Genomic DNA, 57,671 nt, shown 5'->3' on the forward strand with positions numbered 1-57,671 from the left:
TGGCGCGGGCGACTCTCCGGCATCGCATCGCAAATCCAGGCGCACGTATCGCCAATAATGCGTTTTTCAATTGCGCCGCCAATGCCCACGCCGTCGAAGTCCAGCGAAGCAATCTGCTCGGCGGCGTGACGGCGCAAATCCTCATAATTCGCGCCCTGCACCACGCCGTACAGTGCCTGATATGGCTTGCCCAAACGTTCGGCAGTCAGCCTCTCATGCTCGGCTACGCAGCGTTTGGCCCAGCGGAAAGTGCGCTCCACTGAATCCTCTTGGTAGGAGCGAGTATTCATCAGCGTGGTGAGCTCGTCGAATGCGAACATGATATCTGCACCCAGCTTGTGCTGAATGCCCATGGAAATCTCAGCGGAAAAACGATGTGAAGAACCATTCAACGGTGACTTGAAGGTCACGCCATCCTCATCCACCCAGGCCATGCGTTCCTTGCCTTTGGCGATGATGTCGTCCGACTTCATGCCGGTTACGTCCATTGCGAGCGTCTTCTTGAAGCCGACGCCCAAAGACATTACCTGGAATCCGCCTGAATCAGTGAAGGTCGGGCCATCCCAGTTCATGAAGCGTGCGAGACCGCCCGCCGCATCCAGCACATCCTCGCCGGGGCGTTCGAACAGGTGGAATGCGTTGGCAAGCAGACACTGTGCGCCGAGGTCTTTCATCTGCTCGGGAAGCACGGCTTTCATAGCTGCCTGCGTGCCCACCGGTACAAAAGCGGGTGTGCGAATGTCGCCGTGCGGGGTGTGAATAATGCCGGTGCGGCCATATCGAGCGCCGTCTCGGCCGAGGCCGTTCGCTGTGGACGAAAGTCGGGTAATGGTTTCGAAGCTGAATGCGCTGCGATCGCCGGGCTGGCCTGGCTGTGCGCCGCGCGGATGTTCAAGAAGGCTTGTCATGGTTTTACTTTAGGCAAAAGGGCGGGAAAACTGAAGAAATGTCGGTGCGGTTCAAACTGGCTCCTACTAACGCAGGCATTCGAGATATCCATGGGACTCCTCGCAGATTACGCATAGACTTTCAACGAACATTCAGAAAACCTCCAGATTAAATGCCTTTACTACAGAGGTAGAGCACGAGAGCACGAGCTTACCGATGCGAACGGTGAGCAGTGCTGAAGAGACGTAATGAATATCATCGAAGGAGCAGTAATGGCTGACGAATTCAACCCGCAGGGCGTCGACCAGACCCCGCAGGATTCGCAGAGTAATCCGCAAAACACTCAATCTTCTGACGCGCAGGCGCAGCAGCCTGCATCCGCAAACGCACCTACGACCGCAAACGCTGGTCTGGATGCCACCCAGCCGATTGCCAGCCCGGACGCTACTGAAACCGCGCCTCAGGCTGCAGTAACCGAACCAGTGCCTGATTATGCCTCCGCCAAGGGCGAGAGCACGGTGGTTTCTTCCGCGCCTTCCGCCTCGGCCACCCCGAATGCTGCCGGTGCTCAGGCTTCTGATCCGAACGCCACGACTCCGCTGTACCGTCCGGCCCCTGAGTTCGGTGCGTACGGCCCAGTCCCGACCGCTAACCAGACCAGCCAGTCCGGTCAGCAGGGCGCTCAAGGCGCACCTACCCAGCCGCTGCCGTTCGGCCAGACCGCTCCGCAGCCTGGCCAGGCAGGCAATCGCAACCCGTATTTCACCAACAACCCGCAGCCGGGCACGCCTTCTCACGCATCCAACGGCAACCCGTTTGCCCCGCAAGGTGCGCCGAACGGCCAGAACGGCCAGAATAGCAATAAGGGCGGTTTCTTCGGCTTTGGTGCTCATAATGGCACTAACGCCGCAGGCAACGCCAATAACGCAGCCGGTACGCCGGGCACTCCGAACGGTCCGACTGCCGGTCAGCCGGGATTCCCGCCGGCTGGTCAGCCCGGTCAGCCGGGCGCTGCTGCTCCGGCCGCCAAGGGCCTGAGCAAGACCGCTTCCAGCATTATCGCCGCAGTAGTTGCCGCCGTTGTGGCTGCCGCGCTGTGCCTCGGCCTCGGCTATGCTGCGATCACGTACGGCTGGGTGACTGTTCCTACCTCCAGCTCGCTCGCCAACGTGACCTCGAACAAGTCCGGTTCCGGCTCCGCAACTGCGAAGACTGGCGAGGCTCCTGATTGGCAGACTGTTGCCAGCGACGTTTCCGGTTCCGTGGTCTCCATTCAGACTCAGCTAAGCAACGGTACTGCTAAGGGCTCTGGCGCCATCATCAGCACTGAGGGCTACATCGTGACTAATAACCACGTGATTTCCGGCGCGCAGCAGATTCAGGTGACGCTCGCCAACGGCACCATGTACACCGCTCAGCTTGTCGGCACCGACACCACTACCGATATCGCAGTGATCAAGCTCGACAACCCGCCGAGCGACCTGAAGGCCGTGGAATTTGCTGATTCCGATCAGCTTGCCGTGGGTGAGAACGTGATGGCCATCGGCAACCCGCTCGGTTACGACGACACCGCCACCACTGGTATCGTCTCCGCTCTGAACCGCCCGGTGACCGTGACCGATGACAGCAACAACGAAATCGTCACCAACGCTGTGCAGATTGACGCCGCTATCAACCCTGGTAACTCTGGTGGCCCGACCTTCAACGCTGCCGGCCAGGTGATTGGCATCAACTCGTCGATTGCATCCACTGCAACCTCTTCTGATTCCGCAGGCTCCATCGGTATCGGCTTCGCAATCCCGTCCAACCTGGTCAAGCGTGTGGCTAACGAAATCATCAAGGATGGCTCGGTGACCCATGTGGCCCTCGGCGTGACCATTAAGTCTGACACCGTTGAGGCTGACGGCGTAACCCGTGGCGGCGCCACCATCACCAAGTCGACCTCCACCGGTTCTGCAGTGGTCTCCGGCAGCCCGGCCGACAAGGCGGGCCTGAAGGAAGGCGACACCATCGTGGCCTTCAACGGCAACGCAGTGAACAACAACTACTCGCTGCTCGGCTTCGTGCGTGCCGCCGCCTTGGGTGACAAGGCAACCCTGACCATCGTGCGCGATGGCAAGACCATGGACGTTGACGTGACGCTCGACCAGGAGGAATCGTCCGTAAACGGTTCGTCCAGCTCCAACTCGAACAACAACGGCAACAGCCAGAACAATAACAACAACCAGAACGGCAATGGTTCCAATGGCAGCGGTAACGGCAACAGCGATGGCGGCACTGGTGACGATGGTGGCTTCACCGATCCGTTCGGCCTGTGGTAAAGCCGACTGAACGTCACATGACGTTGGGCGGCCACCGCTGAACGCCATGTCGGACAATCAAAGGACCGTGGAGGGCATGACCCCCCACGGTCCTTTTGCGTTGCTACGCGTGAGGTAGACGCGCGCAATGCATCGGCAGATTCCGGCACGCGCAGTGCCAAAGTCCGCCGTATGCGGCACCATAGCAAGTGCAATAACTGAATATTTCTTTACGCCGTGTATCGGAAAGTTGCGCGGAGCAGTTGAGAACATGGGCATGTCAGTCCCATATCACCGACTGCCCGGCATAGACGCCGGTGGGTTAACAAGGCGTGACCATGTGCCGATTTCGGCTGGCCACGCGCCCGCATACCCACTTCCGCTCGCGCTCGCTGCTGAATCGGCCCCGTATACGAGCTTAAGGAGTATGAGATGCACAATCTCTCTCAATTCTTTCCCCGGCTACTTGCCGCAGTCATCCGCGTTTGCAAATTAGTGCCGATGCTGCCGGTAGTCATTCTTTCTGCAATCCCACTGGCTTTGCTGGATGATTGGCGCCCATGGGGAAGCGTGATCAATCTGCCGATTCTGAACAATCCAGGCCTTGGCCAGTGGCTGGTCATCGCGCTGGTGCTGATCATCGTGATCGACACCGTCCGCGGCATGATTGACGATATTCGCCACGGCCAACTTGGCGTGGACCTGCTCGCCGTGGTGGCGATTCTCTCCACGGTGGCTGTTCATGAATACTGGGCCAGCTGGGCGGTAACGCTGATGATCACGTCCGGCGAAGCCATTGAAGAGTACGCGCAAAGCAAGGCCGAGCGCAGTCTGACCGCACTGATGAATGCCGCCCCGCAAACCGCGCACGTCGTCAACCTGCCGGGCGTGGGCCGCGGGTTTGCTGCTGATAAGGGCGATTTGTCCGACGGCTTCCGGCGTGTGGGCTCGGCTTTGATGGCAGCAAGCGCGGCGCAGCATTTCGCCACGGTCCCGGTCGCCCAGGTCCAGCCGGGCGATGTACTGATGGTGCTGCCGGGCGAGACTGTGCCGGTCGATGGCGAGCTGCTCTCCGGCGAGGCCACACTTGACCTGAGCGCGATTAATGGCGAGCCGGTGCCGCGCACCGTGTTCGCCGGCGCGCGCGTGATGTCTGGTGCAGTGAACGGTTCGGCTGCGCTGACCATGCGCGCCACTCAGGCAGCTGCTGATTCGCAGTATCAGCGGATTTTACAGTTGGTTGAGTCTGCTCAGGATTCCCGCCCGGCGGTAGTCAAAACTGCGGATCGATTGGCGGTACCGTTTACGATTCTTTCGCTGGCAATTGCTGGTATTGCTTGGGTTGTGTCTGGTGTGCCGACTCGATTCGCTCAGGTACTGGTCCTGGCCACGCCCTGCCCGCTGCTGATTGCTGCCCCTGTGGCGTACATCGCTGGTACGTCTCGTTTGGCTGCTGCCGGCGTGCTGATTAAGACGCAGGATGTGCTGGAAAATCTGGGTCGCGTAACGCAGGTGTTCTTTGACAAAACCGGCACGCTCACGGTGAAACAGCCTCAGGTGGTACGCGTTGAGATGCTGCCGGGGGTGGAAACTCAGCTCAATGAGGACCATGTGCTGATGATGGCCGGTGTGGTGGAAGGCTACTCGGTGCATATTCTGTCTAAAGGTATTGCCAAGGCTGGTGCGGAGGCGATGGCTCGCTTGCGCGCCCGGTTTGCTGCCGGTCAGCGTGACTGCCCGGAGCCTGAGGCTAGTACGCCGGGTCATGGTCGTGATTATCCGGTGGTGAAGAACATTCGCGAGGACACCGGTAAAGGCGTGTCTGGTGAGGTGAACGGACATGCCGTTCGTGTCGGGCGACTGGCGTTTGCGGCGGCCGGGGACGATGGCTTCTTGGCGACGAGTCCAAGCGATGTGCGCATGCGATTTGGCATGCTGCAGCCGGATGAAATGGCCTCCTATGTGTCTGTTGGCGGCCAGTTGATTGCCCGCATAGTGCTGCGAGATGTGCCTCGCGCCAACACCAAAGCCGCGCTCGCGAGGCTGCATGAGTTGGGGGTTTCCAAGCTCACGATGCTCACTGGAGACAAGCGTGCCTCCGCCGAAATCATCGCCCGAGAGGTCGGCATTGACGAAGTGCACGCCGAACTGTTCCCGGAAGACAAGGTGGCGGCGGTGCAGGCGGCCGACCCGGTCACGATGATGGTGGGGGACGGTGTGAACGACGCGCCCGTGTTGGCGGCCGCCGACCTCGGCGTGGCCATTACGGACGGCACATCTACTGCCGCCTCGGAAAGCGCTCAAATCGTTATCATGAACGACGACATCGCCGCTGTACCGCGCGCCATCGCCATCGCCCGCCGCACCAAGCGCATCATGCTGCAGGCCGTGATTGCAGGCCTCGCGCTCGCGGTCGTCGGCATGCTCGCCGCCGCCTTCAACCTGATTCCGGTGGTGGTTGGCGCCTTCCTGCAGGAGGCCATCGACGTGGTCAGCATCCTCTGGGCCCTCACCGCCGTGCTAGACCGCGACTGAGCGCGGCGCTTCCTCGGCTAGTTCGAGGTTTTGCTCCTGCTGGTGGTTAGTCAGCGGGGCAAATCATCGGGCGATTAGTGGATTCGCTCCGCTGACGGCTGATTAGTGGGGTGATTCCTCGGGCAGATCGAGGATTTGCCTCACTGGCGGCTTCTGAGTGGGGCGAAGCCGCGATTAAACCTAGGATTTACCTCGTTGATGGCCAGTTAGTGGGGCAAATCCCCGGTTTAATCGAGGTTCTGTTCCCCTGACAGCTTGTGAGTGAGGCGAAACCGCGCTTAGACCGAGGTTTTTGCCTCGTTGGTGGCTTCTCAGCGGAGCAAAGTTGTGGCTAATCTGTGGTTTTGCCTCGCCGGTGGTTGGATTAGCGGGGAAGAACTTTGGTCTGCCTGAGGAATTGCCTTGCTGATGATATGCAGGTGAGGCGTTTAATCGGGTGAGCCGAGGTTTTGCCCCTGCCGGCGGCCAGTCAGGTGTGCAGCTGCAGGTGCTCCTGCGGTTGCACGCCGGTATTTCCCGCCCTCGCACCGCAAAAACACAGAATTCGCACCATTTGCCCCCTGTTGCAGCGGCAGGCTTTGCGATAACCTGTAACGCGTGACTGAATCTGTGAATAACGAATTGCGTATTGCTGTTATTGGCGCTGGCCCGGCCGGCGTCTACTCTTCCGATATCTTCCTGCGCCAGCTCAACAAGCTGGGCGAGGAACTCGGCCTCGGCACCAAGGCTCGTATCGATTTGTTCGAGAAGCTGCCGGTGCCGTTCGGTCTGGTGCGCTACGGCGTGGCCCCTGACCACCCGTCCATCAAGTTCATCGCCTCCGCGCTGGAGAAGACGCTCGACAACCCGGACATCCACCTCTACTGCGATGTGGAATTCGGCAAGGACGTAACCCTCGAAGACCTTCTAGCCCGCTATGACGCCGTGCTGTTCGCCACCGGCGCGGTCAAGGACAAGCCGCTGAACCTGCCTGGTGCCGACCTTGAAGGTGTGTACGGCGCTGCCAAGTTCGTGGAATGGTACGACGGTTACCCAACTGGCGCTCGCGAATGGCCGTTGACCGCCGAGAACGTCGCCGTGATCGGCGGCGGCAACGTGGCTATGGATGTGGCCCGCGAGCTGATGCGCAATGCCGACGATCTCAAGGCCAAGACCGACATTCCGGACAACGTCTACGAAGGCATCGGCCAGAACAAGGCCAAGGTGCTGCACCTGTTCATCCGCCGTGGCGTGGCCCAGGCCAAGTTCAGCGTGCAGGAGCTTCGCGAGATGGAGAAGCTGCCTGGCGTGCAGCTGATTATCAACGAAGACGACTTCGATCTGGATGACGGCACCATCGAGGTGGCCGGCAAGGACAAGCTCACCCGCCAGATGGTCGAGGAGCTGTTCGCTGTGCGCGAGATGGCCGAAGACATGGAAGACGACGGCGATGTGGACTTCGAAGGCAATCCGGCCGATCGCAAGTACTACATCCACTTCAACTCCGCTCCCACCGAGATTCTCGGCGAAGACGGCAAGGTGAAGGCTATTCGCGTGGAGCGCACCGAAACCGGCGCTGACGGCAAGATGCATCGCACCGGCGAATTTACCGACTATCCGGTTGAGGCTGTGTACCATGCCATCGGCTACAAGCCGGCTGAAGCTCCGGGTATTGCTTATGACGAGCACGGTGCTCATCTGGCCAACGCTAATGGCGACGGCCGTATCACCACCGAAGCTGAGGGCGGCGAAGTGCGCGATCGCCTGTATGCCACCGGTTGGGCCAAGCGCGGCCCGGTGGGTCTGATTGGCTCCACCAAGTCCGACGCACTGGCCATCGTGACCAACATGCTCGAGGATCTGGCCAAGGCTGCCGAAGGTGGCCGCGTGGCAGAAGACCGCGACCCCGAATCCATCGACCGACTGCTCGCCGAGCGCGGTGTCAAGCCGATCAACTTCGCCGGATGGAAGAAGGTCGACGCTTTCGAACGCGCTGAGGGCGCCAAGGAAGGCCGCGAGCACAAGAAGGTTATCGAACCTGATCAGATGCGCGAGCTTGCTCTGGCCTGAGTCGGGCTGATCGGTACTATCTGCACCACAAAAGGGCGGCTGGGATTTCTCTCAGTCGCCCTTCTTGCATATTTCCATTCCTCGACTGTCGGTTTTCCATCGTTGACTGTCGGTCTTTCGACATCTTCTGTAGGTTTTCCAACACTGACTGTAGGTTTTCCAACGTTTTTTGTCGGATCTCCTACAGTTAGTGTTCGATTCCCTACAGTCAGTGTTGGAAAACCTACAGTCAAAAGGAGAAAGAGATATCAGAAGGGCAAAAATACTCTTCGTAAGTGTGTAATCGCCAAAGTGGAGCGGTCTTCGGTTTTTCTCCCCGCGCATATCCAGCAATCATCCAGCTACCCTCTTTAGGCTGGGCCTCATGAATGCCAATGTACGGGTGCATGGCCACTTCAATGGCCTGAAGACGACGCTGCTGTTTGCCCTGATGTGGGCCGTCATCATGCTGATTTGGTGGGCTACAGGCGGTAGCCGCGGAACACTGGGCATATACATTCTGATTGGCCTAGCCACCACATTCGTCTCCTACTGGTTCTCGGACAAATTGGCCATCGCTTCGATGGGCGCCCGCGAAGTCAGTGAGCAGGAGGCTCCTGAGATTTACCATATTGTGCGCGAGCTCAGTGCCAAGGCCGGCAAGCCGATGCCGCGCATTTATATTGCCCCCACCATGAGCCCGAATGCATTTGCCACTGGGCGCAATGAGCGTCACGCGGCGGTTTGCTGCACGCAAGGTATTCTGCAGATTTTGAACGCACGCGAATTGCGCGGTGTTCTGGGTCATGAACTGATGCACGTCTATAACCATGACATTCTGACTTCTGCAATCGCCTCCGCTATGGCCACGGTGATTACATATCTTGGCTATTCACTGATGTATTTCGGCGGCGGGCGCGATAGTCGCGATAATAATTCCGGTGGTCTTGGATTGATTGGTGTGCTGGTAAGTGCGATTTTGGCTCCGATTGCTGCTTCGCTGATTCAGATGGCAATCTCCCGTACTCGTGAATACGATGCTGATGAAGATGGCAGTCTGTTGACTGGGGATCCTGAAGCGCTCGCTTCAGCGTTGAATAAGATTTCCTATGGTGCGCAAACCACACCGATGCGCAAAACCGCTGGCACGCAGTCGGTGAGTGCAATGATGATTGCGAACCCGTTCTCCTCTGTCGGTTTCTCTCGCCTGTTCTCTACTCATCCGCCAACTGATCAGCGTATTGCTCGCTTGATGCAGATGGCCCAGGAGATGAACGGCGGTCAGCCCCTAGCCGCGCCATATTCCGTGCATGCTCTGCGATGACTTCTGGCTTCCTTCTCTGAGGGAAGCCGCGTAGCGTGGGAGCAACGCATTAAGTTCTCCAATTCCGTGCTACCATAGCTAACCGTGCGTCATTGCAACTGGTGGTTTTCGGTTGCAAGTCGGGCACACGCGGACGTAGTTCATCGGTAGAATGAAAGCTTCCCAAGCTTTAGAGGCGGGTTCGACTCCCGTCGTCCGCTCCATCAAGAACCGTTGGAAATCCAACGGTTCTTTTGTCTTCCAAGATACGATTGCCCTTTACACAAGCATTTGTAAAACACGCTTTCAACGTGTCAGGGGCGATTCTGTGCTTTTCCCCGCGTATCGTAAAGCGCGATGAGTATTTCCAAGGTTGTTTCACGGCAGCGCAAGTCCACGTCAGCACAGCGCACTCCGACGTTCGAACGCACCCCGCACGACATTTTGGTCGGTGCAGCGCTGGTGCTCGCCGGCGGTACATTATGGGGTGTTAATGCCACAGTGTCCAAGCTGCTTATGGGTACCTATCATGCGGATCCTCTTTGGATTGCTTGCGTACGCGAACTGGCGGCTGGCGTTATTTTCATCGCCTGCTCTGGAGCTTTCACGCCAAAGTTGCTAATCGGTGCGCTCAAAGATCGGGGATCCTATCTCAAGCTGCTCGCCTGCTCGCTTATCTGCGTGCTACTGGTGCAAGTGGCATATCTCAAAGCCATTGACTGGACTAATTCAGGCACTGCCACCGTGTTGCAGAGCCTGAATCTGCTGTTCGTTTTGGCGATTGTTTGCGTCCGAGGGCAGCGATTGCCGCGACTGAAGGAGAGCATTGGCATCGCGCTGGCCTTTGCCGGTACAGTGCTCATCGCAACTGGAGGCGATCTCAGCCAGCTCAGCTTGCCTGCAGCTGGTCTGTTCTGGGGCTTACTTGATGCATTGTGCACGTCGATTATGTCCATTGCGCCGATTGCGATGATGGCTCGATGGGGCAACTTCACCATCAACGGCATTATGTTCGTGGTTTCTGGAGTGGTGCTTTTGCCATTCGTGCGCCCATGGGCAACCGCGCCTTCGTTGGATACGCTCGGTTTGGCGCTGGTTGCGTTCACGATTGTTGGCGGCACTTTCGGCGCCTACTGGCTGTTCTTGGCCGGTACGCAGCGCTGCGGAGCTATGCGCGCCACTATGCTCGGTACCAGTGAACCGGTCACCGCAACCATCACCGGTGTACTGTTCGCGGGCGCTATCTTCACGCCGACCGACTTGGCCGGATTCGCCATGATTCTCATCATGGTGTTCCTAGTGAGGTAATGGTTAGTGCGGTAGTGGCTGATGCGGCAGAAATTTTACCGAGATGTGACCAATCGCACAGCCACCTGTAACCAGCTCGGCACTTGCGCGGGCAGGGTGAGAGCCATAATAAAACCATGACAATTGCTACACCGGAACGTTATGCCGAAATGCTGGATGCCGCACGTCGTGGCGGATACGCTTACCCAGCTATCAATGTGACGAGCTCGCAGACGCTGAACGCTGCGCTGAAGGGCTTTGCTGATGCCGAATCTGATGGCATCATCCAGATTTCTGTGGGCGGTTCAGCATACGTTTCCGGTGCGGGCGTGAATGATCGCGTCACCGGATCGCTGGCTCTGGCTTCATTCGCTCACGTAGTGGCAGAGAAGTACCCGAATATCACCGTGGCGCTGCATACGGATCATTGCGCCAAGCAGTACTTGGACGAATGGGTACGCCCGCTGCTGGCATACGAGGCTGACGAAGTGGCACATGGTAAGGAGCCGACGTTCCAGTCCCACATGTGGGATGGTTCCACCGTGCCGCTCACGGAGAATCTGGATATCGCCGAGGAACTGCTGGAGAAATCTCAGGCGGCACACACGGTTCTGGAGATTGAAATCGGTGCAGTTGGCGGCGAAGAAGACGGCCACTCTGCCGAAATCAATGAAAAGCTGTATTCGACTCCGGAAGATGGTCTGGAAGTGGCTCGCAGGCTGGGGCTGGGGGAGCGTGGCCGATACATGGCTGCGTTCACGTTCGGCAATGTACATGGCGCATACAAGCCCGGTGTGGTGAAGCTACGTCCGGCTCTGCTGGGTGAGATTCAGGCGCGTGTGGCTCGTGCTGTAGCGGAAGGCGAATTGCCGAGCGCTGCCGGTCAAGTGGCCTTCCCGAATGGCAAGCCGTTCGAGCTGGTGTTCCACGGTGGATCTGGCTCGACTCCGGAGGAGATTGCCGAAGCCGTGAGCTATGGCGTTGTCAAGATGAACATTGACACGGATACGCAGTACGCGTTCACTCGTCCGATTGCCGATCACGTGTTCGAGAACTACGACAAGGTTCTGAAGATTGACGGCGAAGTCGGTGAGAAGAAGTTCTACGATCCGCGCTCGTGGGGTCGTAAGGCCGAGGCCGGCATGACTCAGCGTGTGATTGAGGCTTGCCAGCAGCTCGGTTCCGCTGGCAAAGCACTGAAGTAGTAGTACTGTTCGCGCTATATTTCTGCGCTACTGGGGAAGTAACTTTGCGACGCATTCCGGTGATTGCGTCGCAAAGAAAAGGCGGGAAGCAACCGGGAAGCAACTTAGTGCACTAGGCTGCCAACAAGCCAGCCTAAAGTTACGCAGATAATCGGCACCACAATCGTGGTAAGCAAATAGAACGTTGCCATGCCGAAATGACGATTACGAAACAGGGAAACCATTTCGTTAATCGCAGTGGAGAACGTGGAAAAGCCGCCAAGGAATCCAGTCACAAAGAGCAAATACGTTGATTCCGGCACAACTTGCTGTGCATATGCGGCAGCAGCCAACCCTGCACAGAAAGTGGCGATTACATTGATTACAAATGTGGAAAGCGGGAACAGTCGCTTCCACATCTGCTGAATCGACGTGTTCAACACAAAACGAGCAGTGGCTCCGAGGCCACCGCACATGCAGACGAACAGAAAAGTCATCAGTGAGCCTCCCCTGTGGTGAGGTCGCCAGTAAGAGGAATCTCATCGGTGATCGGCGCCGGTTCAAAGGAAGGTTCCGCCATCGAGGCAATCGGAGCAGAAGAAGCTGCAATAGTACTGGATGCTGCTGTGTTTGGTAACGCAGCAGCATGCGCAGTCTGTCCAGAAGAAGAAATTGGCCCAGATTCGCTAGTTGATGCGTCATCAATAGTGCTATTGCCATGAGCAGAAGTACCGTTGCCGGCATCGCGGCCGTCAGCTGTATCGGAACCGCCGACTAGCACTGTTTCACCAACTGTCACATGCCGAACTGCTCCACCTTGAGATTGCTGGCGTTGTAAAGCTTCCGCCGCAAATCGGCCTGTTTTATGCGCTGTCAACATAAGTCCAAGCTGCGCACCACAGGCTGCCATCAACAAGCCTCCAGCAAAGCTGAATAGCAGGTAGAAGATTGCGCCCATTGTATGGCTGACTTGCAGGGAAGTCAGCTCCTCGATTGCCAGAGCAGACAGTGTGGAGAATCCGCCGCACATGCCCATACCCAAGCCGCGGGAAGTGAGCTGGCGTACACGCTTGCGAATCCAGATGGCTTGCGAAAGGTAAGAGGTAAGACCTGCAAAAATGAAGCAGGCCAGCATATTGGCGATGAACGTAGGCAGATGGAATGAATGCCAGAAACCGGCTGGCTGAGCGGTGGCGGGTATAAGAAAACTCAGGCCATAACGCATGGCTGTACCGAGTGTACCGCCGAGAAACACCACGAGATACACCATGCCGTCGGCAAGCGGGTTGAATCGCGCCTGAACCTTTTTGATAGGTGCAAGTGGAATCTTTGGCGGACGTGCGGCCGCAGCAGCACCCTGAGGCTCCGGAGTGGATTGCGCACGCACTTGTGCTGCGGAGATTTCTATAGTGCTAGGCTGCGGCTCGTTGCCGGCGAAATCACCGGCAACGTCAACACTGGCATTATTCGCGGAATCGGACATAAGCCACGTTCTCAGTCAAATAGACGAGTAATCAGCCGAATCGACTCAGTCAATCAGCGAATGCACGGAAATGATGTGATCGCGCTGAGGACCAGTGCCAATGGCGGAGATACGGCAGTTGCTGAGCTCCTCAAGACGCTTCACATAGTCCTGGCAAGTAGCAGGCAGCTCGTCGAATGCGTGGCAGCCGGAGATGTCTTCATCCCAGCCTGGCATGGTCTCGTAGATCGGCTTGGCGGCGGCGAATGCGGCCTGATCGGTCGGCATATCGTCGTAACGCTCGCCGTCCACGTCGTACGCCACGCAGATCGGGATTTCCTTCAAGCCGGTGAGCACGTCGAGCTTGGTGAGCACGATGTCGGTCAGGCCATTGACCTGGGAAGCGTAACGGTTCACCACGGCATCGAACCAGCCGCAGCGACGCGGGCGGCCAGTGGTCACGCCGAATTCGTGACCCTGCTGACGCAGCCATTCGCCGGACTCGTCAAACAGCTCAGTGGGGAATGGGCCCTCGCCCACGCGGGTCACATACGCCTTGGAGACGCCGATCACGCGAGTGATCTTAGTGGGGCCAACGCCGGTACCGGTGCAAGCGCCGCCAGCAGTAGGGTTGGAGGAGGTGACGAACGGATAGGTGCCGTGGTCCACGTCCAGCATGGTGGCCTGAGCGCCCTCGAACAGCACGGTCTTGCCTTCATCGAGTGCCTTGTTCAGAATCAGACCAGTGTTGGCCACGTACGGCTTCAGACGCTCACCGAGCTTCAGCAGCTCTTCGGTGGTCTGGTCCACGTCAATCGGGCGACGGTTGTACAGCTTGACCAGCATCTGATTCTTCTGGTGCAGGCTGGCCTCCACCTTATCGTGCAGATGCTTCTCATTGAACAGATCGTGCACGCGAATGCCAACGCGGTTGATCTTATCCGCATAAGCCGGGCCAATACCACGGCCAGTGGTGCCGATCTTGTGCTTGCCGAGGAAGCGCTCGGTCACCTTATCAAGCGTGCGATGGTAGGGGGCAATAATGTGTGCGGCTTCGCTCACCTTCAGGTGAGAGCAGTCAATGCCGCGAGCCTCAAGGCCATCAATCTCCTCAAACAGCACTTCCGGATCGACCACCACGCCGTTGCCGATCACCGGAGTCAGGTTCGGGTTGATAATGCCGGAAGGCAGCAGGTGCAGTGCGTAGGATTCGTTGCCGACCACCACGCTATGGCCTGCATTATTACCGCCGTTGAAGCGAGCGACGTAATCGACTTTGGTGCCGATCAGATCGGTTGCCTTGCCTTTACCTTCATCGCCCCACTGGGCACCAATCAGAACAATTCCAGGCATGCTTTGCCTCCCCGCTCGCGCAATGCTGATACGTTGCTTATACGTTTTCGCCGGGTCAAGATTACCTTACGGCCTCTACTCGTGGAAAGGCCGGTCTCACGTTATTTCTGTGTAACGAATCGGGCAGACGGTAACGCAAGAGAAACCTCAGCGCAACGGCGCGCGCTGATTGCTCGCCTAGGTTGAAAACCAATCCAGAGAGGACAGTTATATGACAGCCGTAACTTCATCAGTGCGGCGTCATCGACTGGGATTATTGCTGTTACCCGCAATTTTCGCCCTATTGATGGCGCTCAGTATCACTATGCCAAGTCGCGCGTTTGCGGCTGAGGCCGTTTCCACATGTAATCCAACCGCGACGAACGGATGCGTCAACGGCATCCTGCAAGACGCGAACAAACAACCCATCGCCAACGTTGAGCTGAAGCTTTCCGGTAAGGAATCAGCCACCACCACTACCGATGCGCAAGGTAACTGGGCGTTCTCGGTGTCCGCAGACGGCAAATACACCGTCACGATGGACGAGTCGGTGGCCAAGCAATACGGCCTGAAAGCCGCCAGCGCACAAGTTGAAATCGAAAAGAACAGTTTCGATAAGGCTCGCCAAGTAGTCCGATTCGATAAGCCGGCGCCTGCGTCGTCTGATTCCAGTGCCAGCTCAGGTTCCAGTTCTGCAAATGGTTCCGCGGGCAGCTCAGGCTCGAGCTCCAGTTCCAGTTCCAGCGACTCCGCAACCGGCGCCAACGGTTCCGCAGCCGGCGCAAACATCGGCAAACGCGTCTGGCAGCAGTTGTTCTCCGGCATTATTTTCGGCCTGATGCTCGGCTTGATGAGCGTCGGCATGAACCTGGTGTACGGCACTACGGGCCTGAGCTCCTTCTCCCACGGCGAGCAGGTGTCGCTCGGCGGTCTGATGGCCTATGTGGGCACGCAGATTCTGCACTGGCCACTGATTCCGTCCGCCATCTTCGCCGTACTGATCGGCGCGCTCACCGGATGGATTCAAAACGAGCTCATCTGGGCGCCGCTACGCCGCAAATGCGTGGGAACCATGCAGCAGATGATTGTGACCATCGGCCTTTCGATGGCGTTGCAGTACACGTTCCAGTTCTTCTTCGGCGGCGAAATCATGGGCATCACCAAGTCCGTGCCCGCCAGCTTCAATCTGGGCCCGGTCACCACGGATATGCCGACGCTGACTTCCGCTGGCATCGCCATCGTGGTGATTATCGGAGTGAGCTTCTTCCTGTACCGCACACGCCTCGGCCGCGCCACGCGAGCTGTGTCCGACAATGCCGCGCTCGCTGCGGCGTCCGGCATCAATGTGGAGCAGGTGGTGCGCATCGTATGGATTCTCTCCTGCGGCATGGCGGCACTGTCCGGCGTGCTGCTGGGCATCTATTTGAACGGTATCTCATGGAATACCGGCGCAACCCTACTGCTGCTGATGTTCGCGGCAGTCACCCTCGGCGGTCTCGGCACTGCGAACGGCGCGCTCGTCGGCTCCCTGATCATCGGCATCGTGGCGGATATGAGCTCGCTCATCATCCCCAATGACATGCGCTACGCCAGCGCGCTGGCAATTCTTATCATCGTCCTGCTGATTCGTCCGCAGGGCATCTTCGGCAAGCAGCAAAGGGTGGGCTGAGCCATGGATTTTGTAACTATTATTTCCGATACGCTGGGCGAGCTGATTGCCCCGACTACTGCGGCCTATGTGCTGGCCGCAATCGGCCTCAATATTCATTTCGGCATGACAGGTCTGATGAACATGGGCCAGGCGGGATTCATGCTGCTGGGCGCGTATGGATTCGCGGTCACTCAGTCGATGGGCGCGAATCTGTTCGCCTCAGTGTGCGCGGCAATTGCACTCGCGGTGATTTACGCGCTGCTGCTGGGTATTCCAACGCTCAAACTTGGGCCGGATTATCTGGCCATGGTGACTTTGGCGGCTGCTGAAATCATCCGTATTATCGGGCGTTCAACAGCCATGACGAAGATCACAGGCGGCTCTGCAGGCATCTCCCCGCAGGACTTCACCACCCAGTTTGAGGGCACGTCGCCGCTGCCCAATGGAGCCACAACGTTCCTGCTATGGACGTACAACAACAACATTGCGAACTCCTGGTGGTTGCGCATTGTGGCTTGGGTGCTTGTGGCGATTGCCGCGCTTCTGTGCTGGCGCTGGTTCCATTCGCCGTGGGGGCGCGTGCTGAAGGGTATTCGTGAGGATGAGAACGCGATTCGCTCGCTGGGTAAGAACGTCACCACCTATAAAATGCAGGCGCTGATTCTGGGCGGTATTTTCGGTGCGCTCGGCGGCATTATTTTCGTGCTGCCGCGCTCGGTGCAGCCTGATTCGCTCGGCCGCGCAGTGACGTTCTACACATGGACGATTCTGCTGCTCGGCGGTGCGGCCACGATTTTCGGCCCGATTCTGGGCTCCTGCCTGCTGTGGGTGCTGCTCACGTTCGTCAAGGAAGTGATGCGCGGCGCTATCCCAGACACGTTGATTTCCTCGAACCAAGTGGAGTCGCTGGGCTGGGTGATTGTGGGCGTGGCCCTGATGTGCCTCGTGATATTCAGACCGCAAGGCCTCTTGGGAGACCGAAAGGAGTTGGCGTTCAATGCGTGACGTACATGAGACTAAGCCTGAAGGAAAGACTGAAACAACTCGGGAAGCGAAGCCATTCCAGGACCTTGCCAAATGGGCTACCAAAGCGCCCGAAGGTGAGACGCTCATCTCCACGGCGTATAAGGACAAGGTTTCTGAAGACTTGAAGTTCGTGGACAATACGCCCGGCGTGCATAAGCCCGATCCGATTCTGGTGGCGGACCATGTGACCCGCAAATTCGGCGGCATGACCGCAGTGGACGTGAATCATTTCGAAATCGAACGCCACGGCATCACTGCGCTCATTGGCCCGAACGGTGCCGGCAAAACCACGTTCTTCAACCTGATGACCGGCTTCGATACGCCGAACACTGGAGACTGGCGCTTCGACGGGCGGGACATGGCCCATATGCAGCCTGAAAAAGTGGCGCGCATGGGCATGGTCCGCACTTTCCAGCTCACCAAAGTCATGAGTCGACTGACTGTGCTCGACAACATGCTGCTCGGTGCTCCCGTGCAGCCTGGCGAAGGTATGTTCCGCTCGCTGATTCCAGGACTGTGGCGCAAGCAGGAGCAGGAAAACATCGAAAAGGCTGAGGCTCTGCTCGAACGATTCCTGCTCATCAAAAAGAAGGATGATTTCGCCGGATCGCTTTCCGGCGGTCAACGCAAACTGCTGGAAATGGCGCGCGCTCTGATGCGCGATCCCAAGCTCGTCATGCTCGACGAGCCAATGGCAGGCGTGAACCCGGCCCTGAAGCAATCATTGCTGGACCACATCATGTCGTTGCGCGAAGAAGGCACCACTGTGCTGTTCGTCGAACACGACATCAACATGGTTCGCCATATCGCCGACTGGGTCACCGTTATGGCCGAAGGCAAAATCGTGGCCGAAGGGCAGCCCAAGAGCGTGATGAACGATCCCGCGGTCATCGACGCCTACCTCGGAGCCCACGCCAACATCGACCTCGGTGACGACGCCGTGCTCGACCTCAAAGAAAGCGAGGAGCACTGATGACTGATATCGAAGTTGCTACGCCAGACACCCGCCCGCGCTCGGAAATTCACGTTGGAGAACCGGCCGGCGAACCACTGCTCGATGCCGTGGATTTAGTCGCCGGCTATCTGCCCGGCGTTAACATTCTGAACGGTGCATCACTCACCCTGCACGAAGGCGAAATCGTCGGTATCATCGGCCCCAACGGAGCCGGTAAATCCACATTGCTCAAATCACTGTTCGGCTTAGTGCACATCCACTCCGGCAAGTTGATTCTCAAAGGCAACGACATCACCAACCTGAGAGCTGACAAACTCGTCTCACTCGGTGTGGGATTCGTTCCTCAAACCGAGAACGTCTTCCCCTCCTTGACCATCGCCGAAAACCTGCACATGGGCGCCTACCAAGCCCCCAAAAAGTTCAGCGAACGATTCGACTACGTCTGCTCCATCTTCCCCAAACTGGCGCAACGCAAAGACCAGCTCGCCGGCTCACTCTCCGGCGGTGAACGGCAGATGGTCGCCATGGCCCGCGCCCTTATGATGAACCCGTCTGTGCTGCTACTCGACGAGCCCTCAGCTGGACTCTCCCCAATGCTCCAGGATGAGACCTTCATCCGCGTCCGCCAAGTCAACAAAGCCGGCGTCTCCGTCATCATCGTCGAGCAAAACGCTCGCCGCTGCCTGCAAATCTGCGACCGCGGCTACGTTCTCGACCAAGGCCGCAACGCCTACTCCGGCCGCGGCCGCGATTTGCTGGAAGACCCAAAGGTGATATCGCTGTATCTGGGCAACCTGGAAGAAGAAGTACAAGAAGAAAACAGATGACGGAGCGTATACGCCCTTTCCTCAGCACTCGACGTGCTTAAGCACGCCTTCGGCTTCGGATGGGCGTCTCCGCACGCGTCATCTGCCTTCTTACAGAAGGCCGTTTTCGGCTCCCTCTGACGAGGGAGCTGGCTCGCGTAAGCGAGACTGAGGGAGAGATCAACCTTGGCGCAAGCATGCCCAAAATCACCCTCAAAACCGCATGTTTCCAACAGTTTTCGGGCTTCATCAGCTGGTTACATGCGAACAATCTGCACGAAGCAACCAGCGCTTAGGCTCAGCCACAAGATTCGAGAGCAAGAGGTTACACGCTATCTGATTCTGCTCATCAATAACAACAACAAATCACTGTGCAGCAGCAGATCGCATCTCTCACCAATCTCAATCGAAAAAACCACTGCCCGAAAGGGAATAGAGAGGATAGGTGGCTTTTATGAACAAGAACATCAAGAAAACGTCGATGGCAATCATTGCAGCCACAGCGGCTGCAGTCATGGCGCTCGCCGGCTGCGGTTCGAGCGGCTCGACATCCGGCGATTCCAGCGCCTCCGCCAAGAAGACCGATACCTTCGTATTGGGCGGACTGTGGCCGGAAACCGGCTCTCTCGCTTATCTGGCACCGCCTGAGCTCGCCGCCGAAAAGCTCGCGGTCTCCGACATCAACGCCGCCGGCGGCGTGCTTGGCAAAGACGTCACCACCGTGGATGCCGATACTTCTGACGCCGATCATGCCGATCAGAACTCGTCCGCAACCCAGTCTGTGATGAGCAAGAACCCGTCGTTCGTGATTGGCCCGGCCTCCAGTTCCGTGGTGAAGAACGTGTATAAGACCATCACCTCAGCTAATGTGCCGATGCTATCCATGGGTGCCACCAGCTCCGACTTCTCCGGTCTGAGCCCGTACTTCTTCCGTACCGTGCCGCCGGATTCCGTGCAGGGCGCGGTCCTTGGCCAGGTCATCGCGCAGGATGGCGTCAAGAATCTTGCGGTTGCGGTCTTTAACGATGAATACGGCACTGGTTTGCGCGACACCATCGTCAAAACCGTTGAAGGCGCAGGCGTGAACGTGGTGTACGGCGCCAACGATGCGTTCGACCCGACCGAAACGAACTTCTCCTCGATCGTCACCGCAATCAAGGCCTCCAACCCGGACGCCATCGCCATCGTGGCCTTCGATCAGACCAAGGCATTGGTTAAGGAGCTCGCATCCCAAGGCGTTGACACTCACAAGCTGTACTTCGTTGATGGCAACACCGCCGACTATTCCAAGGATCTTGACGCCGGTCTGCTGGAAGGTGCCAAGGGCACCATCCCAGGTGTGATGGCTTCCGATGATTTCCAGAAGAAGCTTGTCAAGGCGTACGGCAAGGATATTTCCACCTTCACCTATGGCGCTGAAACCTACGACGGCATCATTCTCGCGGCGTTGGCCGCACAGAAGGGCGGTTCTGCGGACGGCGTGACCATCCAGAAGAACATGGCCGCGGTCTCCGGTGCGAACGGTGGTACCGAATGCACCACGTACAAGGATTGCCTCGCCGCGCTGAAGTCCGGTAAGGAAATCAAGTACAAGGGTCTGACCGGCATCGGTCCATTCAACAAGAACAACGATCCGAGCTCCGCGAACATCGGCGTCTACGTGTTCGATGGCAGCAACGTGCCGAAGTTCGACCATACGCAGGAAGGCAAGGTCCCGACCGCCTGATCGTTGCGCTGATTGTTGAACTGATTCCCGGTTTGAGTTAGCTGTTTTACCGGCAGCATGCTAGGCCTCCGCACGTTTGCGGAGGCCTTTTCATATGTTGCGGGGGCCTTTCCCGTATGTTGCGGGCTGCAGTGTTGCGAGGTGCCTCAGAGCTGCATTCCCCGAATTGCGTCGCTGATGGGGCTGTGTGGTGCCGCATTCCGGTGATTGCGTCGCAAAGTGGGTTCTTTGGCGCTGCATTCCCCGAATTGCGTCGCTCAGGAGGCTGGAATGGCCCGTTTCGCGTCGCATTTTCCGGAATGTGTTGCGGGACGGTTGATTTTACGTCGCATTTTCCGGAATGAGGCGGGAAGAGGTGATTAGAGGGGAGGGATAACGATGTCGAACCGGTTCGACACTCCGAGTGAATTGCCATCCGGTTTGTTGCGACGATAGTATCGAACCGGTTCGATACAAAAGGCGCGAGCACCGAACAAAGCCTGAGCCCAGGTGGGACACAATCTCGTAGGGCAACGGTTTCGCAGACTCAGCGGTACAGAGTCTCACCTGTTCGGCGCATAGCCCCCGACACAACACAGGAGTTGCAGTGAAGAACAAAGTCCAACTCATTACTTACGCAGATCGCCTTGGAGACGGCACTATCGCCAGCATGACCGACATTCTGCGCACGCGCTTCAGCGGTATCTACGATGGTGTGCACATCCTGCCTTTCTTCACCCCGTTCGATGGAGCGGACGCTGGCTTCGATCCCATCGACCACACCAAAGTTGATTCACGTCTCGGCTCTTGGGATGACGTTGCCGAGCTTTCCAAAACCCACAACATCATGGTTGACGCCATCGTGAACCACATGAGCTGGGAATCTGCCCAATTCCAAGATGTGCTCAAGAACGGCGAGGAATCCGAGTATTATCCGATGTTCCTCACCATGAGCTCCGTATTCCCGAACGGTGCCACCGAGGAAGACCTGGCTGGCATCTATCGCCCACGCCCGGGCCTGCCGTTCACTCACTACAAGTTCGCTGGCAAGACCCGCCTGGTGTGGGTCAGCTTCACCCCGCAGCAAGTGGACATTGATACCGACTCCGACAAGGGTTGGGAGTACCTGATGTCCATCTTCGATCAGATGGCCGCCAGCCACGTAAGCTACATCCGTCTTGACGCAGTCGGCTATGGTGCCAAGGAAGCCGGCACCAGCTGCTTCATGACGCCCAAGACCTTCAAGCTCATCTCCCGCTTGCGCGAAGAAGGCGTCAAGCGCGGCCTCGAAATCCTGATCGAGGTGCATAGCTACTACAAGAAGCAGGTGGAAATCGCCTCCAAGGTGGACCGTGTCTACGATTTCGCGCTGCCGCCACTGCTCCTGCACTCGCTGTTCACCGGTCATGTTGAGCCGGTTGCACACTGGACTGAAATCCGCCCGAACAACGCCGTCACCGTGCTCGATACGCACGACGGCATCGGCGTGATCGACATCGGTTCCGACCAGCTCGACCGCAGCCTCAAGGGTCTCGTGCCGGATGAGGACGTGGACAATCTGGTCAACACCATCCACGCCAATACGCACGGCGAATCTCAGGCTGCCACCGGTGCTGCTGCATCCAACTTGGATCTGTACCAGGTCAACAGCACGTACTATTCCGCGCTCGGTTGCAACGATCAGCACTACATCGCCGCTCGCGCCGTGCAGTTCTTCCTGCCGGGCGTGCCACAGGTGTACTACGTGGGTGCGCTCGCCGGTAAGAATGATATGGAACTGCTGCGCAAGACCAACAATGGCCGCGATATCAATCGCCACTATTACTCCACTGCCGAAATTGACGAAAACCTCGCTCGCTCGGTAGTCAAGGCGCTGAACGCTCTGGCCAAGTTCCGCAATGAACTGCCTGCGTTCGATGGTGAGTTTAGCTATGAGGTTGATGGTGATACGTCCATTACCTTCCGCTGGGCGGCTGCCGATGGCAAGACCAGCGCTGCGCTGACATTCGAGCCCGGTCGCGGACTTGGGGTTGATAATACGGCGCCGGTCGCAAGCCTGACTTGGACGGATGCTGCCGGTGATCATGAAACTGCCGATTTGCTCAGCAATCCGCCGGTTGTGAGCCTCGACTGATTTCATGATTGTGGGGTGCGCTGTGCTCATCATGCTTCCGAGCACAGCCGGAATGTAGCGTTGCGCGGTCTCTCTTGCGCTGCATTCCTGTAATTGCGTCGCAAAGAGTGTGTTCCACGGTAGGTTTCACGACGCAATTCCGGGAAAGTGGCGCTGGACGGGGTGTCTCGCGACGCATTTCCCGGAATGTGCTGCGATCGGTATGTTCCAGGTATGTTCTGCGCCTTATTCCGGGAAATGCGTCGGTGGGAAGGCCTGAATGCTTGATTTCGCGCCGCATTTCGAGGAATGTGGCGCCAGAGAGTCCGTTTTGCAGCGCATTCCCCGGAATGTGGTGCAGGGGGCTCACTTGGCGTCGCATTTCCCGGAATGCGGCGGAAAAAGAACCGCCGTGCACCATTCCGGAACGCATTCCCGTGATTACGTCGCTTGGTGGAACGCGTTGCGTGGCGCAATCCCGGGAATGAGGCACTGCATAAACCGCTACCGTCCGACCGCAACTTATCCACATTTGTTGTGCTTAACACGCGAATAATCGGCATTATGTGGATAAGTCGGCCACCGACTGCGCAAATCATCACATTTGCGCACAAAAATAAGCTCTTAAATCCATCAGGTTCGGCCAGCTATACACACAACCGAAAGCTAGAACCACATAGGTCGTTTTCCTTCAATTGTTGGGCGGAAATCAGTTACGCTCGCATCCATGAATAAGCATCCGCGAACTGAAAGACTCCTTGCTTGGGCTGAGCAGCGGCACATGTGCGTCTGGCCGCTTGACCGAGCTGACTATCACCCTCTGCAGCGCCGTGTGCAGTCAGGCGAGCTTGTCATGCCATTCCCGCGATTCTACATTCGCACTGCTCTGTGGGAGCGACTGCCGTACGCCGAACGGATTATGTATGTGCTGCGAACTGCAAGCGCGAAAGATCGCGAATTGACGGTTTGTGGCATTTCGGCGGCGGCAGCTTTGGGCTACACTTCCACTTACTATCAGCAACGCTACATTCATACGGTTGCGCGCAAACAGTCTGAAGCGGGCCGGCATGGGCAGTATATTGCGCACTATATTCCTGATGCGGAGAGCATTATGTCCAATGGTGTACGCACGACCAATCCCATGCGCACCATGTTCGATTGTGCAAGATCACTGGATTTTTCGACTGGGATGGCAATCTGCACTATGGGCTTGCGGCTGACTGGCAGCACGGTGCAGAGTTTGCAGTCATACTGTGCCGATATGAAGAAAAAGCGTGGATTGCCGCGCGCTCGGTACGTTGCGCAAAATGTTGACCCCGCCTGCACGAATGGCGGAGAGGCAATTGCCTATGCGGCCGGGCTTGAGCTGGGTTTCGCTAAGCCGGAATGCCAGAGGAAATTTATCAATCCGATTGATGGGAATCCGATTTTTGTTGACTTTACTTGGACGCTAGAGGACGGGTCTCTTGTTGTCGGCGAATTGGATGGTCGAGAGAAATACGAGAATCCTGCAATGACGGGAGGTTCTGATGCGGTCGCTGTTACTTTGCGAGAGAAGGAGAGGGAGTCTGGAATTACGCTGAGGGGGATACCTGTAGTGCGTTTTCAGATGTCGCATGTGCGCAACCGACTGCAACTGGAACAGCGGCTTCTCGCCGCGGGTGTGCCGCAGCCTAACAAAGGTATGCCGACGCCGTTCACTGGTTTTGTTTGTAACGAATATTGATGAGTTGATGCTCGCTATGCTGTGCTGCATTCCGGGAAATGCGGCACAGTGGGCACTTTTGCATTTTTCGCTGCGCGACGCATTGCGGGGAATGTAGTACGAATGCGGCAGTTCTGCGCTGCATTCCTGTGATTGCGTCGCGTGGGGTGTATTTCACGGTAGGTTTCACGTCGCATTTTGAGGAATGTAGTGTTGGGCGGGGTGTTCTGCGGCGCATTTCAGGGAATGTAGTGAGGATGGTGTCGTTCTGCGCTGCATTCCGGTGATTGCGTCGCTGAGAAGGTCGGGGTGGCTCGTTTTGCGATGCATTCCCCAAATTGCGTCGCCATGGGGTGTGCTGTGCGTCGCATTTCCGGGAATGTGCCGGTGAGAGGGGTGGGGTGGCCTGTTTTGTGATGCATTCTGCGGAATGCGTCGTGAGTGGGCCTTCTGTGCCGCATTCCTGTGATTGCGTCGCGGGTATGGCCGTTTTGTGCTGCATTCCGGGTATTGCGTCGTAAGGGGTGGGTTTCACGGTAGGTTTCACGTCGCATTTCCGGGAATGCGGCGTTGGGAGGGGTGTTTTGCGGCGCATTCCGGGGAATGCGTGAGGGGTTTGTGAGTGGCTATGGGAGAGCTGTGTGGGTGTTCATGTCTCGAACCGGTTCGACACGCCGATGTGATTAGGTCAAACGATTGACTCCGAGGTATTATCGAACCGGTTCGATGCAGACGACATACGAGTCAACGCAGGAGTTGCACCAACAGACCTTTTAGGTCAGAGACACCGAAAAGTCTCGCCCATCGGAGCTCCCGCAGTTCGCACCACGGTTGCCGCCTTCCGCGATCCGCATAACTACAGACGTCATCGAAGAGTCCTGTAAAACCCACCAGCACAGGGAAGAGAACCATGGAAAACACCATCGAAACGGCAGCAGCGCCAAACGCAGAAGCTGCAGCCGCTGTCAATTCTAACGAGCTTGACAGCTACGGCCGTCGCCCGTCCGTCGTAGACGTATTCCGTCTTGGCGCAGGCTTTACCATCAGCCTTATCATCACCGGCATCGTTTGGGTGTCGCTGTCCTCCATCCTCGTGCCGCAGCTCGTGGATCAGATTGCTCCCGGCCAGCGTGAGGCCTTCATCGGTACCATCAACTCCGTTGGTTCCGTGGTGGCTCTGTTCGCCAACATCATCTTCGGTACCTTCTCTGATCTGACCCGCTCCAAGTGGGGCAAGCGTACGCTGTGGATCATCAGCGGTGGCATTCTCTGCGGCGCTTGCGTGGCCGGCCTGCTCGTCACCAAGTCTCTGCCGCTCATTCTGCTGCTGTGGTGCGGCATGCAGCTGTTCTACAACTGGATGAACGCTCCGTTCGTCGCCACCCTGTCCGACCGCGTGCCGGATAAGTTCCGTGGTTCCGTCTCCTCCTTCATGGGCGCCGGTGGCGTGCTCGGCCAGACCGCAGGTTCCCTGGTCGGCTCCCTGCTCATCAGCAACATTGATCTCGGCTTCACCATTGGTGCTCTGGGCTTCGCCCTCGTCGGCATCATTGTGGTCGGCATCTGGCCTCGCGAGCCCTCCAACGTGGACGAAGAGCGCGAGCCTATCAGCGTGAAGATGGTGCTCAAGGCCTTCATCCCGCCGCACGGCAAGGGTTCCCGCAACTTCTACTACGCTCTGTTCGGCCGCATGATGATGGTCGCCGGCTACCAGATGATTAATGGCTACCTGCTCTACGTGGTCAAGTACTACACCTTCTCCGACTCCGGTTACAACGCCGAACAGCTCAAGACCGCAGCCGCTGGCGTAATCGCTACCATGTCCGTGATCACCATGGTCGTCTCCCTGATCGCAGCCCTCGTCTCCGGCCCGATCTCCGATAAGCTCGGCATGCGTAAGGTTCCGGTTGCTGGCGCTAGCGTCCTGTTCGCCATCGGTGCTGCAATGCCGTGGATCTTCCACAACGCATGGGGCATGTACCTGTTCGCTGCCATCGCCGGCTTCGGCTACGGCGTCTACAACGCCATCGACCAGGCCCTGAACGTCTCCATTCTGCCGAACCCGAAGGAGGCCGGTAAGGATCTGGGCGTGCTCAACATGGCCAACACCCTGTCCACCGTGCTCGGCTCCCTGCTCACCTCCGGCGTGGTTATGGCTACCGGTGGCAACTACGGCCTGGTGTTCCCGGTGTGCATCGTGGTGGTGCTGATCGCAGCCTTCCTCATCATGCGCATCAAGGGCGTCAAGTAATCCGTCGCTGCTTCGGCGGCGAATAAGCAAGCTTCTTTCCGAAGAATTCCCTAAGCAATCGGCTCGCCTCGTTCCCAAAAGGAACCGAAGCGAGCCGATTTTTATTGGCTATTGCTGTGGCTGTGGCTATTGCTGTGACTGTAGCCTTTGCTGTTGTTGTGGGTAGGATTATTCACTTTGGCGGCGCCAGCCCTGAGACCGAGGATATTGGGAGTCAATTCAACGCCATCAAGCGTTAGCGTCAGAACTGATGCTTTATAGCATCTCCGTCAAGACAGCCAGCTTCGGGATCGTACCAGACCGAGTATATGGTGTACCCGTACTCGTCGTCGATGCGCACCTTGACGGCACCCCCCTCGGCAAGGGTAGCGCGCTTTGCACGGCTTAGCTTTTCGCCCATGAACTCGTCGGGCATGTCCATGAAGCTATATCGCGCGAGGCGTCCTTTTTCCTGGTCCCAGTAGACGATGGCAATCGCAGCATTGGAGTTGTCGTAGAACACCGCCGGCTGACCGCGTTCGATGAGAGTGTACGTGTTGAGCTGTTTCGTCGAAAAGCCCATGTAATGGGAGGGGAATTCCTTGGAGAACGTGATATGCCCCGTTTTCGGGTCGCGCAACACGTCAGCGTCTATATCCGCCAAGTAGATGGTCTCGCCCGCATCCAGCTGTTGGAACTCTTCGTCGGTGAGCACATGTCCGGCGAAATCGCGGCGGAACAGCTCGCTGGTCTTCCTGTTCCAGGACAACACTTGCTTGTGCGGTTTGCCGTCCTTGCCTGTCACCTGGATGGTCACGTCGTCGCCAACCGCCAGGTGAAGCCGTTCGGAGTATGTCAAAGGCCTGCCACGGTATTCCAATGGCACATCCACATTGCGCAGCCGACCGGTCTCCGGGTCGAAACGCAGGTCAACGTCATTTCTTCTACCGCGTTGCCGGTAGAAAGGATCGGGGTCGAGCAGTCCTTTGAATGTTATCTTCCTACCTGCCGCCAGCTTCTGCCGTTCGACGGGGGAGAGGGGAGCTCCGCGGAAGTGAGTGGGCACTCCTTTGTAGAACTCCAGCTTGCCGGCTTCCTGATTCCAGACGATGTCGGCGTCGTACGGCTTGCCTTTCTTGCTGACCAGCCCGCTCACGTAGACGATCATGTTGTTGGCGAGGGCGCCGCGTTGCCCCTCGTCCAGCGGGACACCGTGGAAGTGGGTGGGTATGCCTTTGAAGAACTCCACGCGTCCGGTCTGTCGGTTCAAGATGATGTCTGCGGCGTAAAGGTTGCCTGCCTTGGAGACCAAGCCGGTCAAGTACAGCACATAGCCGGCCTGCAACAGTTGCCGCTCCTGCGGCGTGAACGTGTGTCCGAATGCCTGCGCGGGTACCTCCACCGGCTGCTGTGGCTGCTGCTGAGACGCACTAGCACTGGCCTGGGTCTGCTGGGGCCGTTGCGGAACAGCGATTTTAATCAGGGGCGGGGTGCGTGTCTGGGATTGCTGTTGGGATTGTGCCTGGGGCTGCTGCTGTGCGGGTGACTGAAGAGGGTCAGAGGATGTCATGGTGACTCCTTAGTCGTGATTGACATACTACTTCATTCACCAGCATAGGCGGGTGATGGGCAGGGAGCGGCATACGCGATCAATATGCCACCGGGGTACCGGGGCGCCGGGGCGCCGGGATAGGGCCGGCGTAAACTAAACGCATGAAAAAGTAAGCCGCTCGCAATGCACTGAGGCAAAGTGCGTGCGGGCGGTTTTGCGTTGTGCGAGAGAACGAGAGAAAGAGCGAACCATGCTGGAACCATATAAGCGTCCGGGAATTGATGATCGCCCGGATCTTGATAAGGCACTCAGCCCTGAAGATAAGGCTGCAGTAGCCCGCCTGGCTATTAAAAACCGTCGCCGCCCGCCAGAAGCTTCCGCGGATCAGCCGGAAGCGCAGGCCGTTCGCCTTGTGGCATCCAGCACTGCCACCGCAGTCGCCGCTGCAGCCAGCGTGGATGCTCCCGCCCCGGATATGTCATCCGCATACCTCGACATGCGAGACCCCATGGTGGCAGCCAACGGTGAGAAGCCTAATGCGAAGACTGTCAGCCGCCTCAACTGGGGCTTCTTCGTTGCTGCAATCCTTGTCGTCGCACCATGGGTGGCGCTCAACTCGGTCGCCCTGCCCAATGCGGTGGCCCGACTCTTCCATTACGACACCGCTGTGCTGCAAGTCACCATCAATCCGGTAACCGGCCGCCCCTTCCCCGTGGCCACCGAGCTGGCCATGCCGCTCGCCGTATTGGTCATCGTCGGCGTTGTAGCCGCGGCACTGTTCACCCCGCTGGTTTCCGCACTGTCTGACCGCACGCGCACGCCGCTCGGCCGCCGCACTCCATGGATGGTGGCCGGCGGACTGTTGTGCGCGCTGTTCACCCTGATTTTGGGCCAAGACACCAGCATTGTGGTCATGTGCTTCTTATGGGCGCTTATGCAGTTCGCATATGCCATGCTGTCCGCGCCATTGGCCAGCGCCATCAGCGAACGTGTGCCAGACAAGTTCCGCCCGCGCATCGAACGCTGGCATGGCATTGGTGTGATGTTGGCTCAGGCACTTGGCGTATTAGTGGGTGCCTTCGGCGTGATGTTTGACTCTTATTCGCCATTCATTTATACGGCTGTACTATTTGCGATTTCCGGCATTGCTTCGGTGCTGATTCTGCCGCGCGAACCTTCCAGCACTGAACAACCTCGCCAACAGTTCAACGGCAGCCAGGTACTGGATCAGCTGCGCCCTCCAACTGGCGCACCAGCCTTTGCGCGCGTATTCGCCGCCCGCGCTTGCATGATGACCGGTGTCGGCCTGACCAGCGTCTTCCTCTGGTATCTTGTGCACTTCTGGGTGTACGGCAAAGCCGTGCAACTCACCTCCGCGCCGCTGACCATTCCGGCCGGCTTCCTGATTTGCGCCATGGCCATCGCAACCCTGATTGGCGCTGCGCTCGCATCATGGTCGGCAGCCCCCATTTCTGAAGCAATTGAAGCCCGCGGCATTCGCACGTCTGTTGTAGTGGCCGCCGCATGCCTGACCTATGCTGTTGGCCTTGGCCTCGCTTGGGGGCTTGGCGTATGGTCCACTGGCACAGCGCGCGAAAACGGCATGATTCTGTTCGCGCTGATTTCCGGATTCGCATTCGGTATTTATGATGCGCTTGGTCTGGAGCTGGTAATGGATGCGCTGCCCGACCCGCGCAATGCCGGCCATGACCTTGGCGTCTATGCGCTCGCCAACTCCGCTGGGCTGGGGCTTGCCGCGATTATCGGTGCGTTGCTGGTCAATGCGTTCGCGCACTCGTTCGGATACTATCTGCTCTTCCCAGCCGGTATTGTCATGGTGCTGCTCGCTGGCATCGTAACACTGCTGGGCGCAGAAAAAATCGAAGAAATCAGCGAATAATACTCGGCAGTAAAACCGGTTCGAGTACACTGGTCTCCAGTGCGAATATGCGGGGGTGTGCAGCAGATGCACGCCCCCGTTTGCGTATCGTGTGGGATACCAGCAATGATGCGCATCTCAAGGGCAGACGAACCGATGGAGGCGAGAACATATGGTTGGCATGCGTGACGTAGCCAAACAGGCAGGAGTGTCGGTAAGCACGGTCTCTCTGGTGGTTAATAATGCCGGCTACGTTTCGGACGACATGCGCGCCAAAGTCGAAGCGGCCATGCAGTCGCTCAACTACATTCCCAACGAACTGGCCCGCAACCTGTACCGCAATCGTACAAATACCATCGGCGTTATCGTGCCGACTATTCTGCATCCATTTTTTGCCACCCTCACCGCGCATTTGCAGCGCGAATTCGCTTCGCGCGGTCTCAAAACATTGCTCTGCTCTACTGCCGACGCTGCCACTGGCGAAAGCGAATACGTGAACATGTTGCAGCGGCACATGATGGACGGCATTATTATGGCCGCGCACACCGAGCATCAGCCTGATTACTGGACGTCGATTCACCGCCCAATCGTGGCCTTCGATCGTATTCTTGGAGCCGGTGTGCCGGCCGTGCACTCCGATCATGAGACAGGTGGCCGCATCATCGCGCGGCAGCTGATTGATTCCGGTGCGCGTCACGTAGTCCTCGTCGGTGGCCCGCGCTCGCAGTTCACCAAAAGCACGACGTTCCTCACGGTTCGCTATCACCTCACTGTGGAGCAGATGCTGGCTGACGCGGGCATTGCCTGCGATTATGTGGAAGCAGGTTCCGTGACTGATGTGGTAGCTCATGAAGCTACTGCTGCCGCGATTTTCGAACGATATCCTGACGTCGATGCCATAGTCGGTTCTGATGTGGTGGCTGCGGTCGCGCTGCAGGAAGCCGAGCGCCGCGGTATCGATGTGCCGGGCAGTCTGCAAATTATTGCGTACGATGGCACGATGGCTGCCGAACTGGCAGGAAAGCGACTGACTGTTGTGCGGCAGGATTTTCCCGCGATTGCAGCGGCACTGGCCGATCAGATGGATCAGCAGATTGAGGCTGCGAACAAGCCGGCAGGTAAGTCTGCAAGTAAACAATCTGATGGTGCAGTCCAGGCTGAAAGGACTGAGGATTCCGCCGATTCTGCTGATTCTGTTGATTCTGGGCAGTTGGGAATAGTCATTCCTGTGACCTTCGTGCCCGGCGAAACTACTCGCTAGCCTGCAGTTTTGTGATGGGATACCCCTCAGTCGGCTTCGCCGCCAGCTCCCCTGGCAAGGGGAGCCATACAAAGCGACGATATCCAATTACGCCTGTCCACAATGTGAACCTTTGCTGGATTGGCGAGCAAAGCGAACCTATCTTAACTTTCCAGTTCGGGTCAAACGGACCCGTGAAATACCGAAAGGAGGCCACGCGATGACTGGATTCAATGCTTCTGCGTTTGTATCCGCACGAATTATTAGCCCGTCTTCGCTGGCGGACTAATTCGGCATGATGCTTGAAGCCCCGCCAACGAAGGCAGGGCCAATCAAGCTGACACAATCGGTAAGGCCCTGCAAGTTGCGGGGCTTTTTTGTTGCGCTCACAAGGCTTACAGCAAACCCCGCGAGACGGGAACAGCAAGCAATACAAGCAACAACATAAGCCACGTAACACAATGTGGAGCACAGTGTGAAACACATTGTGAAACGATCGCCCCGCAAGTTGGGTTGTTTATGCAGGGCGAAAACCAACAGGAGCAATAATGACTGCAGCTCTCGAAGAGAACGGTCTGGAACAGGCGGCTGGCGTGGCCAGCGCGGCAGCGGGCAAAGCGGCTGCCATGGTTCGTGATTCGGTCAAGACCGTAATCGCTGCCTCGATGGTCGGCACTGCCATCGAATTCTATGATTTCTACGCTTACGGTACTGCCGCGGCAAACTACTTCCCGCACATCTTCTTCTCTGACAAGGCCAACCCAACCGTGGCCCTGCTGATGAGCCTTTTGACATTCGCCATCGCCTTCATCGCCCGTCCGCTGGGCTCGCTGGTCTTCGGTCACTTCGGTGATCGTATGGGCCGCAAGACCACGCTGGTTGTTTCCCTGATGACCATGGGCGTTGGCACCTTCCTGATCGGCTGCCTGCCGACCTACGATCAGGCTGGCGTGTTCGCAGTCGCCATCCTCTGCCTCCTGCGCTTCGTGCAGGGCATCGGCCTGGGTGGTGAATGGTCTGGCGCAGCACTGGTCGCCACCGAGAACGCACCTGAAAACAAGCGTGCACTGTACGGCTCCTTCCCGGAGCTCGGCGCGCCGATCGGATTTTTCCTGTCCAACGGCACCTACTTCGTGCTGGAATCCTTCAACGATCAGGACGCCATGCTGTCCTGGGGTTGGCGCGTGCCGTTCCTGCTCTCCGCAGTACTGGTGATCATCGGCCTGGTGGTCCGCGTTCATATGGAGGAGACCCCGATCTTCCGTATGGCTCAGGAGCAGAAGAAGGTTGTGAAGTCCCCGCTGACCGAGGTCTTCCGCAAGTCTTGGCGTCAGGTGCTGCAGGCTACCTTCCTTGTGGCTGTGACTTACACGCTGTTCTACACGCTCGCTACTTGGTCCCTCGCGTGGGGCACCAAGGATGTTGCGGACGGCGGCGGCAACCTGGGCTTCACCAACCAGGAATACCTGCTCATGCTCATGATCTCCATCTGCGTGTTCGCCCTGTTCATCGTGCTGTCTTGCCTGTACGCGGATAAGATCGGTCGCCGTCGCGTGCTGACCTTCTCTTCCTGCGCACTCGTGGTCTTCGCTCTGCTGTTCCCGTTCCTGCTGGACGGTCAGCTCGTGGGCCAGAAGAACTTCGCCGCCAACTTGGCCTTCCTGTGCATCGGCTTCGCGCTGATGGGCATCGCCTTCGGTCCGATCGGTGCCTTCCTGCCTGAACTGTTCGACGCCAACGTGCGCTACTCCGGCTCCGGCATCGGCTACAACCTGGCCGCCATCGTTGGTGCTGCCTTCGTGCCGACCATCGCCACATGGCTGTCCCACAACTGGGGCGTCCACTCCGTAGGCCTCTACCTCGGCGTGATGGCCGTGTGCTGCCTGGTCGCCGTGATGACCTGCCGTGAGACAAAGGACGTGGACTTTACCAAGTAAAGTCCACGGCTGGTTTCCGGCTTCGCGATTGCCTATAAGTTGCAATCGCTCACTTCGCCTACGAAAGCCCACTGGGCTTTCGCTTAACGGCTCAGCACGGACGTTGATTTCACGAAGTAGCCGCTTCCTTGGCTCCCCTTGTCAGGGGAGCTGGCTCGCGAAGCGAGTCTGAGGGGTAGTCATACACCATGCAGTTTCTGAATGAAACTACCCCTCAGTCACTCCGTGACAGCTCCCCTGACAAGGGGAGCCCAAGTTCCGAAAAACAACGTGTCACGTTGTGAAAATCTTTGATTCCACAACGTGAACCCCCTGAGGGCTTTTCCAAATGAACAGGACTAAACCTGCATATCGGAAAAGCCCACAAGGAAAACCACAGCAGATTTCTGCACTACATCAAGCAGAACGTAAGTAAGTAATACTCACCCCATAAATAAACAAATAAATATAAAGGAGCGCCAAAATGGCAGCAACTATCTGGTACGAGAAGGACGCCGATCTGTCCGTGTTCGATGGCAAGAAGGTCGCCATCCTGGGCTACGGCTCTCAGGGCCACGCTCACGCACTGAACCTGCATGACTCCGGTGTCGACGTGGTCGTCGGCCTGCGTCCTACCTCCAAGTCCGTTGAGTTCGCCAAGGAGCAGGGCCTGGAAGTCAAGTCCGTGCCTGAGGCAGTCGCTGAGGCTGACGTTGTGATGATCCTTCTGCCTGACCAGTACCAGGCCAAGGTCTACAAGGAAGATGTTGAGCCGAACCTGAAGCCGGGCGCTGCTCTGGCCTTCGCTCACGGCTTCAACATCCACTACGGCTACATCAAGCCGTCTGAGGATCACCCGGTGTTCATGGTTGCCCCGAAGGGCCCGGGCCACATCGTTCGTCGTGAGTACGCTGCTGGCCGTGGCGTCCCGGTCGTCGTCGCTGTTGAGCAGGATCCGGACGGCAAGACCTGGCCGCTGTGCCTGGCTTACGCCAAGGCTCTGGGCGCTCTGCGTGCAGGCGCCATCAAGACCACCTTCACCGAGGAGACCGAGACCGATCTGTTCGGCGAGCAGGACGTCCTCATGGGCGGCATCAACCACCTGTGCGACATGGGCTTCGACGTGCTGACCGAGGCTGGCTACCAGCCGGAGATCGCTTACTTCGAGGTGTTCCACGAGCTGAAGATGCTCGTTGACCTCGCTAACGAGGGTGGTCTGAACAAGGCTCGTTGGTCCTGCTCTGACACTGCTCAGTACGGCGACTACACCTCCACGGTCATCACCGAGGAAACCAAGAAGCGCATGCAGTACCAGCTCAAGCGCATTCAGGATGGCTCCTTCGCCAAGGAGTTCATGGATGACCAGGCTGCTGGCGCTCCGAAGTTCAAGAAGCTGCAGGAAGAGTACTCTCACCCGCACCTCGAGACCGTTGGCCCGAAGCTGCGCGCTATGTTCTCCTGGAACAACGGCCCGGCCAAGGATCAGGATGAGGCTGAGTCCTTCAACGGCAAGATCGCTCGTACCCAGGTTCAGTGATTGCTCAGTGACACTCGCCTGCTAATACAGCGAAATCACTGACCTTACTTACCAGGGTTTGCAATAAGGCTGCTGGCTGCACATGATGTGCGGCAGCAGCCTTTTTCTATTTGATGAGATATGGCACAGAGATGTGCGCTGCGATATCGCACGGCGATATTGCATAATGAGCAAATGTCCAAAAATGCGCGAAAGGCAGCTCACGTTGTGGGACGCACGCAGGCCGAAGCGCTGTTCTCGATAGGATAGACCTCAGTTTCCGGGTCGCGCCCACAAGGCGACACCCGCCACGCTTGAGATAGTCCGGCTTTTGCTGGATGCCCAAACGCGCATTGCGAGCAATTTGCATCATGCGCAACCAAACAACACCGTGTGCCGGCAAGAATGACGGCACGCAGCTTTACAAGGAGTGCTTAATGGCTGCACAAATCTGGTATGAAAACGACGGTGACCTCTCCGTGCTCGAAGGCAAGAAGGTTGCCATTATTGGTTACGGCTCTCAAGGCCACGCTCACGCACTGAACCTGCGTGACTCCGGCGTTGACGTGGTCGTCGGCCTGCGCCCGACTTCCAAGTCCGTTGAGTTCGCCAAGGAGCAGGGCCTCGAGGTCAAGTCCGTGCCGGAAGCCGCTGCTGAGGCCGACATCATCATGATCCTGGCTCCCGATCAGTACCAGCGCACGATTTGGGCCAACGACATTGAGCCCAACATCAAGCCGGGTGCTGCTGTCGCTTTCGCTCACGGCTTCAACATTCACTACGGTTACATCAAGCCCACCGAGGATCACCCGGTGTTCATGGTCGCTCCGAAGGGCCCGGGCCACATTGTGCGTCGTGAGTACGCTGCTGGCCGTGGCGTCCCGGTTGTGGTGGCCGTCGAGCAGGATCCTCGCGGCGACGGCTGGGCTCTGACCCTGGCCTACGCCAAGGCTCTGGGCGCTCTGCGCGCCGGCGCCATCAAGACCACCTTCAAGGAAGAGACCGAAACCGATCTCTTCGGTGAGCAGAACGTGCTCATGGGTGGCGTGAACAAGCTCGTCGAGATGGGCTTCGAGGTCCTCACCGACGCTGGCTACCAGCCGGAAATCGCCTACTTCGAGGTCTGCCACGAGCTGAAGATGCTCGTCGACCTGATGAACGAGGGTGGTCTGAACAAGGCTCGTTGGTCCTGCTCTGACACCGCTCAGTACGGTGATTACACCAACACCGTTATCAACGAGGACTGCCGCAAGCGCATGGAATACCACCTGCAGCGCATCCAGGATGGCTCCTTCGCCAAGGAGTTCATCGACGATCAGGATGCCGGCGCCCCGCACTTCAAGGAGCTGCAGGAGAAGTACTCCAACGAGCGCATCGAGACCGTTGGCCCGAAGCTGCGCGCCATGTTCTCCTGGAACAAGGATGGCGTGAAGGATGCCGACGAGGCCAACTCCTTCACCGGCAAGATCGCTCGCGCCCAGGTTCAGTGATTTCACGGTTCCTAGCCGAGCCGCTGACTAACGCATAGCAAAAGGCCGCCGCCCTGATTAATTTCAGAGCGGCGGCCTCATTTGTTGTGCCACGCTAATGCATTTCGTGCTTATTTGCACTGGCGTGGCATGACACCGTGCCACGCCAGCGCATAATCGAATGATTTGCGTCCGTGTGGCAAAGTTTTGGCCACTTTGGGGCTGATTTAACGCAAAGGTTGTGCCACGCCAACGCATATTGCGCTGATTTGCACTAGCGTGGCACAGAAAGACGCCTATCGAAGCAGCCAAACGCTAGTATCGGCGGGGAGCTTACCGTCGGCAGTCAGCGGGCCGGACGTGAGCACCACATCACCTTCGGGCAGAGCAAGCGGAGTGCTGCCGAAGTTCGTCACCGAAGTGAACGCTCGGCCCTCGGTTGCTAGGCGAGTGTATGCCACGACATCATTACCCATATCCACCTGAGTTGCGGACGTGTCACGCGTGGCGGTCAACGTTTCCTGGCGAATCGCCAAAGCCGTGCGGTACAGCGTGTACATCGAATCCGGATCGGCCTGCTCCACATCAGCGCAGTAATCCTTAAACCAGAGCGGCTGCGGCAGATGCGGGTCGGCGGCCGGAGCGATGCCATCGGCCTGCATAGCAGGGGAGAAGCCGAACGATGCGCCCGTGCCGAACTGGCCGGCTGCGCACAGCGGCACATGATTCTCGCCACTGCCATCATCAGCAGGCTCGGGCAAGCTGAAATCAGCAAGCTTTGGCTCGTCGGCAGCAGTCCATGGCAGAGGCACACGGCAGCCATCGCGACCTTTATCCATCGTGGCCTGATTCGTGTGGAAAGCAGTCGGATCTTCAAGATGATCCCACGGAATATCGGCCACTTCGAACAGACCCAGTTCCTCGCCCTGATAAATGTAAGCAGCACCCGGCAGACCGAGTTCCATAAGCGCGGCGGCGCGGGCGCGGCGGGTGCCCAGCTCGCGATTCTCTGGGTACGTGGTTCCATTGCGCAGCAGCCAATCGTGCGGCAGCTGGTGGTACGGTGCGCCCTTGACCTGCGGAAGGCCATAGCGGGAGGGGCTGCGCGGCACATCGTGATTGTTCATCACCCACGTGGTGGTGGAGCCGTTCGTTTCAGCGGCGGCCTTGAGGCCGGAGGCGATTGCCGAACGGAATTCGTCGGCGAACCAGTTGGCCTCGGCGAAATCAAAATTGAAGGACTGACCAAGCTCGTCCATCGAAGCGTACAGATGCTGATGCTCAGGCACCACCCAAGCCTCGGCAACGGCGAAGCGCGGCGGATTGTATTCGTTGAACACTTCGCGCCACTCGCGGTAAATATCATGCACTTCGCGGCGATCGAACAGCGGATGGGAGAAATCATGGCACAGCGCGCCGGTGGAGCTGTACTCGCGGCCAAGCTCCTCAAGCGGCTTGGATTCCAAGTCCTTGGCCAGGCCGTGCGCCACATCGATGCGGAAGCCGTCGGTACCGTGGTCGGACCAGAATCGCAGCGTCTTCTTGAACTCTTCATGGATGTCCGGATTCTTCCAGTTCACATCCGGCTGAGCCTTATCGAACAAATGCAGATACCACTGGCCATCAGCTACACGCGCCCAGGCCGGGCCGCCAAAGAAGGACTGCCAATCGTTCGGCGGCAATTCACCATGCTCGCCGCGACCTTCGCGGAAAATATAGCGATCGCGTGCGCGGGAGCCGGGCTCGCTGGCAAGTGCCTCTTGGAAGAAGACGTGCTTATCGGCAGTATGGTTGGGCACAATGTCGACAATGACCTTGATGCCGGCTGAATGGGCGGCTTTAACCATGGCGTCGAAATCATCCATAGTGCCGAGGCGCGGGTCGACATTACGGTAGTCGATGACATCGTAGCCGCCATCGGCAAGGTCAGACGGATAGAACGGGGATAGCCAAATAGCATCCACGCCGAGATGCTGGAGATAATCCATCTTTTCGGTGACGCCGGCAATGTCGCCGAGGCCGTCGCCGTTGACGTCCTTGAAGCTGCGCGGATAAATCTGGTAGACGACTGCCTGCTTCCACCAGTCGTCATTGAGATTGTTGGCGGTCATTGAAGGCTCCTTTTACGGGTTTGTTATTGGGTTTTGATGTAAGTGCTACTGCGCTTCATTGCAATGTCATGACAACGATATCATGAATATATGCAAAAGAGAAATCAATGATTTAAGTGCGTTGTATGGCAACGTAGTCAAATCAATGGTCAGTAATCAGAGCAATGATTGATTATGAATTAATTCAATGATTATGCGCGAGGCGGTGCAGTGGTTTCACGCAGCATCAGCAGTGCATCAGGCCGCTGGAACGCTGGCTCAATCGGCTTACCGGCGATGGCATCCAGTGCCATCTGGCCTGCCGCTGCGCCCATCGCAAAAGGATCCTGATGCAGCGTGGTCAGGCCCACTGCTTGAGCCAAATCCAAATCATCAAAGCCAACAATAGATACATCCTGCGGAACCTGCCGACCATACTGGCGCAGGCGGAACAGGGCAGGCAATGCCATCTGATCATCCTCAAAGCAGAATGCAGTGATATTGGCTGGCGCAGTGAGCACGGCATTGAGCACAGCACTGGCTTCATTTTCGTTGCGCGGCACCTGAAGATGCGTTACTTCGACATCTGGATGCGCTGCGGCGGCATCCAGCAATCCCTGTAAACGGGCTTCAGCACTGTATTTCATGCTGGTCACAATGGTCTCACCGCCCACGAAAGCGATATGGCGGTGGCCAAGTGCAATCAGATGCTCAATGGCGGAACGAGTGGCGGAACGGTCATCGATACTAACGCCCGCGTCGAATCCCTCGTTGGAAGGGATGTTAATGCCGATAATCGGCACATGCATATGCTTGAGGCGCTCCACTTCGCTGGGCTCAATATTGAACGAGCTGACTACCACGGCATCGGCATTGCGGCGCACAGGCAGGTCGGCGAAGAAGGCCTGGCGTTCGCCGGCATTGCGCATCGGGTAGGGGACTGTGTCATACCCTGCAGGGCGGAGTACGGAATCAAGTCCGGCAAAAATATTGGAATTAAACCATGTAGTAATGGTTTCGCTGGCAAGTAACGCAATGCGGAAGGACTGGCCGGACTTCAGCGCGGCAGCCGATCGGGAAATCGAATAGTCCAGCTTTTCGGCTGCGGCCATGACCTTGTCGCGGGTTTCGGGAAGCACGAGGTCGGGCTTGGCGAATGTGCGGGACACTGTGGATACAGAGACTCCCGCTTCCTGAGCCACTGCCTGAATGCTTGCCTTGGTCATGCCGCCCCTATCGTTGTATCGATTGCCGATTGCTTCGGAATCATTATTATGACAACGATATCATAGCGATAGGGGCGGTTGAATGCGTTATCTTCCGCGCATTACCGCGGAGAGTGACTGTACGCGAGGCAAATCGAAGACCTCGCCGGTATGCACCACATGCTCATGCTCGTCAGCCAACGGCACTCGCCAGTTCGAATATTCGCTGGAGGTGCCCGGCTGATTTTGTGTGCGATGTTCGCCTACGCCGTCCACCAATGCCGCCTGCAGCAGCAGCGATGGCGTATCGGTAAGCATCGCGTGCATGGCCTCGACGATTTCCTGAATGTGATTCGGCACATCGTCTGCCACAGATTGCGGAATATAACCGCTGGCCACAAGTCGATTCATCATCGCAGTGCGCTCGGCCAATGCCGATGCCGCAAACGATTCCACCGGTTCGCTCAGCAGATGCAGCTTCTCGCGCAGATGCACATGCTCAAAGTTCAGGTAGCCAGCGGTCGGCGGCAAATCGTGAGTGGTCACGGAGGCCAACGCCTGCTTGCGGTATTCGCTCGGTTCCTTATAAGGATCGCCAGCATTCGGCGAATCGTCCACGCGGGCGAACCATTCCACATCCGTGCCGAGTACGCCATGGTCGGCCAGGACCTGCCGCACATATGCCGGTACAGTGCCGAGGTCTTCGCCGATAACCATGCCGCCTACGCGTGTGGCTTCAATGGCCAGCACGCCCAGCATTGCCTCATGGTTGTACATCACGTATGCGCCGTTCTTGGCTCCGAGACCCTGCGGAATCCACCACAGGCGGAACAGTCCGAGTACATGATCGATGCGCACGGCACCGGCATGCTCGTACATGGAATGCACCATTTCGCGGTACACCTTATATCCGGTGGCTTCAAGATGCCGCGGATTGAACGGAGGCTGGCCCCAATCCTGACCTTGCTGGTTGTAGAAGTCTGGCGGGCAGCCGACCGTAACCGAGCCGGTGGCAAAACGCTCAGGATTGGCCCACGCGTCTGCGCCAAGGCCATGCACGCCAACCGCCATGTCCTGCATCAAACCCAATGCCATGCCATGATTAAGCGCGGAGTGCTGTGCCTCATTCACCTGTTCGGAGGCGATCCATTGCAGCCAACGATTGAATTCAAACAGATCTTGATGCTCGGCCACGAGTGTTTGCACGGCTGAATCGTCAATGTTCTTCTCAAAGAACCAACGATTCTCACCCCAAGGCGCACCCCAGATTTCAAAGCACAGGCACCACGTGGCAAAGGAATCGAGGTCAGGGCCTGCTTCCGCCTTGAAATGTGCGAACTGCTGCTCTCGTTCGGCGCTGCGGCCGGCGTCGAAAATCAATCGCAATGCCGGGCGCTTGGCTTCCCATGCCGTGTTGATGTCCATTGGCGTGACCTCGTCGTTGCGGAATGCCACGGACTCGTGCAGCGCATCGACCTGTGCGCGGATCTCGGCGGGCAGAGTAGCGTATTCCGGAATATCCTGCGGACGAATGTAGGTCACATTCAAGAATCGGCGAGATTCCGGCAAATACGGCGAAGGCTCCAGCGGAGGAATTGGTGCGCCGGCGTGAATCGGGTTGATCAGCATGAAGTCGGCGCCGGACTTTTCCGCAGCATCTTGCGCGAGGCGCTTGAGGTCGCCGTAATCGCCGATTCCCCATGACTCAGGGGAGCGCACGGAATACATCTGGACCATCCAGCCCCAGCGCTGGTGTTCGGCTACTGCGTGAGGTACGGCAATGCGCGCTGGTGCATTGATGATGGTGGCAGTGCCGTGGCGATCGTCTGCAGTGACTGTCAGCGTATGGTAGCCCATCGGTAAGTCGGTATCTAAGGTCAGATCCATCTGGCCGGAATTCAAATCAGGAATCAGAGCGATGGATTCGTAGGTGCCGCCGTCTTCAAGGGTGACTGATGCAGTGACATCGGTATCTGCAGAACAGTTCAGGGTGATGGTGGCTGGTTTGCCGTAGTTGGTGACGATAGTTGGGTTTAGCAAACGTTTGCTGTTTTCGGCTTCGATATTGGCGATGGACTGTTCGATAGCCTCATCGGTGGAGGCGTCAATATCGAGGGCCTTGAGTACTGCGACTAATGCTGCGTCGCTGATTTCCGTATATGTGCCCAGCTGGTCGATGAATGAAGTGGCTACGCCTGCGGCCTTGGCAAGTTTGATAAGCGGGCGGGCCAGTCGTGCTGGGCTTTCCGTTTGAGGTTGTGGCTGCGCTTGCGCGTGTGCCTCCTGCGGTTGCGGAGTGTTATGGGATGCCGCTTCATTGCTGCATGTACCAGTCATAGGAAACTCCTTGCTTCTCTTGCATCTTTGCTCTTCGTTTGCATTACTGCTCTATAGCCTCTCCGCGTTGAGGTACCAGTAAAAAGGGCAGGCTAATGATCAAACGTGCTGATATCAAAGTAGCTCAAATTGACAACGATTGCAATAATGCGGAGTTTTGATAAAGTGCGCCCCTCCGTGCGCCGCATTTCCGGGAATGCGGCGCACGGGGCCTGTATCCACGCCGTATTCCGGAAAATGCGTCGTGAAACGCATTGTGAAACGTCCCTTTTGCGTCGCATTTCGGGGAACGTGGCGCGTGAAGCCCGCAAATGTGACGCATTCCGGGTATTGCGTCGCCGAGGAAGTGTTTTAAACGGGTTTTGTGACGCATTTCCGGGAATGTAGTGCTGCGCGAGCCTGTTTGCGCCGCATTTCCGGGAATGCGGCGCGCGAAGGGGCGGGTGCCCCAGCTGGGCGCGTAAAAACTTGAGCGAAGCACGCTCAACTTTTTGTGATGAATTTGGGAATAGAACTTGCTAATTGGAAGTTGAGTGATGTAGGCTCAAGTTTGGAAGGTCCGAGAGCCTCCAAGAAGTTCGGAAGAAACTCGGAAGGGTTTCAGAAGGATTCCTCAAGGAACTTGGGCGAGAAACGTAAGAACGAATAAACAAGACAAAAGGAGCACACATTATGGCACGTGCAGTTGGTATCGATTTGGGTACTACGAATTCCTGCATCGCAACGCTGGAAGGTGGCGAGCCCACCGTTATCGTGAACGCTGAGGGCGCTCGCACCACGCCGTCCGTGGTGGCATTCTCCAAGTCCGGCGAAATCCTCGTCGGCGAAGTGGCCAAGCGTCAGGCTGTCACCAACGTTGACCGCACTATTTCTTCTGTGAAGCGTCACATGGGCACCGATTGGACCGTTGAAATCGACGGCAAGAAGTGGACCCCTCAGGAGATTTCCGCACAGATTCTGATGAAGCTGAAGAGGGACGCTGAGGCTTACCTCGGCGAGCCCGTTACCGACGCCGTCATCACCTGCCCGGCATACTTCAACGATGCTCAGCGTCAGGCAACCAAGGACGCTGGCAAGATCGCAGGTCTGAACGTCCTGCGTATCATCAACGAGCCGACCGCAGCCGCACTGGCTTACGGCCTTGAGAAGGGCAAGGAAGACGAGCGCATCCTGGTCTTCGACCTCGGCGGCGGCACTTTCGATGTCTCCCTGCTGGAGATCGGCAAGGACGACGATGGCTTCTCCACCATTCAGGTTCAGGCCACCAACGGTGATAACCACCTGGGCGGCGACGATTGGGATCAGAAGATCATCGATTGGCTGGTTTCTGAAGTCAAGAACAAGTACGGCGTTGATCTGAGCAAGGACAAGATTGCCCTGCAGCGCCTGAAGGAAGCTGCTGAGCAGGCGAAGAAGGAGCTCTCCTCCTCCACCTCCACCAGCATCTCCATGCAGTACCTGGCCATGACCCCTGACGGCACCCCGGTCCACCTGGATGAGACCCTGACCCGTGCTCACTTCGAGGAAATGACCTCCGACCTGCTCGGTCGCTGCCGCACCCCGTTCAACAACGTGCTGCACGACGCTGGCATCTCCGTGTCCGACATTGACCACGTGGTGCTGGTCGGTGGCTCCACTCGTATGCCTGCTGTCAAGGAGCTCGTCAAGGAGCTCACCGGCGGTAAGGAAGCCAACCAGTCCGTGAACCCGGATGAGGTTGTGGCTGTCGGCGCTGCTGTGCAGTCCGGCGTCATCAAGGGCGACCGTAAGGACGTGCTGCTCATCGATGTGACCCCGCTTTCCCTCGGTATCGAAACCAAGGGTGGCATCATGACCAAGCTCATCGACCGCAACACTGCTATTCCTACCAAGCGTTCCGAGGTCTTCTCCACCGCTGAAGACAACCAGCCGTCCGTGCTGATTCAGGTCTACCAGGGTGAGCGTGAGTTCGCTCGCGACAACAAGCCGCTGGGTACCTTCGAGCTGACCGGCATCGCTCCGGCTCCGCGTGGCGTCCCGCAGATTGAGGTCACCTTCGACATCGACGCCAACGGCATCGTGCACGTTTCCGCTAAGGACAAGGGCACCGGCAAGGAGCAGTCCATGACCATCACCGGTGGTTCCGGCCTGCCGAAGGACGAGATCGATCGTATGGTCAAGGAAGCTGAAGCTCACGAGGCTGAGGATAAGAAGCGCAAGGAAGACGCTGAGACCCGCAACCAGGCTGAGGCCTTCGCCTACAGCACTGAGAAGCTCGTCAACGACAACAAGGACAAGCTCTCCGATGACATCGTCAAGGAAGTCACCGAGAAGGTCAACGCTCTGAAGGAATCCCTGAAGGGCGACGACACTGAGAAGGTCAAGACTGCTCAGACCGAGCTGATGACCGCTGCTCAGAAGATCGGCCAGGTGCTGTACGCCCAGCAGGGTGCTGAAGGTGCCGCTGCCGGCGCTGGTGCTGCTGGTGCTTCCGCTGGTTCTGCTTCCTCTTCCTCCGACGATGACACCGTCGAGGCTGAAGTTGTGGATGACGATGACGATAAGGGCAACAAGTGATGTCCGAGTTCAATAAGGACGACTACCTGAACGACCTGCCCGACGCAGACGATTTGGCTTCGGCCGCGTCTGCTGACGGCCAGGCCGCTCAGGCCTCTTCTGAGGCGGATTCCAACGCTACTGCTGGTTCCGCCGCTGCCGATTCCTCCTCGGCTCCCGCTAACGGCGCTGCCGCGTCTGGTACCTCTTCGGCTCCCTCTGATGAGGGAGCTGGCGCGGCGAAGTCCGCGACTGAGGGAGAGACCCCGGCGAACGCCGGAGACCAACAGTCTGGCGAAGGCCAGCCTGCCTCCGACAACGCCAATGCCGAAGACACCCTCACCCCGCTTGGCAAGGCCAAGAAGGAAGCTGCTGAATACCTCGAGGCCCTTCAGCGCGAACGTGCGGAGTTCATCAACTACCGTAATCGCGCGCAAAAGGAGCAGGAGCGTTTCCGTCAGCACGGCATTATCGATGTGCTGACCGCGCTGCTGCCGGCGCTCGACGATATCGATCGCATTCGCGAACACAGTGAGATGGATGATTCCTTCAAGGCTGTGGCTGCGAAGATCGACAAGGCGTTCGAGAAGTTCGGCGTTGAGAAGTTCGGCGAAAAGGGCGAGGACTTCGACCCTACCAAGCATGAGGCAATCCTGCACAAGCCGGATGCTGATGCTGAGAAGGAAACGGTGGATACCGTGGTCGAAGCCGGCTACCGCATCGGCGACCGCGTCATCCGCGCCGCCCGAGTAGTAGTAGCCTCCCCTCACAACTGATTTCGCAAGCATATATGCAACGGAGTGTGGGGCAGAGGGGAACATCGTCAGACCGTAAGCTTGGCCCATTGTGCTTCGCACAATCGTCGCAACAAGTTGCTCCCCTCGCCTGTGGGCAGTCCACTGGACTGTCCACTAGACGGCTCGGCAGCCTTGAGTGTGTCGGACGATGTTCCCCTCTGCCCCACACGTCCTAACACTTACTCTTTTACTAATTTCATAATTAAAGACTTTCAAGAAAGGAGACATGAATGGCTGAAAACGAATGGCTGAGTAAGGATTTCTACAAGGTCCTTGGTGTCTCCAAGGACGCCTCAGACGAGGACATCAAAAAGGCGTACCGCAAGCTTGCCCGTAAGTATCACCCGGATGTGAACAAGACCAAGGAAGCCGAAGAGAAGTTCAAGGATATCTCCGAGGCTTACGACGTGCTGAGCAAGAAGGAGGATCGCCAGAAGTATGATGCGATTCGCCAGTTCGGCATGGGAGGCGCTCGCTTCGCTGGTGGTTCCGGTTCTGGCGGCTTCGATGCTTCCGGTTTCTCCGACATCTTTGGCTCCATGTTCGGCGCTGGCTCGGGTATGGGCGGCAATGGTTCGCGTATCCGCTTCTCCACTTCGGGCGGCGGCAATCCGAATCTGAACGATATCTTCTCCATGTTCGGTGGCGCTGCTGGTCAGGGTGCTGGCGCTGGCTATGGCCAGTCACCGTATGGTAACGCTGGCGGCTACTCCTATGAGGAGGCTCCGCGTCCGGAAAATGGTGAGGACCGAAATTCCAAGATTGCTTTGACGCTGCGTCAGGCGGTTAAGGGCGCTACGGTTTCCTTGTCTGTGGACGGCAAGAAGTTCAAGGCTCATGTGCCGGCAGGCGTTAAGGATGGCCAGAAGATTAAGCTGGCTGGCAAGGGTAAGCCTGGTATTAACGGCGGTCGCGCTGGTGATTTGTACCTGCACGTTACTGTCAAGCCGGACGATACCTTCTCCATGCGCGGGCATGACATTGTGATGGATTTGCCTGTTACCGTGGGCGAGGCTGTTGCTGGCGGCAAGGTTGAGGCCAAGGACATCGATGGCAATCCGGTGACGTTCAAGGTGCCGGCTGGCTCGAGTTCTGGTGCTGAGATCAAGCTCGCTGGGCTGGGTGTGAAGCGTGGCAATCAGCCGGGTGATTTGATTGGTCGCGTGCAGATTATGGTGCCGGCTAAGCCGGGACTGATGCTGAAGCACGCAGCCAAGGAATTTGATGAAAAAGCCGGCGACTATCTGCCCCGATAATCCTCAGCTTTTGCTGTGAAGCAAAGCTGACTCGCTGGTTTCGGCTTGCTGGTCGGTGACTTTTCCTCCTCCGGCTCCCCTCTATGAGGGGAGCTGTCGGCAAAGCCGACTGAGGGGAGAGCCAGCTCAAGAGAATCAAACATAACGATCTATATGGAGGTGCACAATGGCGCGAACAGTCAATCAGATGCGGCAGCTTTACGCCATGTGCGCCACTGCTTTGGTGATGGGCCGCGCCGACCTTGATGGTGCTGATGAGGTCGGCTTCGACATCGAACTGCCCATTTTCACTGTGGGCCAGGCTGCTGAGCTGGCCAATATTCATCCGCAGACTCTCCGTCAGTATGATCGATTGGGTCTGATTCGTCCACAACGTACCGGTGGTGGCGCTCGCCGCTATTGCCTGCGTGATATCGCTCGTCTGGCTCGAGCTCAGCGGTTGAGTCAGGATGAAGGCATTAATCTTTCCGGCATCGCGCGCATTCTGGAACTCGAAGAAGAGAACCGGCAGTTGCGCCGCGAAGTCAAGCGCATGCAATCCAATGGTGAGGAAAGCGTGTTCGCTGCTGGTCGTGATGGCAATATCGTTGAGGTGCAGCGCTCGAATCGCGCGCGTCTGTGGCGTAATGCAATTCGCCGCGAGACCCGTGAACTACCGGGGCGCTCATCATTCGCCAATCGTGCTGATACTGGCGATTCTCGGACTAGCTCTTCCGACGACTCCAAATCCATGGTCCTCTGGGGTTGGTGACGCGCACTGCTGTCGTGCTGGCTTGGTGCAATAGTTTGTACATACACATCCGACTACGCCAAACCGTAAATGGAGGAAATCATGCTGCTCAAGGCTGTGTTTTGGGATTTAGACGGCACGCTTATTGACTCGGAGCCGCTCTGGCATGATGGTGAAATTGAGATTGCTCATGCTAACGGTGGCGAATGGAATGAGGAACTGGGCTGGATGTGCTCTGGTACGCCGGTTCCGAACGTGGCGCGCAACATGATTGAGCGCGGCTGCAAGCTCAGCGTTGAGGAGATTGATAAGCAGCTTAAGGATTACGTGTTCAACGCGGAGGTTCGTCAGCTGCCGTGGATTCCTGGCGTGCGCGAAGTGCTGCATTCGCTCAAGGACGCTGGCATTCCTTCCATGCTGGTTACTACGTCTCCTCGCCGTATGGCGGACAATATCATGGCGCAGTCGGAAGGTCTGTTTGCCGGTTATGTGTGCGGCGATGATCCGTATGAGCATAAGCCGAATCCTGCTCCTTATTTGGCCGCTGCCGCAAAGCTCGGCATCGCTAAGGAAGATATGGCTAAGTGCGTTGTGCTGGAGGATTCGGCTGTGGGTCTTCAGGCTGGCGCGGCTTCTGGTGCCACGTTGATTGCGCAGACCGGCTGGATTCGTACGGATAACTCGGGTCTCGGCCAGTTTGCTTCCATTGATTCCTATGACGGCATTGATGCTCACGCGCTGGATGCCTTTGTGCGCCAGCGTTTGGGTGCCTAGCTGTTCTGTGTTCTGCTGCATCGGATGATTACATTCATTCGATGCAGTGGTTTATACCCATAACAGTTGCGCCAAAGGTCGTATTGCTCCCAGCTCAGTAGTTGAATCTTTGCAAAACCTTAGCGTCTGCTTAGCTTCTGAACGTTATCTTTGAGATGACCAACTGGTAAGGTGGTTGACGGTTTCAAGACGAATGTCTGGCCGGTTGCCCCGGTCCGGTTAGCGTCTTACAGAACGAATGCGAATACTGCTTTCGCTCGAATTTCATAGGAATAGCATGGGTTTTATTAATTTTATTCTCGAGCTGCTTAAAGATCCGCGTGCGGCTATTGCTGGTTGGATTGCCATGGGTGTGGCGCCGACCTTGGGCTTTATCTTCCTGATTGTCTTTATTGAAACCGGCGTGGTCTTCTTCCCGTTCCTGCCGGGTGATTCGCTGCTGTTTGCCGCCGGTGTGTTTGCGGCTCCTGATGCGGCGACGGGTAAGGCCGCATTGCCGTTGCTGTACCTGCTGCCGGTAGTGTGGACTGCACCGATTATTGGCGATCAGTGCAACTACTTCATTGGTCATTTCTTTGGCCGTCGAATCATCCAGTCTGGCAAGGTCAAGGCCATGACTCCTGAGCGTATCGCTAAGACTGAAGGCATGATTGAGAAGTGGGGCCCGCTGGCTGTGTTCTTGGGTCGATTCTTCCCGTTTATTCGTACGTTCATGCCATTCATCTCAGGTATTTCCGGCATGCGTTGGAGCCGTTTCACTCCGTTCTCTGTGCTGGGTGGTTTGACGTGGTCCACGCTGTTCACGCTTCTGGGCTACTTCTTCGGCAACATTCCGGCTGTGCAGGATCACTTCGAGCTGGTGCTTGTGCTCATCCTGTTGGTCTCCTTGGCTCCGACCATTGTGGGATTGTTCAAGGCTAAGTTCGGCAAGAAGAAGCCGGCTGCTGAGGGTGATGCTGAAGCTCCCGCTCATGTGAAGTTGACTGATTCTCAGCTGGATACGTTGGAATCCGGTATTGAGAACCTCGGCAACAAGTGATGTTGGTTGGTTCGTAAGCAACTCTGACTAGTAAGGCAGCCAGCCTGTTCGCGACTGTGAAACGGTGTGTGAAACATTCCGTGGAACCTCTCGTGAAACAGGCTAGCTGCCTTTTTGTTATCCACATTTGTTGTGGATGACACGCCGGGGTGTGGATAACTTGGCAAGCTAGAACCACATAGGTCGGTTTCGATTGCATGGCTGACAGTTACTACGATTCAATCGGTCTATGAACACAACTACGTCACTTCAGCCGGTCACTATTACAAGACCGCTTAGCCTTTCTGCAACGGTGGCACCATCGCCGGTGCCGCTCCCTACGGCACCGCCCAGTCAACCGCATCCAAAGCCCGAACGCAGTGTGAGAACAGTTCCCGGTCCGGAACCACGATTGCATTACTATTCTCCGGCATCCAGGCCGGCACGACCACTGAGCTCATGCAGACGCCAGCGTTCCAACGATTCGCCCGGTGTTACTCCGTCTACGGACGTAAAACTGCACAATATTGTGGCGATGACATCCAGTCACAGTGGCATGGGACTCAGCACCACTGCTGCGATGCTGGCCTGGACGTTGGCTCAACGAGACCTCAGTTGCGCTTTGATCGATGCTGATTTTGCTTCCGGCTGTTTGGATTTATTGCTCGGAGTGGAGCGAGAGCCAGGATTGCGTTTCAATCAGATTTGTGCACCGCTTGGCAATGTTGAAGGCGAGGTGCTCGGCGGCGAGCTGATTTGTTGGGAAAACGTGCGTGTGCTGCCATACAACCCGTGGATTGGGCTCCGCCCGAATCAATGGGAAGTACAGGCTGTAGTTCGTGCGCTCGCATCCGCCAACGATGTGGTGATTGTGGATGCGGGGCAAGGGGAATTAGTGCAAACCATCCCAGATTTGAACCATGCCATGCATTTTATGGGTGCTGAACTTTCCGTCATGGGGCTGGCTCGTGCCAGAACGCATCGAGCCAAACTATCCACATGGGATTGCCCGACGCCCCAAATCATAGGGTTCTCGCCTCGCGGGGCTCCACGCGGACGTGGAGAAGTGAGCATGGCGGAAGCGGAAACATACCTGACCTCTGAAATTGTGGGGCCAATAAAGCCGAGCGCACATTTATGCGGAGACGTGCTGGAGGGACTCGGTATCCGTGCCGTACCCAAATGCAATCGCAGAGCAGTGAATCGTCTTGCTGACATAGTGGAACAGTCGATACGTAAGGCGGTGAACGATAATGACAGTCACAATGATTGACGCTTCACGGCCAACGCAGGCGCAACACCCGAAAACACCAGTGATCTCTTTCGGACTGCTCTCTGAGCTAGCCGACGACCCGGAAGTAACCGATGTGGCGGTTACTTGTGAGGGGCTCGTATGGGCTGATAGGGGAGAAGGTATGCGGGAGCATCATTTGCATGTACCATTCCGGTCTCCAGCAGTGGTGAGGGAATATGCGGTGCAATTATGCGCGCAATTGGGGCGCAGACTTGATGATGCCTGCCCGATTGCAGACGCTTCCAGTGTGGAAGGTGTCCGCGTTCATGCGGTTATAGCGCCACTAGTGCCACAAGGGGCAGCCATCTCTATACGATTCCCCAGCATAGAGGCTGTGACGCTGCAGCAACTAGCGTGCAACTCCATGTTTCCTATGAGTTGGTTGCCTCTCCTACAAGGACTTGTGCACGGCAAAGCAACGATTTTAGTTACAGGCGGCACCGGATCCGGTAAAACCACGCTGGTTAAAGCGCTGCTTGCTGAATGCGATCAGTATGAGCGCATTGTGACTGTGGAAGAGGTACGTGAGCTTGGCGCATGCAATCACGCTAATTATGTGTCGCTAGCTGCTAGAGAAGCGAATGTGGAAGGTGCTGGTGCCGTGGGTCTTACGGAGCTTGTTAAGGCAACGCTTCGTATGAGACCTGACCGTGTGGTGCTTGGTGAATGCCGTGGAGAAGAAATCGTAGACCTACTGCGAGCATTCAATTCGGGGCATCACGGGGGTATGACCACGCTACATGCCGATAGCGTGGCACGTGTGCCATCGCGCCTGGTGTCTCTTGGTTTGCTGGCGGACGTTACTCCACAGGCAATGACCATGTTGGCACAAGATGCGTTCGATGCGGTATTGCATGTGGAACAAGTGAATGGACGCAGGCATATTGCACAAATTGGGCTGCTCTATGGAATGGACGGAACTCTGGAAGGTCTACCGTTGGCTCGATGGTCTGGTTCCGGCGAACCGTGGTATTCGCCTGAATGGCTGCGATTCTTGATGTCTTGGAGCAAGCCCAATGGTGTTATATGGCTGGACGATACTGACAATGACTTGTACCAAGGGGAATGGAATTGCACTACTTGTGCGCCGCAATGGTGATGGTCGCCATACTGATATGGCCGCAGTCAAACAGTGCTGTTCGTCTGCGGAAGAAATGCCATGCCCAAGGCGCTCGCTATGACGTATTGCAGACAACTTCCCCGATACGTCGCAGAACCCAGCGCATTGGCATTGCACAGGCGTTAACTGCAATGATTGCACGCCTGAACAGCGGCGGTACGCTGCTCGAAGCATGTGAAGATATGCACGGGAGCCGTTTTGCAACCGCAAGATTAACGCACATCAGGTTGCTGGTCATGTTTGAGAAGATTCGCTTGCCTGATGAAACCTATCATCAGGCAGTTCGTGTATCTCAAGGCGTGCATGCAGCAGCGCAAGTCAGCGAACGGTTGGGGTGCCGGGCATCGCCATGCTTGGAAGTGGTGCTGGCGGCATATAGGCAGATGAGATTACTCCAGCATGCGCAAGAGCAAGCGCTCGCAGTGCCCAAGGCCACGGTCGGATTACTGAGCGCATTGCCAGCAGCAACCGTGGCGCTTGGCGAACTGATGGGAGCACATCCGCTGAATGTTTTGCTGGGATCTACGCGTGGATTAGTGTGCCTGATTTCAGGAGGATGCAGCTATGCGGTGGGTTTGCTGTGGGTCCAAGCGTTAATACGAAAGCATTCGTGATGGAATCAATGTGGATCGGTATTGCTGCGGCATGCGCTGCGTTGGCATCATGGTTGTACTGCAAGCCTGTGGTGGCAATCGGTCGATTGCGTAATGCCATGAACGGTGACAGTGATTATCCGACTATTCCAGATGATGCGTTGCAACCCATGTTGATATTACGGTTGCTGCGCGTGGCAGTTGCTCAGGGGTCTTCGATTCCTGCTGCGTGCGAAGCTGTTGGTAACGCAGTCGGAGGCGAGATCGGCGCAGCATTGGAGCAGGTTGGGTTGAGACTGCAGCAAGGTGTGCGCTGGGCTGATGCGTGGCGTATCGCGGAGTGTAACCGCGGTAATACCGCACAATCAGAGAATGATTTTCACGTGAATGAGCAGATAAGAGCTAACGCTAATACGCGTACTGACAGCAAAAATGTTGACAGTTATTTGACGATGATTCGTTTGGCATTGGAACCATCCTGGATGCATGGCGATGCGCCTGGTGTGAGGCTCGAAGCCACTCTGGAGCAAATGGATAGCGATGAACGTTCTGTCATCGAACGCAATGCGGCAAAACTTTCTGTGAAACTACTGCTGCCAACAGGATTATGTTTTTTGCCGGCTTTTATAGCAATCGGTGTCATTCCCTCAATTGTTTCTTTTGTGATGTAGCAAGAGATTGACCTGTTTCTGCCGCAATGCTCTGAGCGTGCTCGCGCACGTATCCACATTTGTTGTGGATGACACGCCGGGGTGTGGATAACTTGGCAAGCTAGAACCACATACCCCGTTTCAGCGTGCAATCTGCCACTACATCCTTCACAGTGGAATGCACCTCATGCCGGTGCTTTAACCGGTGTGAGGGCCACCAATATCACAATCTCCAACCGCCATTACCGAACGCTTATGAACTGCATAGTTGCTGTTCAACAAGCTGAAAGGAACCAGTATGACAGAACTGATACTTGCCGAGCATCGGCCGGATCCTGTGCTGAGAGCGCGCGATGGCATATGCCGCATGCGTTCTCGAATCCATCAACGTATATGCCTGATGGACGCCCAGTTGCGTACGTTTATGGAAAACCCTGAAGAAGGTGCGGCTACGGCTGAATATGCGGTAGTACTTGTGGCTGCCACAGGCTTTGCTGCGCTTCTCGTAACAATCCTCAAATCTGATGCGGTGAAAACACTGCTGCTCAACATCATCAAAAAAGCGTTGAACGTTGGGTGATAGCCATGGTGTTCTCGCATTATCGATGTTGGCGGGCGCGATTGCCTCCGCAACCAGAAGAAGGATCGGCTACAGCAGAGTTCGCTGTAGTGCTGCCCAGTGTTATAGCCATTGCTGGCTTGATACTGGCATTGGGGCGCGTGGTCATGGTGACGATGGACTGCGATTCCGCAGCATCGGCAGCGGCTCGCACAATGATGGTTTCCGGTGACGAGACGGCAGCCCAACACGCTGTAGCGCAAATCGTTGGAGCCAACAGTGCTGTGGCTATACGCCAATCGGAGCAAGCCATACACGTGCAAGTTACTTGTCCGGTATTGCCTGGCCCCATGAATCTCACGCCTGTGCAGGTTAAAGCGGAATCGACTGCGATGCTGCAGTAGCGGATGCCGTGTTTGCTATTCGGACTCCAGTAAGGAGACAGCCAATGATGAGAGCGCGTTTTGAAGAAGGATCGGGCACTGTGGCAGGTGCCACGCTCGTTATGGTAACCGCAGTGGTGCTTGCGCTTATTGCCAGTATCGGCAATGTGATGCTCTGCCATCACAAAGCGCGCTCCATCGCTGATTTAGCAGCGTTTAACGCAGCCTATGCATTGTGGAACGCAGATACTAGCCAGCCGTGCGCGCTCGCAGAACATGTAGCTTCTGCTAACGGAGCCTCAATGATTGAATGCGAGATGCAAGACGACGATGTTCGACTGATTATCGCGGTAACAACTCAAGTGCCATTAGCACCCAAAGTCACGCAGGAAGCGAGAGCCGGACCTATAGCATGCGAGTAAGTATCGCAGCATTAGGCATCCATCCAGACGCATGGCACGTATGAGCAGACGCATTAGTATGACTCGATTCCATCGAGTGTGACTGAGCGCATAGCAAACTTCGATTTTTGCTCTGGCGCTCTCTCGCCTCCATTAGCTATGGTGAAAGGCATGACCGAAAGTGAACGCAGCGAACGTCGCACCACCGTGGGATTGGTAGGCAATCCCACCTCAGACAAAGGCCGAGGAGCCAAAATCGATGCACAGGTATTAGACCTGCTCCATGAAGCAGGCCAAATCCATGATTTCGATGTTGTGGATCTTACCGGCCAGAGTTTCGACGATTCGCTGAATCGTGCACGTGAACACGCTCATGAATACGACTATTTGGTTGTAGTCGGCGGCGACGGCATGATTGCGCTCGGTGCGAATGCCGTGGGGTGCAGCGGTAAGCCGTTGGGCATCGTGGCAATAGGTTCGGGCAATGATTTTGCGCGAGGGCTGAGATTGCCGGTGAACCGTATCGAGACTGCAGTGGAAGGCATTGTGGGAGCCATTGTGCGTGGCTCTCATATAGACGTAGATATGGGGCGTGTGACCTCTCTCGAGGGCGGATACGCAGTGAATCCTTCCACGGGTAGCGAATACGAAATGTCAGAAGGCGTTTCAGCGACACAAGCTTTCCCCATCGATCGCTACTATGCCGGAATGCTGTCTTGTGGCATCGATGCCAGCATTAATGATCGTGCGAATCATTCGCACTTGCCGAACGGCAGCCTGCGATACTTTGCTGCAGTGTTGGTGGAGCTCACTCAGATGAAGCGATACGGGTACCACGTCAAAGCCACATTGGCTGATGGTTCTACGGATGAACGGGATATCATCTCACCGCTGCTGACCGTTGCGAATTCGCGACATATTGGCGGCGGTATTGAAGTCTCGCCATACTCATGCTTCTCGGACGGATTGCTTGACCTCGTATGGATGGATCATGTGCCGAATTTCCATGAGTGCACGGTGGCGATTTCCAATGCATACAACGGCCGACTACTTGCATCCCAAGTCTTCGGTTGGAAACGCATTCGTGAAATCGAAATCACGCGTGCTGAAGAGGGCGACGAACCGCCTATTCTTATGGCAGATGGCGAGTACATTGGCCATCTGCCTGTACGAGTAGTGGCGGAAGACCGTGCATTGCGTGTTCTCGTGCCACCTGCCGTGGCGGCACAAGAAGTTGATGCCAAAGAGCGTGTGGCTGAAGCCATTGCGCGAGATGGTCGTGATCCGGTTACAGGCGTATTCCTCTGATTCGTCGGTGACTGCTTCACCGCGTTGTCGTATCAGTCATTGCATGGTGCTGGATAAATCAGCGGCTACGCTATATAGCCTTCAATGTGCAATGTCTGAGCCATAACCTGCTTGATGGTTTCATCACTGATGGATGGGTGCGAACGGACCAGTGAAATCAGTCCGACAATCAGCGTGAAGAACGTCTCGTGTACATTGCTGATGGGCAACCCATGCATTTGCTCAAAGTCACGCACAGTAGTTTGAGCAATGTAATCAGCGATGCGATCTGCAGCGCGGTCGATGAATTTGATGTACAGTTCAGCGTTGCCATCTTGGATCATGCGATTGGAGAATGGGCTCTCGTCTGCGATAAGCGCACGTATCAAGTGCACCATGTCATCCATGGCCTTGTTTACGTTGCCGATTTCACGAGCGTGATTCCACTGATCGAGTCGGTTAAGGATTTCATCAATCACATCATCCAGCACGGCATCAGCTACGGCATCTTTATCAGGAAAATAGTGGTAGAACAACGAACGAGTCATGCCCACTTCACCGGCGATATCTGAAACGGTGATTTTGGAGAATCCCTTTTCCAAGCAGATTTTGCGAGCGGCTCGCACAATAGCTTCGCGTCGAACATCACCACGGCTGGCGCGTCGCTCCTCGAAGTTCTCGTCCATGAGTACCTCCTGATGACAACCGTTATTGACACTATGTTAATACCTGTAAGCGTGTACGATTATTCGCCGGTTCGCACGCAAATATTGAGGGCAAGGTAGGTTAGTAGCTATGGCACTTGCACTGTATCGACGCTATCGTCCGGACACCTTTGAAGGAGTAATCGGCCAGGACCAGGTTACTGTTCCGCTGATGCGAGCCCTAGACGAGGGCAAGCTTACGCATGCCTATCTATTCTCCGGTCCGCGAGGCTGCGGCAAAACTAGTTCTGCCCGTATCCTCGCGCGTTGCGTCAATTGCGCCAAAGGCCCCACCTCCCATCCCTGCGGAGAATGCCCCAGTTGCAAGGACCTGGCCACCGGAGGCCCAGGTTCCATTGACGTGGTAGAAATCGACGCGGCTTCACACAACGGTGTGGATGATGCTCGAGAATTGCGCGAACGCGCTGGATTTGCCCCAGCCCGCGATCGCTACAAGATTTTCATCCTTGACGAGGCTCATATGGTCACGCAGCAGGGCTTCAACGCACTGCTTAAGATCGTTGAAGAGCCACCTGAGCATGTGATGTTCATCTTCGCCACCACCGAACCAGATAAGGTGATTGGCACTATTCGCTCACGTACACACCATTATCCGTTCCGCCTGGTGCCACAGGAGGTTATGGGCCCTTATCTGGAAAAGATCTGCGATAAGGAAGGCATTAAGCCCGAACCTGGCGTGCTCAAGCTTGCTATGCGCGCAGGCGGCGGTTCGATGCGAGACACACTTTCCGTACTCGACCAACTGATGGTTGGCTCTGTAGAAGGTGTTATTACGCATGATGCCGCTGTGGCTCTCCTCGGATTCACTCCGGAAGCGCTTATCGGTGAAGCCATCGATGCGGTTATCGACCATAACGGCGAAACTCTATACGGAGTGATTCAAAAGGTTGTGGTGGGCGGTTTTGACCCACGCCGCTTTGTGGAAGACCTTCTGGCTCGCGTGCGTGACCTACTGGTACTAACACTTGCCGGTGATTCTGCTGAATCAGTGCTGTCTGATACTGCCGAAGCAGAAGATATGGGTGATTTGCATCGTCAGGCTGCTGCTTTGGGCTTAGGCCAACTTACTGCCATGGCAGACATCATCAACGCCACATTGAGTTCCATGACCGGGGCAATTTCACCGCGTATGAGACTTGAATTACTGGCCGCTAGATTGCTTGCCGGCGCTGAATCAGGATTTGCGCTCGCTGCTACCGCGCCTACAGCTGGTGCGCCGGCTAATGCCGCCGCTACAAACTCGGGAAGCTCTGCTGGCGCTGGAGCGCAGCATCATGCGGCTTCGGGCGGCTTTGTGGGGGCATCGCGCAATGCGAATACGCAGCAAGCCAATCGTGGCGGATTCGTTGGTTCCTCGCGTAATACCACCCAAGGTGCGCAGCAACCAGCTCAGACGGTACCAACTCCGCAATCAAATGTGTCCACCAATGCATCTGATTGGACTGGAACTGTGACGGCTGAACAGTCTGTGCCTTCAGCGTCAGCTGCTCAGTCAGCTCCCACTCAGCAGCCGGCTTCTGGCCTGCAGTCTGCTGCAGCAGCCACTCCGGTCGCAGCTTCCGCTCCAGCCCCCGCGAACGATACCCGTTCTGTGGACGAAAAATGGGATGCAGCCGTTGCGGCATTGCCTGAAGCTATTCGTGAATATGTAACTCGCGCCAAAGTACCAACGGTAAAGTTTGGTACCAATCGCAAGGGCTTGCCATGCCTCTCGCTGACATTCGATCAATCGCTCAGTCAGCATGCCTTTGCGCTGGCTGTTGACTCGAACGGTAAGAAAGCCGCAATCGTAGTGCAAGACGCCGTACGCCAAGAGTTCGGCGCAACCACTGTTA

The 57,671-nt window shown here is 56.9% G+C and carries 43 protein-coding genes and 1 tRNA gene (2 of these 44 only partly in view); 35 read left to right on the top strand and 9 right to left on the bottom strand.

Going from position 1 to position 57,671, the window contains the following annotated elements:
• Nucleotides 1–908: the 5' portion of a tRNA guanosine(34) transglycosylase Tgt gene (gene tgt, locus AC1AY0_RS09045; RefSeq protein WP_476523033.1), read on the bottom strand. Its footprint begins 403 nt before the window's first position; only the first 908 of its 1,311 coding nucleotides appear in the window; its start codon is at nt 906–908; its stop codon lies beyond the left edge, outside the window.
• 252 nt (nt 909–1,160) lie between these two features.
• Between tgt and AC1AY0_RS09050 the strand changes: the two genes are divergently transcribed.
• The 7 genes from AC1AY0_RS09050 (at nt 1,161) to fbaA (ending at nt 11,546) form a co-directional block, all read left to right on the top strand.
• A complete protein-coding gene (locus AC1AY0_RS09050; RefSeq protein WP_476526268.1) occupies nt 1,161–3,209 on the top strand; it encodes a S1C family serine protease in 2,049 nt (682 codons plus the stop codon).
• A gap of 411 nt (nt 3,210–3,620) precedes the next feature.
• Entirely contained in the window at nt 3,621–5,723 is a 2,103-nt protein-coding gene (locus AC1AY0_RS09055; protein WP_101626479.1) for a heavy metal translocating P-type ATPase, read from the top strand.
• A gap of 597 nt (nt 5,724–6,320) precedes the next feature.
• A complete protein-coding gene (locus AC1AY0_RS09060) occupies nt 6,321–7,772 on the top strand; it encodes an FAD-dependent oxidoreductase (protein WP_101626480.1) in 1,452 nt (483 codons plus the stop codon).
• Between the two features lie 364 nt (nt 7,773–8,136).
• The gene (htpX, locus tag AC1AY0_RS09065) at nt 8,137–9,075 is read left to right on the top strand and encodes a zinc metalloprotease HtpX (protein ID WP_101626486.1); all 939 of its coding nucleotides are present in this window, start codon (nt 8,137–8,139) and stop codon (nt 9,073–9,075) included.
• A gap of 129 nt (nt 9,076–9,204) precedes the next feature.
• Nucleotides 9,205–9,278, top strand: a tRNA-Gly gene (locus tag AC1AY0_RS09070).
• Nucleotides 9,279–9,411: 133 nt separating this feature from the next.
• Nucleotides 9,412–10,362 (top strand): DMT family transporter, encoded by a 951-nt coding sequence (locus tag AC1AY0_RS09075; protein WP_101626487.1) that lies wholly within the window; start codon nt 9,412–9,414, stop codon nt 10,360–10,362.
• 116 nt (nt 10,363–10,478) lie between these two features.
• Nucleotides 10,479–11,546 (top strand): class II fructose-bisphosphate aldolase, encoded by a 1,068-nt coding sequence (gene fbaA / locus AC1AY0_RS09080; protein WP_101626488.1) that lies wholly within the window; start codon nt 10,479–10,481, stop codon nt 11,544–11,546.
• A 104-nt stretch (nt 11,547–11,650) separates the two neighbouring features.
• Here fbaA and AC1AY0_RS09085 read toward each other — a convergent pair whose 3' ends face one another.
• From AC1AY0_RS09085 to AC1AY0_RS09095, 3 genes are read right to left on the bottom strand one after another with little or no spacing between them, the layout of a single operon-like run.
• Nucleotides 11,651–12,022, bottom strand: coding sequence for a fluoride efflux transporter FluC (locus AC1AY0_RS09085; RefSeq protein ID WP_165781991.1), 372 nt, complete (start codon nt 12,020–12,022; stop codon nt 11,651–11,653).
• A complete protein-coding gene (locus AC1AY0_RS09090; RefSeq protein ID WP_101626490.1) occupies nt 12,022–13,008 on the bottom strand; it encodes a fluoride efflux transporter FluC in 987 nt (328 codons plus the stop codon). Before AC1AY0_RS09090 ends, AC1AY0_RS09085 begins: the two co-directional genes overlap by 1 nt.
• Before the next feature lie 45 nt (nt 13,009–13,053).
• Nucleotides 13,054–14,340: an adenylosuccinate synthase gene (locus AC1AY0_RS09095; protein WP_101626491.1), complete on the bottom strand. Its 1,287-nt coding sequence runs from the start codon at nt 14,338–14,340 to the stop codon at nt 13,054–13,056.
• Between the two features lie 211 nt (nt 14,341–14,551).
• Here AC1AY0_RS09095 and AC1AY0_RS09100 point away from each other — a divergent pair, with 211 nt between their 5' ends.
• From AC1AY0_RS09100 to AC1AY0_RS09135, 8 genes are all read left to right on the top strand, one after another.
• Nucleotides 14,552–15,988 (top strand): ABC transporter permease subunit, encoded by a 1,437-nt coding sequence (locus tag AC1AY0_RS09100; protein ID WP_476526270.1) that lies wholly within the window; start codon nt 14,552–14,554, stop codon nt 15,986–15,988.
• Between the two features lie 3 nt (nt 15,989–15,991).
• On the top strand, nt 15,992–16,975 hold the full coding sequence (locus tag AC1AY0_RS09105; protein WP_101626493.1) for a branched-chain amino acid ABC transporter permease: 984 nt from the start codon (nt 15,992–15,994) through the stop codon (nt 16,973–16,975).
• Nucleotides 16,968–17,969, top strand: a complete 1,002-nt coding sequence (locus tag AC1AY0_RS09110) for an ABC transporter ATP-binding protein (protein ID WP_476523029.1) — start codon at nt 16,968–16,970, stop codon at nt 17,967–17,969. Before AC1AY0_RS09105 ends, AC1AY0_RS09110 begins: the two co-directional genes overlap by 8 nt.
• Nucleotides 17,969–18,778, top strand: coding sequence for an ABC transporter ATP-binding protein (locus tag AC1AY0_RS09115; protein ID WP_476523028.1), 810 nt, complete (start codon nt 17,969–17,971; stop codon nt 18,776–18,778). Before AC1AY0_RS09110 ends, AC1AY0_RS09115 begins: the two co-directional genes overlap by 1 nt.
• A gap of 433 nt (nt 18,779–19,211) precedes the next feature.
• A complete protein-coding gene (locus AC1AY0_RS09120; RefSeq protein WP_476526273.1) occupies nt 19,212–20,483 on the top strand; it encodes an ABC transporter substrate-binding protein in 1,272 nt (423 codons plus the stop codon).
• A 586-nt stretch (nt 20,484–21,069) separates the two neighbouring features.
• Complete coding sequence (gtfA, locus tag AC1AY0_RS09125) at nt 21,070–22,596, top strand: sucrose phosphorylase (protein WP_476526275.1); 1,527 nt, start codon at nt 21,070–21,072, stop codon at nt 22,594–22,596.
• Nucleotides 22,597–23,302: 706 nt separating this feature from the next.
• Entirely contained in the window at nt 23,303–24,301 is a 999-nt protein-coding gene (locus AC1AY0_RS09130; protein WP_476526276.1) for a hypothetical protein, read from the top strand.
• Nucleotides 24,302–25,190: 889 nt separating this feature from the next.
• Complete coding sequence (locus AC1AY0_RS09135; RefSeq protein WP_101626498.1) at nt 25,191–26,531, top strand: MFS transporter; 1,341 nt, start codon at nt 25,191–25,193, stop codon at nt 26,529–26,531.
• A 241-nt stretch (nt 26,532–26,772) separates the two neighbouring features.
• On the opposite strand, the gene AC1AY0_RS09140 is transcribed toward AC1AY0_RS09135, so the two are convergent.
• Nucleotides 26,773–28,080 (bottom strand): DUF3945 domain-containing protein, encoded by a 1,308-nt coding sequence (locus AC1AY0_RS09140; protein WP_101626499.1) that lies wholly within the window; start codon nt 28,078–28,080, stop codon nt 26,773–26,775.
• A 232-nt stretch (nt 28,081–28,312) separates the two neighbouring features.
• Between AC1AY0_RS09140 and AC1AY0_RS09145 the strand changes: the two genes are divergently transcribed.
• From AC1AY0_RS09145 to ilvC (AC1AY0_RS09165), 5 genes are all read left to right on the top strand, one after another.
• Nucleotides 28,313–29,962, top strand: coding sequence for an MFS transporter (locus AC1AY0_RS09145; RefSeq protein WP_476526278.1), 1,650 nt, complete (start codon nt 28,313–28,315; stop codon nt 29,960–29,962).
• A gap of 151 nt (nt 29,963–30,113) precedes the next feature.
• The gene (locus AC1AY0_RS09150) at nt 30,114–31,202 is read left to right on the top strand and encodes a LacI family DNA-binding transcriptional regulator (protein WP_101626501.1); all 1,089 of its coding nucleotides are present in this window, start codon (nt 30,114–30,116) and stop codon (nt 31,200–31,202) included.
• A gap of 527 nt (nt 31,203–31,729) precedes the next feature.
• Entirely contained in the window at nt 31,730–33,118 is a 1,389-nt protein-coding gene (locus AC1AY0_RS09155) for an MFS transporter (RefSeq protein WP_165781993.1), read from the top strand.
• Between the two features lie 463 nt (nt 33,119–33,581).
• On the top strand, nt 33,582–34,634 hold the full coding sequence (gene ilvC, locus AC1AY0_RS09160; RefSeq protein ID WP_476526280.1) for a ketol-acid reductoisomerase: 1,053 nt from the start codon (nt 33,582–33,584) through the stop codon (nt 34,632–34,634).
• A gap of 416 nt (nt 34,635–35,050) precedes the next feature.
• Nucleotides 35,051–36,103, top strand: a complete 1,053-nt coding sequence (ilvC, locus tag AC1AY0_RS09165; RefSeq protein ID WP_101625425.1) for a ketol-acid reductoisomerase — start codon at nt 35,051–35,053, stop codon at nt 36,101–36,103.
• Between the two features lie 275 nt (nt 36,104–36,378).
• On the opposite strand, the gene AC1AY0_RS09170 is transcribed toward ilvC (AC1AY0_RS09165), so the two are convergent.
• The 3 genes from AC1AY0_RS09170 to malQ all read right to left on the bottom strand — a co-directional run bounded on the left by AC1AY0_RS09170 (nt 36,379) and on the right by malQ (nt 41,714).
• Nucleotides 36,379–38,193, bottom strand: coding sequence for a glycoside hydrolase family 13 protein (locus AC1AY0_RS09170; RefSeq protein WP_101625424.1), 1,815 nt, complete (start codon nt 38,191–38,193; stop codon nt 36,379–36,381).
• A gap of 191 nt (nt 38,194–38,384) precedes the next feature.
• On the bottom strand, nt 38,385–39,398 hold the full coding sequence (locus AC1AY0_RS09175; RefSeq protein ID WP_101625423.1) for a LacI family DNA-binding transcriptional regulator: 1,014 nt from the start codon (nt 39,396–39,398) through the stop codon (nt 38,385–38,387).
• A gap of 87 nt (nt 39,399–39,485) precedes the next feature.
• Nucleotides 39,486–41,714 carry a 4-alpha-glucanotransferase gene (gene malQ / locus AC1AY0_RS09180; RefSeq protein WP_101625422.1) on the bottom strand — a complete coding sequence of 743 codons (2,229 nt, stop codon included), beginning with the start codon at nt 41,712–41,714 and terminating at the stop codon, nt 39,486–39,488.
• Between the two features lie 672 nt (nt 41,715–42,386).
• Between malQ and dnaK the strand changes: the two genes are divergently transcribed.
• The 14 genes from dnaK (at nt 42,387) to AC1AY0_RS09250 (ending at nt 55,132) form a co-directional block, all read left to right on the top strand.
• Nucleotides 42,387–44,270, top strand: coding sequence for a molecular chaperone DnaK (dnaK, locus tag AC1AY0_RS09185; RefSeq protein ID WP_101625421.1), 1,884 nt, complete (start codon nt 42,387–42,389; stop codon nt 44,268–44,270).
• Nucleotides 44,270–45,025: a nucleotide exchange factor GrpE gene (grpE, locus tag AC1AY0_RS09190; protein ID WP_101625420.1), complete on the top strand. Its 756-nt coding sequence runs from the start codon at nt 44,270–44,272 to the stop codon at nt 45,023–45,025. Before dnaK ends, grpE begins: the two co-directional genes overlap by 1 nt.
• A 251-nt stretch (nt 45,026–45,276) precedes the next feature.
• Entirely contained in the window at nt 45,277–46,302 is a 1,026-nt protein-coding gene (locus tag AC1AY0_RS09195; protein ID WP_101625419.1) for a DnaJ C-terminal domain-containing protein, read from the top strand.
• A gap of 166 nt (nt 46,303–46,468) precedes the next feature.
• Nucleotides 46,469–47,053 (top strand): heat shock protein transcriptional repressor HspR, encoded by a 585-nt coding sequence (locus AC1AY0_RS09200; protein WP_033890752.1) that lies wholly within the window; start codon nt 46,469–46,471, stop codon nt 47,051–47,053.
• A gap of 81 nt (nt 47,054–47,134) precedes the next feature.
• Nucleotides 47,135–47,806, top strand: coding sequence for an HAD family hydrolase (locus tag AC1AY0_RS09205; RefSeq protein ID WP_033890751.1), 672 nt, complete (start codon nt 47,135–47,137; stop codon nt 47,804–47,806).
• Nucleotides 47,807–48,083: 277 nt separating this feature from the next.
• The gene (locus AC1AY0_RS09210) at nt 48,084–48,845 is read left to right on the top strand and encodes a DedA family protein (protein WP_476526282.1); all 762 of its coding nucleotides are present in this window, start codon (nt 48,084–48,086) and stop codon (nt 48,843–48,845) included.
• 514 nt (nt 48,846–49,359) lie between these two features.
• Nucleotides 49,360–50,097 carry a CpaE/TadZ family protein gene (locus tag AC1AY0_RS09215; RefSeq protein WP_237746100.1) on the top strand — a complete coding sequence of 246 codons (738 nt, stop codon included), beginning with the start codon at nt 49,360–49,362 and terminating at the stop codon, nt 50,095–50,097.
• Nucleotides 50,090–51,217: a TadA family conjugal transfer-associated ATPase gene (locus AC1AY0_RS09220; protein ID WP_081975056.1), complete on the top strand. Its 1,128-nt coding sequence runs from the start codon at nt 50,090–50,092 to the stop codon at nt 51,215–51,217. Before AC1AY0_RS09215 ends, AC1AY0_RS09220 begins: the two co-directional genes overlap by 8 nt.
• On the top strand, nt 51,184–51,852 hold the full coding sequence (locus AC1AY0_RS09225) for a pilus assembly protein (protein ID WP_033890749.1): 669 nt from the start codon (nt 51,184–51,186) through the stop codon (nt 51,850–51,852). Before AC1AY0_RS09220 ends, AC1AY0_RS09225 begins: the two co-directional genes overlap by 34 nt.
• A 149-nt stretch (nt 51,853–52,001) precedes the next feature.
• Complete coding sequence (locus tag AC1AY0_RS09230; protein ID WP_420308629.1) at nt 52,002–52,502, top strand: hypothetical protein; 501 nt, start codon at nt 52,002–52,004, stop codon at nt 52,500–52,502.
• 277 nt (nt 52,503–52,779) lie between these two features.
• On the top strand, nt 52,780–53,061 hold the full coding sequence (locus AC1AY0_RS09235; RefSeq protein WP_033890746.1) for a DUF4244 domain-containing protein: 282 nt from the start codon (nt 52,780–52,782) through the stop codon (nt 53,059–53,061).
• A 5-nt stretch (nt 53,062–53,066) separates the two neighbouring features.
• Entirely contained in the window at nt 53,067–53,444 is a 378-nt protein-coding gene (locus tag AC1AY0_RS09240; protein WP_051917370.1) for a TadE family protein, read from the top strand.
• A 44-nt stretch (nt 53,445–53,488) separates the two neighbouring features.
• On the top strand, nt 53,489–53,845 hold the full coding sequence (locus AC1AY0_RS09245) for an Rv3654c family TadE-like protein (protein WP_051917363.1): 357 nt from the start codon (nt 53,489–53,491) through the stop codon (nt 53,843–53,845).
• A gap of 150 nt (nt 53,846–53,995) precedes the next feature.
• On the top strand, nt 53,996–55,132 hold the full coding sequence (locus AC1AY0_RS09250; RefSeq protein WP_033890745.1) for a diacylglycerol/lipid kinase family protein: 1,137 nt from the start codon (nt 53,996–53,998) through the stop codon (nt 55,130–55,132).
• Nucleotides 55,133–55,197: 65 nt separating this feature from the next.
• Here the strand turns inward: AC1AY0_RS09250 and AC1AY0_RS09255 are convergent, their stop codons facing one another.
• Nucleotides 55,198–55,797 carry a TetR/AcrR family transcriptional regulator gene (locus AC1AY0_RS09255; protein WP_033890744.1) on the bottom strand — a complete coding sequence of 200 codons (600 nt, stop codon included), beginning with the start codon at nt 55,795–55,797 and terminating at the stop codon, nt 55,198–55,200.
• Between the two features lie 109 nt (nt 55,798–55,906).
• On the opposite strand from AC1AY0_RS09255, the gene AC1AY0_RS09260 reads away from it, so the two are divergent.
• Nucleotides 55,907–57,671, top strand: partial view of a DNA polymerase III subunit gamma and tau gene (locus AC1AY0_RS09260; protein WP_034534698.1) — the 5' portion only. It continues 962 nt past the right edge of the window; the window shows 1,765 of its 2,727 coding nt (coding positions 1–1,765); its start codon is at nt 55,907–55,909; its stop codon lies beyond the right edge, outside the window.

The sequence above is a fragment of the Bifidobacterium sp. LH_416 genome, assembly GCF_056357055.1.

Bases quoted from the DNA above. Each gene is read 5' to 3' on its own strand.
- AC1AY0_RS09055 (WP_101626479.1), top strand. From the start codon at position 3,621: ATGCACAATCTCTCTCAATTCTTTCCCCGGCTACTTGCCGCAGTCATC.
- AC1AY0_RS09105 (WP_101626493.1), top strand. From the start codon at position 15,992: ATGGATTTTGTAACTATTATTTCCGATACGCTGGGCGAGCTGATTGCC.
- AC1AY0_RS09230 (WP_420308629.1), top strand. From the start codon at position 52,002: ATGTTGATATTACGGTTGCTGCGCGTGGCAGTTGCTCAGGGGTCTTCG.
- AC1AY0_RS09210 (WP_476526282.1), top strand. From the start codon at position 48,084: ATGGGTTTTATTAATTTTATTCTCGAGCTGCTTAAAGATCCGCGTGCG.
- AC1AY0_RS09175 (WP_101625423.1), bottom strand. From the start codon at position 39,398: ATGACCAAGGCAAGCATTCAGGCAGTGGCTCAGGAAGCGGGAGTCTCT.
- AC1AY0_RS09250 (WP_033890745.1), top strand. From the start codon at position 53,996: ATGACCGAAAGTGAACGCAGCGAACGTCGCACCACCGTGGGATTGGTA.
- AC1AY0_RS09225 (WP_033890749.1), top strand. From the start codon at position 51,184: ATGGAATTGCACTACTTGTGCGCCGCAATGGTGATGGTCGCCATACTG.
- grpE (WP_101625420.1), top strand. From the start codon at position 44,270: ATGTCCGAGTTCAATAAGGACGACTACCTGAACGACCTGCCCGACGCA.
- AC1AY0_RS09155 (WP_165781993.1), top strand. From the start codon at position 31,730: ATGACTGCAGCTCTCGAAGAGAACGGTCTGGAACAGGCGGCTGGCGTG.
- AC1AY0_RS09095 (WP_101626491.1), bottom strand. From the start codon at position 14,340: ATGCCTGGAATTGTTCTGATTGGTGCCCAGTGGGGCGATGAAGGTAAA.
- AC1AY0_RS09170 (WP_101625424.1), bottom strand. From the start codon at position 38,193: ATGACCGCCAACAATCTCAATGACGACTGGTGGAAGCAGGCAGTCGTC.
- AC1AY0_RS09135 (WP_101626498.1), top strand. From the start codon at position 25,191: ATGGAAAACACCATCGAAACGGCAGCAGCGCCAAACGCAGAAGCTGCA.
- fbaA (WP_101626488.1), top strand. From the start codon at position 10,479: ATGACAATTGCTACACCGGAACGTTATGCCGAAATGCTGGATGCCGCA.
- htpX (WP_101626486.1), top strand. From the start codon at position 8,137: ATGAATGCCAATGTACGGGTGCATGGCCACTTCAATGGCCTGAAGACG.
- AC1AY0_RS09140 (WP_101626499.1), bottom strand. From the start codon at position 28,080: ATGACATCCTCTGACCCTCTTCAGTCACCCGCACAGCAGCAGCCCCAG.
- AC1AY0_RS09205 (WP_033890751.1), top strand. From the start codon at position 47,135: ATGCTGCTCAAGGCTGTGTTTTGGGATTTAGACGGCACGCTTATTGAC.
- AC1AY0_RS09090 (WP_101626490.1), bottom strand. From the start codon at position 13,008: ATGTCCGATTCCGCGAATAATGCCAGTGTTGACGTTGCCGGTGATTTC.
- AC1AY0_RS09120 (WP_476526273.1), top strand. From the start codon at position 19,212: ATGAACAAGAACATCAAGAAAACGTCGATGGCAATCATTGCAGCCACA.
- AC1AY0_RS09150 (WP_101626501.1), top strand. From the start codon at position 30,114: ATGGTTGGCATGCGTGACGTAGCCAAACAGGCAGGAGTGTCGGTAAGC.
- AC1AY0_RS09255 (WP_033890744.1), bottom strand. From the start codon at position 55,797: ATGGACGAGAACTTCGAGGAGCGACGCGCCAGCCGTGGTGATGTTCGA.
- AC1AY0_RS09195 (WP_101625419.1), top strand. From the start codon at position 45,277: ATGGCTGAAAACGAATGGCTGAGTAAGGATTTCTACAAGGTCCTTGGT.
- AC1AY0_RS09130 (WP_476526276.1), top strand. From the start codon at position 23,303: ATGAATAAGCATCCGCGAACTGAAAGACTCCTTGCTTGGGCTGAGCAG.
- AC1AY0_RS09220 (WP_081975056.1), top strand. From the start codon at position 50,090: ATGATTGACGCTTCACGGCCAACGCAGGCGCAACACCCGAAAACACCA.
- AC1AY0_RS09115 (WP_476523028.1), top strand. From the start codon at position 17,969: ATGACTGATATCGAAGTTGCTACGCCAGACACCCGCCCGCGCTCGGAA.
- AC1AY0_RS09200 (WP_033890752.1), top strand. From the start codon at position 46,469: ATGGCGCGAACAGTCAATCAGATGCGGCAGCTTTACGCCATGTGCGCC.
- dnaK (WP_101625421.1), top strand. From the start codon at position 42,387: ATGGCACGTGCAGTTGGTATCGATTTGGGTACTACGAATTCCTGCATC.
- ilvC (WP_101625425.1), top strand. From the start codon at position 35,051: ATGGCTGCACAAATCTGGTATGAAAACGACGGTGACCTCTCCGTGCTC.
- malQ (WP_101625422.1), bottom strand. From the start codon at position 41,714: ATGACTGGTACATGCAGCAATGAAGCGGCATCCCATAACACTCCGCAA.
- AC1AY0_RS09215 (WP_237746100.1), top strand. From the start codon at position 49,360: ATGACATCCAGTCACAGTGGCATGGGACTCAGCACCACTGCTGCGATG.
- AC1AY0_RS09240 (WP_051917370.1), top strand. From the start codon at position 53,067: ATGGTGTTCTCGCATTATCGATGTTGGCGGGCGCGATTGCCTCCGCAA.
- AC1AY0_RS09110 (WP_476523029.1), top strand. From the start codon at position 16,968: ATGCGTGACGTACATGAGACTAAGCCTGAAGGAAAGACTGAAACAACT.
- AC1AY0_RS09100 (WP_476526270.1), top strand. From the start codon at position 14,552: ATGACAGCCGTAACTTCATCAGTGCGGCGTCATCGACTGGGATTATTG.
- AC1AY0_RS09050 (WP_476526268.1), top strand. From the start codon at position 1,161: ATGGCTGACGAATTCAACCCGCAGGGCGTCGACCAGACCCCGCAGGAT.
- AC1AY0_RS09085 (WP_165781991.1), bottom strand. From the start codon at position 12,022: ATGACTTTTCTGTTCGTCTGCATGTGCGGTGGCCTCGGAGCCACTGCT.
- AC1AY0_RS09235 (WP_033890746.1), top strand. From the start codon at position 52,780: ATGACAGAACTGATACTTGCCGAGCATCGGCCGGATCCTGTGCTGAGA.
- AC1AY0_RS09245 (WP_051917363.1), top strand. From the start codon at position 53,489: ATGATGAGAGCGCGTTTTGAAGAAGGATCGGGCACTGTGGCAGGTGCC.
- ilvC (WP_476526280.1), top strand. From the start codon at position 33,582: ATGGCAGCAACTATCTGGTACGAGAAGGACGCCGATCTGTCCGTGTTC.
- AC1AY0_RS09075 (WP_101626487.1), top strand. From the start codon at position 9,412: ATGAGTATTTCCAAGGTTGTTTCACGGCAGCGCAAGTCCACGTCAGCA.
- AC1AY0_RS09145 (WP_476526278.1), top strand. From the start codon at position 28,313: ATGCTGGAACCATATAAGCGTCCGGGAATTGATGATCGCCCGGATCTT.